Genomic DNA, 55,511 nt, shown 5'->3' with positions numbered 1-55,511 from the left:
GCGACAAGTAAGGCGATTTCAAATCGCCTTAGCGCCACTCCGGCCTCCAGTCGGATGGCCGCAACCAGCCTTCCGACTGGAGACGCCATGTTCAACCGCTTCGCTGTCATCGTCATCTTTGTCCCGCTGGCCATTGTGCTGATCGCGCTGGCTGTGGCGAACCGCGAACTGGTTGCCTTCACGCTTGACCCGTTCAACCCGGGCAATCCGGCGCTGACGCTCACTCTGCCGCTGTTCGTCATGCTGTTCCTGGCATTGGCCGTGGGCATCCTCGTTGGCTCCTTCGCCACCTGGATGCGCCAGGGCCGCTATCGCAAGCTCGCGCGCCAGCGCGGGGTCGAAGCAGAGAACCTGCGCCAGGCGATCGCACGCGCGCCTTCCGCCGGCCAGGGGCCGGCTCTGCCCAAACCGACCAGTTGATCGGCGCTTCATCGAGCGCGATCCGAAAAGTTGCAGGCTTTTCGGAAAAGATCGTGCGACAAAATCAATAAGATCGAACGGGAGACCCTTCCATGCTGACCATTTCGGCCGCCGAGGTCGATCGCGCGCTGACGTTCTCCGGTCTGGTCGAGACGCTCCGCACCGCTTTCCATGACGGCGCCGTGCAGCCGGTGCGCCACCACCACACGGTCGAACGGCCTGACGGTGCTGCTTCCACGCTGCTGCTGATGCCGGCCTGGACCGACTTCAATGCCGCGGGCACTTCCAAGGATGGCCATATCGGCGTCAAGATCGTCACGGTTTCACCCGATAACAATGCCATCGCCAAACCTGCGGTAATGGGGCTCTATCTGCTTCTCGACGGCAAGACCGGCGAACCGCAGGCGTTGATCGACGGCCAGCGGCTCACCCAATGGCGCACCGCCTGCGCTTCGGCGCTCGCCGCCTCCTATCTCGCGCGCGAGGATGCGTCGCGGCTTCTGGTGATCGGTGCCGGTGCGTTGTCGCCGTTCCTGGCCAAGGCACATTCGGCGGCAAGGCCGATCACGTCGATCCGCATCTGGAACCGCACGCCGGCCAATGCCGAAAAAGTCGCTGCCGGTCTCCGCGCGGAGGGCTTGCCGGCGGAAGCAGCGATCGATCTCGATACAGAGCTTGCCAGGGCCGACATCGTTTCTTCCGCCACCATTTCCAACGAACCGCTGGTCAGGGGCGCTAACGTCAAGCCGGGTGTCCATATAGACCTCGTCGGCGGCTTCACGCCGACCATGCGCGAAGCCGACGACGCGGCGATCGCGCGCGCCCGCGTCTATGTCGACACCCGTGCGGGTGCCACCAAGGAGGCTGGAGACATCGTCCAGCCGCTCGCCTCCGGCGTGCTCAAACCCGATGCCATCATCGCCGACCTGCACGAATTGGCGCGTGGCCATAAGAAAGGTCGTGAAAACGCGCAGGATATCACGCTGTTCAAGTCGGTCGGCGCGGCATTGGAAGACCTCGCAACTGGCATCGCCGTCTACAAAGCCTTGAAATCCTGACCGACATTCACGCTTCGGTTATCGCCTTCGTTTTCGGGAAACCGGCTGTCGAGTTCTGCGTTTGTTGCGGGCAGTAACAGCCAAGGACCAAAGCCATGAACGAAGGCTGGTTTTCGAAAGTCGTGCCCGTAGCCACCGGCATACTGGGTGATATTCGTCATGTTTCAAACGCAAGGCAGGCGATCGACCTGCTTACCAATCATTGGCCGGATGCGGGCACGCGCAAACATCTCGATGCCAAGCGTGCCTCGCAGGCCGTCATAAACGGCAACGCCGCCGGTGACACGGCAAGAGAAGCCTTCGTCGAAGCCGCTCGCGAAGCTCGCATCCTGGTCGAGTGATCCGCTCCGCTCACGCGCTACCTTTGATCACTGATCGCCGGAACTCCCATTGCCCCGGCGATCAGTTGAAAATCATGCTCGGTCAACTCGATCAGCCCGAACCGCAGCGGATAGCCCCAATTGGACTTTCCGGCGGTCAATTCCAACCTGTCGAGCAGCGGCATGATCGACATCTCGTGCGACTGTTCCCACGCGACATCGCGCCGGAACGGCTGGAACCCGCTGGCCATGACGCCTTGATAGGGCTCACCGTCGCGCACCCGGCCGATGGCGGTGAAGGAGCGCAGGCCGTCCTTTTCGCCGATTGTCGTGCTCGGTGAATAATAGACGACCCCGTCCCCGGGATTGATGCGACGCAAAGGTGCGGCCTTGCCATGGTTCACCTGCATGAAGCCTTCGGCGCGGCCACGCCTGACATGCGCGGCACACGCTACGGCGAGCCAGTATCGCATCATGACCGAGCGTTTTGCGCGATGTTCGGCCAATAGACGCGCAGCCTGTGCTGATCGGGATCCAGGGCCACGAAGGTGCGGCCAAAATCCATTTCGGTTGGCTGCTGCAGGATGGAAAGGCCACGGCCCACCCAGTTGGCGTGCGTTGCATCTACGGCTTCAGGCGTTTCGCACTGGAAGACGATCTCGGAGCCTCCGCCCGCGACCCTGACAGCTGGTTCAGCCGTGTGGCGCGACCAGAGGCCCAGTTTGAAGCCGTTGTCCAGCACGAACAGCACGAAGGTCGGCGACGATTCAACGGGCTCACGGCCGACCAGGGCTTGGTAGAAGGCGCCGCTCGCCTGCGGCTGGTCGACAAAGAGGATAGTGAAGTTGGGGCTTTGCATGCTTGCTCTCCGTGTTGCGATGGAGAGAACATAGGTGCGTCCACTGTCAGATTCTGGCAGTAGCAATCAGCGCTGGGGTGCATTCTCCAATGTCGCTCGCCATTGCTTGAGCAGGGACTGCCGTCGCCGGGGGTAGCGCAGGCCCGTGGCATCCAGCCTCGCGATCCGGTCGGTACGGAAATGGCGGAAATCCTGACGCATCTCGCACCAGGCCACCATCACCCGCACCTTGTCGAAAAAGCCAAGTGCAAACGGCCACACGATGCGCTCACTGCCGGCGCCACCGGCATCGCTGTAGGTAATGGCAAGTTTCCGCTCGTCGCGGATCGCCTGGCGCACGGCCGCCAGATCGATGCCCTCGCTTGCCCCCGAATGCGGACCGACCAGGAGCGTTGACGCATCGAGATCCTCGCGCAGATCTTCAGGCAGGACGGCGGCGATCTTGGCAAGCGCATCGGCGGCCGCTTTGGAAAGCCGGTTGTCCGGCTGCTTGGCCACCCAGCGCGAACCGAGCACGATCGCCTCGATCTCCTCGTCGGTGAACATCAACGGCGGCAGCATGAAGCCGGGCCGCAGCACATAACCCAGCCCGGCCTCGCCCTCGATCGGCGCACCTTGCCCTTGCAACGTGGCGATGTCGCGATAAAGCGTGCGGATCGACACGCCAAGTTCCCCGGCCAAGGTCTGCCCGCTCACCGGCAAGCGGTGGCGACGCAAGGTCTGGACGAGATCGAGCAGGCGTTCGGAGCGCGACATTGTGACCTTATACAGCGCAGGCCGTTCCCGTGCCTTCGAATTGTCAGCTTTCCGCTTGAAGTCTTCTCGCCGCGATCGCGTCAGAGGCCCTTCATGTTGCGCGGTTCCGGCCCCTATGCCAAAAGCAGCGCGAAACGCGGAGCGTCCTTCTTGAAATTCACGCGCGACAAACGCAGGGACAAATCGGGCGGCCGAGACAGCGGCACCCATCCGCCGCGCGCGCAGGACGACCGCCGCGACAAGCGTCCGGAACGCAAGCCCGAGCGGCAGCAGGGGCAGAAGCAGGCACTTCGCTCCGCGCCGAAAGCCGAGCGCCAGGAAAACCGGGCAGCACGGACGGTCGAACAACGAAACGAAGTCCATCCCGAAACGAAGGGCGAAACCGGGCAGCGTGTGCTGGCCCGCCGCGAAGGCGTTCTCCCGGCTGAAAAGCTGCCGTTGATCCTCGAAGTCGCGCCCAATGCCGATTATGCGCTGCTGGATAGCGGTAATGGCCAGAAACTGGAGCAATACGGTCCCTATCGCATCGTGCGCCCGGAAGGCCAGGCGATCTGGCAGCCGGCGCTCCCGGCCAAGGACTGGGACCGGGTCGACGCCATTTTCACAGGCGACACCGACGAGGAAGGCATGGGCCGCTGGCGGTTCCCGCGTCAGCCGCTTGGCGAAACCTGGCCGATGAAACATGACGGCATCGACTATCTCGGCCGCTTCACGTCTTTCCGCCATGTCGGCGTCTTTCCCGAACAGGCCTCGCACTGGGACCATATGGCGGGCCTGATCGAGAACACCAGGCGACCAGTCAAGGTATTGAACCTGTTCGGCTATACGGGCCTCGCCTCGCTGGTGGCGGCGCGCGCCGGCGCCGAGGTCACCCACGTCGATGCCTCCAAGAAAGCCATCGGCTGGGCGCGCGAAAACCAGGAGATGGCAGGCCTCGGCAGCAAGCCGATCCGCTGGATCGTCGAGGATGCGATGAAGTTCGCAGAGCGCGAAGAGCGCCGCGGCAGCCGTTACGACATCATCCTGTTCGATCCGCCGGCATATGGCCGGGGACCAAAAGGCGAGGTCTGGCAATTGTTCGAGCACCTGCCGGCGCTCACCGACATCTGTCGCTCGATCCTGACGCCGAAGCCACTGGCCGTGGTCCTGACCGCCTATTCGATCCGCTCTTCCTTCTTCGCCACCCATGCCCTGATGCGCGATACCTTCGCCGGCATGGGCGGACGGGTGGAATCGGGCGAGCTGATCATCCGCGAACAGTCGGCCGGACGGGCGCTTTCCACCTCCCTTTTCTCGCGTTGGGTCTCCGCATGATCCCGCAAAGTGGAGCCGGTTTTCTGGCAGGATCATGCGGAAACAAAAAGAGTCCGAAATGACGGAATATGAGAACCGCCGTGCCGTCGGGCAGGTCAAGGAAGTCACCAGCCTGGCCAACCCGCTGGTGAAGGACATCAAGGCGCTGGCGCTGAAGAAATTCCGCGACGGCCAGAATGCCTTCATGGCCGAAGGCCTGAAGCTGATCATCGACGCACTCGACCTCGGCTGGCAGATCAAGACCCTGGTTTTCGCCAAGGCAGGGCGTGGCAACCAGGCCGTCGAAAAGGTCGCCGCCCGCACGGTGGCTGCAGGCGGCATGGTGCTCGAGGTCTCGGAAAAAGTGCTGTCCGCCATCACCCGTCGCGACAATCCGCAGATGGTGGTGGGTGTCTTCTCTCAGAAATACATGATGCTGAAGGACGTCCGCCCGAAAAATGGCGATGTGTGGGTCGCGCTCGACCGCGTGCGCGATCCCGGCAACCTCGGCACGGTACTGCGCACCGTCGACGCCGTCGGCGCCAAGGGCGTGATCCTGATCGGCGACACCACCGATCCGTTCTCGCTGGAAACCGTGCGAGCCACCATGGGGTCGGTCTTCGCAGTGCCGGTCGCCAAAGCAACACCAGACGCCTTCCTGTCCTGGCGCAAGGGCTTCCCGGGCCTTGTGGTCGGCACGCATCTCAAGGGTGCTGTCGACTATCGCTCGGTCGATTTTTCGAACCGGCCGGTGCTGCTCCTGATGGGCAATGAGCAACAAGGCTTGCCGGATGACCTCGCCGCCAGTTGCGACAGGCTTCTGCGCATCCCGCAAGCCGGACGCGCGGACTCACTGAACCTTGCGGTCGCGACCGGCGTCATGCTGTTCGAAATCCGGCGCGGCGCGCTGACGCTGGAGGATCGATCCTGAAATCGTTGACGCCTTACGCCCTGCTGACCATCGTCGCCATCGCGCTCGACCAGTGGATCAAGCAATGGGTCGAAACCGGCCTGCCCTTTCAGGAGAAGATCGATCTCCTGCCCTTCCTGGCGCTTTTCCGCACCTACAACACCGGCATCGCCTTTTCGATGTTTTCGTCCTTGAGCGACACCGGCTTGATCGCAGTTGCCGCGGTGGTGGTTGTGTTCGTGCTTTATCTGGCCCTGAAAACCCCGCCGAATCAGGTGCTCGCCCGCATCGGTTTCGCGCTGATCGTCGGCGGAGCGCTGGGCAATGTCATCGATCGCACCGTCTACGGACATGTCATCGACTACATCCTGTTCCACACCCCGGTCTGGTCTTTCGCGATCTTCAACCTGGCCGATGTCTTCATTTCGGTAGGAGCCGCCGCCGTGGTGCTTGACGAATTCATCACCTGGCGGCGACAACCGCGGCCTTAAGGCATTTCAGCAAAGGCGCGAAGTGGTCTTGCGTCTGGAATTGCATGAAAACAAAGAGTTGGGGCGTTCCAGCGTTTCCGCGAAAAGCGGAAGCGCTCCAGGCCGATTGACCACGGTTGTTTTCGAACTAGCCTGATCTCCTTATCCAGGATCGGGAGCAGCCAGTGCCGGACACCTTCAAAGCCATTCTCGTCTCTCGTGATGAGGACAAGAAACAGTCGGTCACGGTCACCGAGCTGACCGAGGCCGATCTGATGGAAGGCGATGTCACCATTGCGGTCGAGGCCACGACGGTGAACTACAAGGACGGGCTGGCGATCACCGGCAAGGCGCCCATGGTGCGCCGCTGGCCGCTGGTGCCCGGCATCGACTTCGCCGGCACGGTACTCTCCTCCAGCCATGCCGACTGGCACAAGGGCGATCGCGTCATCCTGAACGGCTGGGGCGTCGGCGAGACCCATTATGGCGCCTACGCCGAACGTGCTCGCGTCAAGGGTGACTGGCTGGTGCCGCTGCCGGGAGGCATCACGGCGCATGACGCCATGGCTGTCGGCACCGCGGGTTATACAGCGATGCTCTCGGTAATGGCCCTCGAGCGCCACGGCATCGTGCCGCAGCGTGGGCCAGTGATCGTGACGGGGGCCGCCGGCGGCGTCGGTTCAGTTGCCGTCGCGGTCCTGTCGAAACTCGGCTATCACGTCATCGCCTCGACGGGCCGGGCTTCGGAAGAAGCATATCTGCGCGATCTCGGCGCGGTGGAGATCATCGCCCGCGAGGAGCTGACCGGAGCGGCAAAGCCGCTCGCCAAGGAGCGCTGGGCTGGTGGTGTCGACGCTGTCGGCTCGACCACGCTGGCCAATGTGCTGTCGATGACCGGCTATGGCGGTGCCATCGCCGCGTGCGGCCTGGCTGGCGGCATGGACCTGCCCTCATCGGTCGCTCCCTTCATCCTGCGCGGCGTCTCGCTGCTCGGCATCGATTCCGTCATGGCGCCGAAGGAGGTGCGGATCGAAGCCTGGCAGCGCATCGGCCGCGACCTCGATCTGGCAAAACTCAAGGCGCTTTCCACCACCATCGGCTTTGACGACATCATTGCCGCCGCCACCGACATCGTCGAAGGCAAGATCCGTGGCCGGGTCGTCGTCGACATGTAGCTCGCCGACAGGCGACAGGTCCGCGTTTCAGCCCGCTCCCCGTCCAAGGATCTCCTCGAAAGCCTTGCGTCCGTTTGCGGAAAGCCAGGACCGGAACGAGATGATTTCCGGATTGATCTGGCGCATGACATTCAGGTCGACGTGGTCGGCGAGCGGTCCTGTTTCCAGACTGGCAGCCATGTGCCCGAGATCGGGATTGGCCATGAGGGTCTCTTCGGAAAAGCGCGCATAGGCGATCGGCCGGCCGGCCGTTTGCGTAAAGATGGCCTCCAGATCGCTACCGGTAACGGTATCGCCGGCGATCTTCAGCGTTTCACCGCCAAACCGGCTCCTGTCGGCGAAGACCGCAGCTACGAACTTGCCGATGTCGTCAAGGGCAATGAGTTGCATCGCCTGATCCGGCCGAAGGAAGAAAGTGTAGCGTCCCTGCTCCAGCCCGAAGCCGGGTCCCACCAGCATCTCCATGAAGATCATCGGCCTGACGATGGTTGCGATGATCGGCAGGCTGCGGACATGCGCCTCGATGCGTGGCTTGGCGTCGAAACGCGGCACACCTGTCGGCTTGTCTCCCGCGCTGGCACCCGAGGAATAGACAAAATGTCGAACGCCGCACTCGACGGCGATGTCAGCAATGGATCTTCCGGCGTGCACCTCTTCTTCCTGGGCCAGATTACCAGGCAGGACGCTGAAGACGCCATGCATGTCCTTCATCGCCACCCGGATCGCCTCGATGTCCTCGAACGATCCCTGCACCAGTTCGACGCCGGCATCGCGAAGCGCGATCGACTTTGGCGCGGCAGTGTCCCTTACCAGCGCACGAACGGGCCACTGCGCCTGCCGGAGTGCCCTGGCGACCGCTCCGCCCTGCCGGCCTGTCGCGCCGAACACCAGGATCGGAGGTTTGTCATTCGTCATTGGAGAACCCTCGTGTTGAACAAGGGGCTCCATATATAGTGCTGGAACGCTGCTGGAAGACGGCACATTTTCCAGCTTCAGGCACAAGGATGATACGCTTGGACAGATCGCACCATGCAAGGCCTGACGAGATTGCGGTAGGTCGTCGCCACTTCAAACCATATCCCTCGAACGGGATCTGTGCACGGCTCGGGGACAAATGGACCGTTCTGGTCTTGTGGCGTCTCTCGGCAGCACCGGAGAGGCGGCTTCGTTTTTCACGGCTCAAAAACGAGGTCGAGGGAATTACACAGCGCATGCTGACGCTGACGCTGCGCAATCTGGAACGCGACGGCCTTGTGGTGCGCCACTATTTTCCTGAAGTGCCGCCTCGTGTCGAATATGAACTGACGGAGATGGGCTCGGGCATTCTGTCAGCGCTTGAAGGCCTCAACTTCTGGATACAGGACAATTTACCGCGTATCGAGCAAAGTCGGCGCGCCTACGATGATGTCGGCGAGTGAGATAGCAAACCTGCGCCGGGGAAAATCGGCAAACCTCTAAAATTCGAACGGTTCGACCCAGCCTTCCATAATTTATCTGTGGCTAAGATAGCTGCATGATAGGGGACAGAACTGCCATAAAGGTAGAGGGTGAGCGTCAGGCGGGCCCGGCTGAGCCGGCAACGCAACGTCGCGTGCTGACCAAAACGCCACCGCTGGTACCAACGCTGGACAGGCGCGAACACGAAGGTCTGCCCTTCCTTATCTTCGTTGCGCTTGTCGTTCTCGCTGGTCTTTCCCATCTCACCGGCGCACCACCATTTATCGCTTTTGGCGTGCTGCTGACCGGCATTGCCGGCCTGGCTCTCTTCGTGCGCAACCGGGACAGCGAGCACACCGCAGTCTCGATCCTCGACGACACCACTGCCCGCAGTCGCGCCGAAATCGAAACCATGGCCGACCGGATGTGGGAGATGCAGGAAAGCGAAGAGCGCTTTCGTGGTCTCATCGATGCGCTTGGCGACCTGGTCGTCCATCGCGACCGCGACGGCCGCATCGTCTACGCCAATCCTGTCTTCGCCGAGCTGGTCGGGCAGAACCAGACCGATCTGGCCGGCATGATGCTGACGGAACTTGGCATCGACATCGGCGTCGTCCCGGACGCAGCGTTTTCCGATCATGACTGCCTGAGTTCGACCGACGTCGCCATCCGCACGCAGAACGGTCCGCGCTGGTTTTCGTGGATCGAACTGTCGATGCGCGACAAGGACAGTGCCGAGGTCTCCCACCGGGCGATCGCACGTGACATCACGGCGCGCAAACAGGCCGAATCCTCGCTGATCAATGCCCGCGAGCGCGCCGAGTATGCCAGCCAGGCCAAATCGCGCTTCCTCGCCACCGTCAGTCATGAAATCCGCACGCCGATGAATGGCATCATGGGCATGGCCAAACTTCTCGCCGACACCAGGCTGACGCCCGAACAGCGTACCTATGTCGGAGCGGTCTCGACATCGGCCAGCGCGCTGCTGGCCCTGATCGAGGATCTGCTCGACTATTCCAAGATCGAGGCTGGCCGCTTCGCCCCCGAACCTCAGCCGATGTCGCCACGCGAGATCGCCGACAATGTCGTGGAACTTCTCGCCGCGCGCGCCTTCGCCAAAGCCATCGGCCTCGCCTGCCACGTCGCACCGGATGTGCCTCAGATCGTCACGGCCGATCCCGGTCGCGTTCGGCAGGTATTGCTCAACCTGATCGGCAACGCCGTCAAATTCACCGAGACAGGCGGAGTTCTGGTCAGCGTCACCCGCCGGCGCGCTGACAGCGGCGACCGCATCGTCTTCTCGATCACCGACACCGGCCCCGGCCTCAGCGAGGCTGATATGGATCGCATCTTCGAGGATTTCGAGCAGGCCGATGGCACATCGACCCGTAAGCATGGTGGCGCTGGCCTTGGGCTGGCCATTTCACGACGGCTGGCGGCAGCCATGAACGGCACGATCAGCGTTTCCAGCGCGCCTGGCGAAGGCTCGGAATTCATCTTCGAACTGCCGGCACGGGAAGCGATCGAATCGACCGAGGATCGCACCGGCGTGCTGACCGATCGTCGCGCTGTCATCATTTCGGAAAACGCCATCGAAGCCGAGGCGATTGCACGCACCATCCGCACACATGGCGGCCACGCCGAAATCGTCACCAATGCCACCCAGGCCTTGCCCTTCGCGGGTTTCTGCAACGTTCTGCTGATCGACGCGCGCCAGGAAGACAAGGAGTGCCGGACCCTCAAGCGACTGCGGCAGACAGGCTTCGTGGCCTGCGAGGCGGTGACGCTCATCGCCCCGTCGGACCGAGGCGCCCTGGTCGAGTTCCGTGCTGGCGGATACGCGACGTTTCTGGCGCGCCCGGTGCGCAGTGAAACCCTGCTGCGGGTACTTCTGGCCGGCCACGCCGCTGTCGGCGGGCCATTGCCCGGCCCAAGCCAGGCCGCGACCGTGCCGTCAGGCTCGACAGGCAGTCTTTCGGTGCTGATCGCCGAGGACAACGACATCAACGCGATGCTTGCGCGCGCCAGCCTGCAGAAGGCTGGGCATCACGTTGACATCGTCAGCAATGGCCGCGCTGCCGTCGATGCCGTCGCGACGGAAAACCCCGCCAGGCGCTATGATGTCGTGCTGATGGACCTGCATATGCCGCTGATGGATGGCATGGACGCCATCGCAGCGATTCGCCGCCACGAGGAGGCGTCCGGTATGGCGCCGGTGCCGATCATGGTGCTGTCGGCCGATAGCCAGGAACGAACCCGCCATGCTGTTCTCGCGCATGGAGCCTCCGGCTTTGTCACAAAACCGCTTGATCCACAGGCTTTGGTGCATGCCGTGGAGAGCCAGGTAGCGGCCTGATCCCGCAATTTCCAGCCCTTAGGTAAGCCGGCTAGGCAGGGGTTCATTGCCGTCTTCCCCTTGCTCCTCACTTTGTATCACGGTACTGTCACAATCCTGTAGCACCTACATCGTATCCCGACGCCAAGAGGGATGGCTCGAAGGAGAATCACTCGTGCATACAGCGATGCCGCAAGGTGAGATGCAGGGGAACACCGGAGGCAGCGCGATCCAGAGGATGAGGACGATCGAGTCCATCACCGGTACCTTGGGCAAGATTGGCAGCCTCGAAGTGCGGCTGGCCCGCGATGAACTGGAAATCGCCGCCGCCCAGGAAATCCGTTATCGCGTGTTCTACGATGAGCTCGGTGCCCGCAAGAGCCGCCTGCAGTCACTGGAACGGCGAGACGCGGATCGCTTCGACCCGGTCTGCGATCATCTCCTGGTGTTCGACAATGCCCTGCCCGGCCCGGACCATCGCCGCATCGTCGGCACCTACCGGTTGCTGCGCCAGGAAACCGCGGTCCGCGCGGGCGGCTTTTATTCCGAGGATGAATTTGAACTGAGGCGGCTCATCGCCAAGCACCCTGGCCAGCGATTCCTTGAGCTCGGTCGCTCCTGCGTACTGCCCGAATACCGCTCGAAGCGCACCATAGAAGCGTTGTGGCAGGGTCTGTGGGCCTATTTCACGCATTATGACATCGGCGTCCTGACCGGTTGTGCTTCGTTCCATGGCATTGTTCCAGCCGCGCATGCCGAGGCCCTCACCTATCTCGCGCATCATTGCCGCACGAGCCCGGCCTGGGACATCCGCGCCAATGACGGGCGCTATTGCTCCATGGACCTGATGCCGATCGAGGCGGTCAACACCAAGGCTGCGATCGCAGCCATGCCGACGCTGGTGAAAGGTTATCTGCGCGTCGGCGCGCGCATCGGCGACGGCTGCGTCATCGACCACGACTTCAAGACCGTCGACGTCTTCATCGTGTTGCCCGTGCGCGAGATCGGCGCCCGCTACCTGAATTATTACGGCGGCGAAGGGCAGCGTTTCGCCGCCTAGCAATGGCCATGGCTGACGGCTTTTCCGCCATCTTCGAACGCCTGAAACGGGCAGTCCGAGACCTGCCCGACATTGTCGAGACCACATCCTATGGCACTCCGGCGCTGAAGGCCGGCAAGAAACTGCTCACCCGCGTCAAGGATGCGGAAACGGCCGTGGTGATGTGCCCGCTCGACGAGAAGGAAATGCTGCTCCGGGCAGCGCCCGACATCTATTTCGAGACGGATCACTACAAGGGTTGGCCGGCGCTGCTCGTGCGCATGAATGCCGCGTCGGATGACGAGTTGCGTCATCGCCTGCAGCGGACCTGGCTGACCCAGGTTCCGAAAACGAAAGCCAAGGCCTGGCTGGCCGAACGGGACAAATCCTCAAACAGGTAATTTCGTCCCGGCTGAAGTTTACGGGATGTCTTCGGGGCGTCGTCCTGGACGGCTTTTGTAAGGCGGAAACGACCAGCCGAATTTCAGCGCCCCGCCCCGCACCGCGAAAGCCGCGAGCACGCCGGCGGGATAGGAGACCTGGCCCGGCAAGTGCAGAAGCTCACCAGCCGTATAGACCCCGGCGCCGATGATTGCCGCCGTCACATAGATTTCCGGCGTGAGCAGCACGGAAGGCTCCCCGGCCAGCAGGTCGCGCAGGATTCCGCCGAAACAGGCTGTCAGCATGCCCATGATGATCGAAACCGCCGGCGAACCGGTGATCGCCATGCCTTTCGCCGCTCCCATCACAGCAAAGACGGCAAGGCCGACGGCATCAAGCCACAGCAGGAGCTTGTAGCGGGATTCGACACGGTGCGCGCCGAAGAAAACCACGAGGGCGACCACGGTGCAGATCAGCACATAGTCGCGATTGCCGATCCAGAACACCGGTACGCCGAGGATCAGGTCGCGGAAAGTGCCTCCACCGATACCGGTCACCGCGGCGAGAAAAACGAAACCGACGATATCGAGCTGCTTGCGCGAGGCAGCCAGTGCTCCCGTCGCCGCGAACACTGCAACGCCGGCATAGTCGATGAAGGTAATGGCGGACATCGGAGGCCTGAGGCTGGAGCGGCATTAGGCATTAGGCATCTATATGCCGTCCAATACAAAAGCCAAGGGCGCCGTGGTTCTCACCAGGCGCCCTTTACCTACTGCCTATTGCCGACTGCCTGCCTCAAGCATCCTTCTCGGCCTGCTCGTTGACCGGGCCGGGCTCGGTGGGCTCGGCAGTGACCTTCGGGCCACCCTTCGAGACGCCAACCATGGCCGGACGCAACACGCGCTCCCCGATCGAATAGCCGGGCTGAACGACCTGGACGACCGTGTTGGCCGGAACATCCGGATTGGGCACTTCGAACATTGCCTGATGGAAGTTCGGATCGAATTTCTCGCCCTGCGGCTCAAGCTTCTTCACCCCGTGACGCTCAAGTGCGCCAAGCATGGCGCGCTCGGTGATGTCGACGCCTTCGATCAGGGCTTTGAGGCCCGCGTCGGCGGACGCCTTCGCCTCAGCTGGAATGGCCTCCAGCGCACGCGCGAGATTGTCCGACACCGAAAGCATGTCGCGCGCGAAATTGGCGATCGCATAGGTGCGGGCATCCTGAACGTCGCGCGCGGTGCGGCGGCGCAGATTCTCCATCTCGGCTGCGGTGCGCAGCGCCTTGTCCTTCAGTTCCTCGTTTTCCTTCAGCAGTCGAACCAGCGCCTCATAGTCGCCGTCGACACCACCTTCGGCGCGCTCCGCTTCGGCTTCCACCGCTTCGATATCTTCAGGCGCGCGTTCGTCTTTTGCCTGGTCGCTCATCGCCATTTCCCGTCATGCCGGTTGGTTCTGGATTTGTGCCCGATATCGAGGTTTGGGACACAAAAATCAAGGGGAAAGGGTATTTCCGGCAAGCATCGGGTGCCGAAACTCAAAAGCAGCCAGCGCAGACGAATTAAATCAAATTTTACGCTGTTTTCGTTCCTCGCTTGCCAAATTGACGCAATATGGGAACGATTCACCCGCGGGGAAGTTTCAAGGCCGACTAAGGATTTTGAGGCCATGTCCCGCATCAATGCAGTCAAGCACGATCCAGTGACGGCGCATATCAGGCGTCAGTTTTCCGATCGCTCGAACCAGCGGTTCCTGCATAGCTTGCCGACGTTCAAGGTCGTGAACGAGCTTCCCGAACCGTTGCGCACCCTGCTTGAAAAGCTCGACGCGCAGGAAAGCAGCACGCGCAGCCGCTAGAGCGTTTCCGTCAGGCGGCAGCGATCTTCATCAGGTCGGCTGCCTTTTCCGCGATCATGACCGTCGGCGCATTGGTGTTGCCGCCGATCAGCGTCGGCATGACCGAGGCGTCGACCACACGCAGGCCCGAGAGGCCGCGCACCCGCAACTGCGGGTCGACCACCGCCATGTCGTCCAAACCCATCCGGCAGCTGCCGACGGGATGGTAGATCGTATCAGCGCGCGAACGGATATGGTGCATCAGTTCGGCATCGCTGCTGACCCCTGCCGTATAGAGCTCCTTGTGCCGGTATTTCGCCAGCGCCGGTGCTTCCAGCACATTGCGCATCATCTTCGCTCCTTTGAGCATCAACGCGGCGTCGCGCTCGTCGGAAAGATAGCGCGGATCGATGCGCGGTGCCGCGAGCGGATCGGCACTGGCAAGCGTCACCTCGCCGCGCGAATGCGGCCTGAGCACGCAGACATGGCATGAGAAGCCATAGCCCATGTGCATTTTACGGCCATGGTTGTCGACAATCGCGATGATGAAATGCAGTTGCAGGTCCGGCCGCTCGAGCCCTGGCTCCGATTTCATGAAGGCGCCACCTTCCGCATAAGGCGTCGCGATCATGCCGGTGCCGTCCCTGCGCCATTGCAGGATGTGTTTCACGAGGTTGATCGTGCCCTTGAAACCAAGGCCCATCATGTCGGTTTCCCTGGATTTCCAGCTCATGATGAAATCCAGATGGTCCTGCAGGTTCTTGCCGACCCCCGGCAGGTCGTGAGTCACCGCGACGTTCTGAGCCGCGAGTTCCTTGCCAGGTCCGATGCCGGACAGCAGCAGAAGCTGCGGTGAGCCGAATGCACCGCCCGAAACCACCACCTCGCGTCCCGCCTGGGCGAAAGCTTCGCCATTTGCGGTCCGATAGCGGACGCCCACGGCGCGCTTGCCGTCCAGCACGATACCGGTGGCATGGGCGCCCGTGACCACGGTGAGATTCTTGCGGTACATCGCCGGGTGCAGATAGGCCGCCGCCGCCGAGCAGCGTTCACCATTGCGTTTTTCGCCCCAGAACTGGGTGACCTGGTAGAGCCCGGCACCTTCCTGTTCATCTCCGTTGAAATCGTCGTTCGGCCTGATCTGGTTCTCGCCGCATGCCGCCACGAACGCGTGGCTGAGCGCGCGCGGGCTTTGCTGTTCGGCCACCCGCAAGGGACCGTCACCGCCATGCAGGTCGCTCGCGCCGCGCTGATTGCCCTCCGCGCGCTTGAAGTAGGGCAGCACCTCGTCCCAGGACCAGCCCGTGCACCCGGCGGCTGCCCAGTCGTCATAGTCGGCCGGGTGGCCACGAACATAGAGCATCGCGTTGATGGCGCTGGAGCCGCCCAGCGCCTTGCCACGCGGCTGATAGCCCTTGCGCCCGTTCAGCCCCGGCTGCGGCACCGTCTCCAGGCCCCAGTTGTTGATCTTCGGACGACCCGGCAGCAGCGCCACGATCCCGGCTGGCGCCCGGATCAGCATGTCCCTGCCCTCACCGCCGGCTTCCAGCAGGCAGACGCTGACGGAGGGATCCTCCGAGAGCCGCGCGGCCAGCACCGAGCCTGCCGAGCCACCGCCAGCGATGACGTAGTCGAACTTCATGGTGATCCCTCCCCGGGTGGCCGGCGGATGTTTCCGTCCGTCGGCAGAGAGAAACCTTAAACCTCAGGGTTGTAAAGATACTCAACCGATCAACCGGATTCGACCTTTTAACGATCGCTCGTCGCCAATCGCCATTTGCGATGTCTTGCGCTTAGTTGGTCGGGGTACGGCGCCAGCTGTAGGTGCCGGTCGGCGCCGAGGGTTCTGCCGTTGGCTGGTAGTAGACCGGAAGCCCGTCGAGGCGACCTTCCTCGAGGCGCTTGAGAAGCACCGGATGGGAGATCTCGAACTCGTCAAACCCGACGCGCAGCATGTGCGGCAGTTGGTCGATCAGCACCTGGCCCGTTGCCCGGACCGCGCCTTCGAAACCATGGCGGCTGCGCAGCAGCGATGCCTTGGAAAAGGAGCGGCCATCGGTGAAGGCCGGGAAGGCCAGTGCCACCAGCGAAAGCTGGTCGAGCAGGTCGACGATCTTGTCCAGTTGGTCGCCCGGCTGCAGCAAAACGCCGAGCCGTTCCTTCGCCGATGCCCTCAGCTGCGGATCGAGATCGACTAACGCCTGCAGCGGCAGGATGAAGCGGCCGTTGCCTGAAAGCGCCTCGGCGGTCTCGGCATGCGTCCAGTCATCTTCCCGGAACCCGGCAGGGGTCCAAAGGCGCGAGGCTGGCACAACATTCGTCTCAGGCTTTGCGGTCTCGGTCATGAAGGCGAGCATATGGCTTATTCTTGCGTTGGTTTCCAGTGATTGAAATGCGGGAATGGGGCAGTAGGGATCAAGGCAGCGGGTAATGTGTCTGCCCTACTGGCTTATTCCCTATTCCCTTCATTCACAGCGATGCATCCGTCAGCGACTTCTCCAGGCCGGAGAGGTGAATGCCACATTCGGTCTTGGCGTGGCCGGCCCAGCGTCCTGAGCGGGCATCTTCACCTGGCTGCACCGGCTGCGTGCATGGGAAGCAACCGATCGACAGGTAGCCATAGGCGACAAGCGGGTTTTCGCGCAGCGCATGCTGGCGCATATAGTCGGCCTGGTCAGCGGTCGTGAACCGCGCCAGCGGATTGATGCGGATGCGCGAGCCGACCGCTTCGAACGCTGGCAGTGCCGCACGGGTTGAAGCCTGGAAGCGCTTGCGCCCGGTGAACCAGGCACGATACGGCTCGACGCCGCGTGCCATTGGCTCCACCTTGCGCACATCGCAACATGCATCGGTGTTGGTTTCGTGCAGCTTGCCGCTCGGATCGATCCGGGCCAGCGCCGCCTCGTCAGGCGTCACGACCTGGATGTTGATCAGGCCGAAATCGGCGGCCAGCGCGTCGCGATAGTCGAACGTTTCCTCGAAATGTTTGCCGGTATCGAGGAAGATGATCGGCAGATGCCTGTCGACCTCCGCGATCAGGTGTAGAAGCACTGCCGAATCTGCGCCGAAGGAGGACACGGCTGCGAGTTCACCGGGAAAAAGGTCCAACGCAGCTCGCTCGATGATCTCGTGCGCGCTCAAATGCCCGTATAGCGCCTCATAGACGACGGCCTGCGCCGCCACGCCGCTTTCTCCGGGAACAGCCTGATCAAGCGGCCTTGGCTTCGCCAGCATAGAGCGCCTCCTTGAACGGCGCCGGTCCGACGCGGCGATAGGCATCGAGGAACTTTTCCGACCTGTCGAGGCGGATGGTGAGATAGGTCTCGACAACCGTTTCGATGGCGTCGGTGATTTCGTCCGGGCCAAAGCCACGGCCGATGATCTCGCCGACCGAGGTGTGTTCATCCGCCGAACCGCCGAGCGTGACCTGATAAAGTTCCGCCCCCTTCTTCTCGACGCCGAGAATGCCGATATGGCCGACATGGTGATGGCCGCAGGCGTTGATGCAACCGGAAATCTTCAGCTTGAGCTCGCCGATGTCGCGCTGCCGTTCCAGCGACGCAAAACGCCTGGAGATGTTCTGCGCCACGACGATCGAGCGTGCATTGGCCAGCGCGCAGTAGTCGAGACCGGGGCAGGCGATGATGTCGGAAATCAGGTCCGAATTGGCGGTCGCCAGTCCGATTTCCGCCAGCCTGTCGTAGATCGCCTTGAGATCGGCGCGCGCGACATGCGGCAGGATCAGGTTCTGCTCATGGCTGACGCGCACTTCGTCGAATGCATATGTCTCGGCAAGATCGGCAACCGCATCCATCTGGCTGTCGGAGGCATCGCCCGGCACCTCGCCAATACCCTTCAGTGAAATCGTTACCGCCGCATAATCCGGATTGCGATGGGTAACGACATTCTGGTCGAGCCATTCGGAGAAGCTGCGTGAATCCAGCCGCGCCAGCTTGATGGCCTCGTCGCCCTCGGGCCGCGCCGGCAGTGCCGGCGGCGCGAAATAGGCGTCGATCGCCTTGATGTCGGCTTCGGGCAGCGTCAGTTCGCCATCCTTCAGCTCCGCCCATTCGGCCTCGACCTGACGCGTGAATTCCTCCACGCCGGTCTCGTGCACCAGGATCTTGATGCGCGCCTTGTACTTGTTGTCGCGGCGTCCATAGAGATTGTACACGCGCAGGATCGCCGTGCAGTAGGACAGAAGATGTTCTTCCGGCAGGAAATCCCGGATCTTCTTGGCCACCAGCGGCGTGCGCCCCTGGCCGCCGCCGACATAGACCGCAAATCCGAGCTCTCCGGCCGCGTTCTTCTTCAGATGCAGGCCGATGTCATGAGTCTGGATCGCGGCGCGGTCACGCTCCGCACCGGTCACCGCGATCTTGAACTTGCGCGGCAGATAGGAGAACTCGGGATGCACCGAAGACCACTGGCGCAGAATCTCGGCATAGGGGCGCGGATCGGCAGCCTCGTCGGCAGCAGCGCCGGCGAAATGGTCGGCGGTCACGTTACGGATGCAATTGCCGCTGGTCTGGATGGCATGCATCTCGACCGAGGCGAGATCCGCCAGGATCGCCGGAATGTCGGACAGCGCCGGCCAGTTGAACTGGATGTTCTGGCGCGTGGTGAAATGGCCGTAGCCCTTGTCATACTTGCGCGCGATATGGGCGAGCATCCTGAGCTGCTTCGACGACAGCGTTCCATAGGGAACGGCGATGCGCAGCATGTAGGCGTGCAGTTGCAGATAGACACCGTTCATCAGACGCAGTGGCCGGAACTGGTCCTCGGTGATCTCGCCGGCAAGGCGGCGCTCCACCTGATCGGTGAACTGGGCGACGCGGGCCTGAACGAACTGATGGTCGAACTCGTCGTAGCGATACATGTCTTGTCCTCCGGATGCCGAAGCACCCGCTTGTCGTGATCAGGCTGCGGTCGGGCGTGCCTGTTTGCCGAGATCATTGCGGTTGGTGGGGCCGGCCGCGCGGATTCTCTCGCGCAGGCGCAACGGATGAATGGCGCCGTCCACGATCTCGACGTCGATCAGGTTGACGTCGACCACTTCATTTGCGGCAAAGGAGGCGGCGCCGATGGCTTCCAGACGTTCCTCTGCGGCCTTGTCGGCGGCAAGTTCCGAACTGTCGATTGTCTCGGCCCAGGCACCGCCTGCATACCAGACAGCCTCACCATCGGTGAGGCGGTTCGCGGTCAGGATCTTCATGATACGGCCCCCTGGACGACCGGCAGTCCGGCGTCTTGGTACTTGCCGGCCGCGAGCGGCTCGGAATGGTTGAAATTGGCGCCGGCAACGGCATCGCCGATGACGGTCATGACCGGGCCGGAGAGGTCGCTGCGCGCCTCCAGCGACGGCAGGTCAGCCAGCGTGCCATGGAACCGGCGCCGATTGGCGAGGCTGGCATTCTCGACGACCGCAACCGCTGTATCCGGCGAAAGGCCGGCTTCGATCAGCCGGCTGGCGACATCGGCGGCAACGCTGCGTCCCATGTAGACCGCAACGGTCGCACCGGAGATGGCAAGCTTCGCCCAGTCCGGCAACGTTCCGCCCTTGAGATCGTGGCCGGTGGTGAACACCATCGACGAGGTCACGCCGCGCAGGGTCAGCGGCAACTCGAAATCGGCGGCGGCGGCGAACGCAGCGGTGACGCCGGGTACGACTTCGTAGGAGATACCGGCTTCACGCAGCGCGGCCATTTCCTCGCCGGCACGGCCGAACACCAGCGGGTCGCCGCTCTTAAGCCGCACCACACGCCGCCCCTCACGGCCGAGCGAAACCAGCAGGGCATTGATCTCGGACTGCGACTTCGAATGGCAGCCCTTGCGCTTGCCGACAGGCAGGCGTTCCGCGTCACGGCGGCCCATGGCGACGACCGCTTCCGGCACCAACGCGTCGTACACGATGACATCGGCCTCCATGAGAAGACGCTGGGCGCGCAGGGTGAGCAGATCTTCAGCGCCCGGTCCGGCGCCGACCAGCGCGATGTGGCCGCTGAACACGGAGTTGGAAACCAGCAGCCTGGAGGCCGCATCATGGGCCGCAGCCAGATTGCCGGCCTCGACGGCGCGCGCGGGCGAACCAGCGAAGAAATCGGCCCAGAAGCGACGACGGCGATTGCCCTTGGGCAGGATGCGTTCGGCCGCCTCGCGGAAGGTTGCGGCGAGGGCCGCCAGCGGTCCGAGCGAAGGCGACAACAATTGATCGATACGGGCACGGATCATCTGCGCCAGCACCGGGCCGGCCCCCTCGGTGCCGATGGCAACGGCCACGGGTGCGCGATTGACCAGGGCCGGCGTGAAGAAATCGCACAGTTCCGGACGGTCGACGGCGTTGACCGGGATGTTCAGCACGCGCGCATCGTTCGAAACGCGACGGTCGAACGCCTCCTCGCCGGTTGCGGCGAAAACCAGCACGGCACCGGCCAGATGCGCGCTGCGATAGGCCTCAGCGATGTGGCTGGCATTGTTCTCGGCGATCCAGGCGCGCAGCGCCGGTTCCACATGTTCAGCGATGATGCGCAGATGGGCGCTGGACTGGCTGATCAACCGCGCCTTGGCCAATGCCTCCTCGCCGCTGCCGACGATGACCACGGCTTCGCCCTCCACCCGCATGAAGACGGGAAAAGCATTGAGCTTGGGAGTGGTATGCGGCATTGCGGTAAGACCCTGAACAGGCTGGCATTTCTACGCGCATGCGAGAAAGATCAGAAGGAACGCACTCGCGCGCCTTCGTTATGGATGCAATCTCTTTTCTGAAAGCATCAGGGGTCGGAGAAAAATTTTCTCTCAACGCCAAAAACCGATCGACGGGATCGGCCCTTTATATCTTTTCGCGGTCCTTCTAGCGTGCGCGGGCGCCCTCCGCAAAACACATTTTTCTAATTTCTATCTATTTAGTAGAATTAAGCCTCGGTACATCGGAATGACCATGGGTCCCGCCAAATCTCCCTCCTCGTGCATTTCGCATGCATTTCAATGACCTCGCGGGGTTGCACGGCACCGTCGCCATCCCCATAGTGCAAGAAGGCGACGGCTTAGGGCGGCGCTTATCCGACATCGTCAGACCAGAAGGGCGCTCCATCGACCATGCCGCATGACACTCCCCTTATCGCAACCATTGTCGTCGGTCTGGGGTTGGCATTTGTCTTTGGCGCCATAGCCAATCGGTTCCGCATCCCGCCTTTGGTCGGCTATCTGCTGGCCGGCATCCTGGTGGGCCCCAATACCCCCGGTTTCGTTGCCGATCAGGGTCTTGCGCTCGAACTCGCCGAGATCGGCATCATTCTCTTGATGTTCGGCGTCGGCCTGCATTTCTCGATGAAGGACCTGCTTTCCGTACGTGCCATCGCGCTACCCGGTGCGGTGGTGCAGATCGGCTTCGCCACCTTGCTCGGCTGGGGACTGGCCTGGATGCTCGGCTGGTCGCTAGGCGCCGGCCTCGTGTTCGGCCTGGCGCTTTCGGTAGCCAGCACCGTGGTGCTGCTGCGTGCGCTGCAGGAACGCCGGCTGGTCGAGACCGAGCGCGGCCGCATCGCCGTCGGCTGGCTGATCGTCGAAGACCTTGCCATGGTGTTGACGCTGGTGCTTTTGCCCGCGCTCGCGGGCGTGCTCGGCGGAGTGGATCAGGCCCCTCCTCCAGGCGGTCTCTATGGGCTGACCGCCAGCTATGGAGTCTGGGGCGTGGTCGGCGTCACCTTGGCCAAGGTGGTCGCCTTCGTGGTGTTGATGCTGGTGGTGGGACGCCGGGTCATCCCCTGGGTCCTGCATTATGTCGCCCACACCGGATCGCGCGAACTCTTCCGGCTGGCCGTGCTCGCTGTGGCGCTTGGCGTCGCCTTCGGCGCCGCCAAGCTGTTCGGGGTTTCGCTGGCGCTTGGTGCCTTCTTCGCCGGCATGGTGATGAGCGAATCCGAACTCAGCCACCGCGCCGCCGAGGAATCGCTGCCGCTGCGCGACGCCTTTTCCGTGCTGTTCTTCGTTTCGGTTGGCATGATGTTCGATCCGTTCAGCGTGATGCAGCACATCTGGCCGGTTCTGGGTACGCTCTTCATCATCGTCATCGGCAAGTCGCTGGCGGCCTTCGCCATCGTGCTGCTGTTCGGCTATCCGATCGCGACGGCGTTGATCATTTCCGCCAGCCTGGCGCAGATCGGCGAGTTCTCCTTCATCCTCGCCGAACTCGGGGTCGGCCTGAAGCTTTTGCCCGAGGAAGGCCGCGACCTGATCCTGGTCGGCGCCATCCTCTCCATCATCCTGAACCCGGTGATGTTCCTGGTGGTCGACCGGCTGAAGCCATGGCTGGAGCAGCGACGTGGCGGTGAGAGTGCGGCAGCGGCTGCCGCCCCAATCGGCCCGGCTACGACGATCGGACAGGTGGCAACCACGGGCGAGAAGCCGGAAGAGGACGATGCTCCAGCTCCCACCACCTTGACCAACCACACCATCCTGATCGGTTATGGCCGTGTTGGCAGCCTTGTCGGTGCCGCGTTGAAACAGGCCAATGAGCCCTTCCTCGTTGTCGAAGACGCGGATAAGACGATTGGCCGCCTGAAAGCCGACGGCATAGAGACCGTGATGGGCAATGCCGCCAAGGAGGACGTCTTCGCCGCAGCCAATCCCAGCCTGGCCAAGCGGCTGATCCTGGCCATCCCGAATGCCTTCGAAGCCGGTCGCATTGCGCTTCTGGCACGAGCAGCCAACCCGACGATCGAGATTGTCGCCCGCGCCCACTCCGACGCCGAGGTGGAGCACCTGGAAGGGCTCGGGGCCAACACCGTCATCATGGGCGAGCGCGAAATCGCACGTGGCATTGTCGAGGCCGTGATGAAACCGGAGCCGGATCGGCAGGAGAAACCCGCAACCGATCCGGTGCCGGCAACCTAGAGCGTTTCCGTTTTTCACGGAAACGCGGAAACGCTCTAAGTTTTGTTTTCGTCGCATTTTTGTAACGCCAAGTGATTCCACTTGGCTACAAAATGCTCTAGCCCGTTAACTGGAGTTAGCCGGTTTCGCCTTCACTGCCTTGCGAACGGCGGGTTGCCGCCTGAGTAACCTTGCGCGGTCGCGCTCCTCGGCGACGCGCCGCGCCCTCGCCTTCAGCAGATCCTTGCGAGCAACCAGGCCCACCAGCCTGCCTGACGCGTCGATTACCGGCACGCGGCCGATCCCGTTTTCCGCCATGCGGTCCGCCAGATGACCGACCAGTTCGTCCGGTCTGCCGAACAGGGGCTCCTCGACGAGCATGTCGCCAAGGGAGGCGGCACGATCGACGCCGCTGTGTTCGCCAAGCCAGGCCAGTACGTCTCCCCGTGAGACCATCCCCGTGACGGTCCGGTCCGATGCGATGACAGGATAGCTTTTATGGCGATGATCGGCGCTCATGAAGTAGTCGATCGTTTCACCCACCGTCCACGACGCATCGATCACGTCCGGCTCCTTCACCATCACATCCTTGACCCAGGCCTGTTCGAACGGATCGGCCTGGTATTCGCGCGTGATGTGAAGACCGCGACGGGCGATCTTCTCGGTGAGGATGGACCGCTTGAGCAGCAGCACCGTGGTGGCATAGGCGATCGCGCAGGCAACCAGCAAAGGCAGCAACGCATGCTGGTCTCCCGTCAGCTCGATCGCGAAAAGCGTTGCCGTCAGCGGCGCGCGCATCGTGCCTCCCATCATCGCCGCCATGCCGAGAAGCGCCCAGAAGCCGCCATCGGCCTGTGGCAGCACAGGCGACAGCAGCGCACCGAGCGCTCCACCGAAGATCAGCAATGGCGCCAGCACGCCGCCGGATGTGCCCGACCCCAGCGCCACCGCCCAGATGATCGCCTTGACGACGAGCAGCAGCAGCGCTGCCTGGAAAACGAGGTCGCCGGCGAGCAGATGGCGGATGTTGTCGTAACCAACGCCCAGGGCCGCCGGCTCGATCAAGCCGCCGAGACCGACGACAAGACCGCCGAATATCGGCCACCACATCCAGTGGATCGGCAGCTTCTCGAACAGGTCTTCGGTGCCATAGACCATGGCCGTCAGCAGGCCGGAACCCAGCCCCATCGCAAGCCCGACCGTCATCCATGACAGGAAGGCCGGCAGCGAAGGCTCCATCTGGCCGGCATAGGCAAAAAGCGGCGCCGGATCGAGCAGCAGCGTGCGTTCGGCCGCGGCAACGGCCACCGCGACGACCACTGGCAGGAAGCTCCTCGGCTTCCATTCGAACAGCAGCAACTCGACCGCCAGCAGTACCGCTGCAAGCGGCGTGCCGAAGATCGCGGTCATGCCGGCGGCAGCGCCCGCCACCAGCAGCGCCTTGCGTTCGCTGGAGCTGAGGTGGATCATCTGCGCAATCAGCGAGCCAACCGCGCCGCCCGTCATTATGATCGGACCCTCCGCGCCGAACGGACCGCCGGTACCGATCGAGACTGCCGATGAAAGCGGCTTGAGCACCGCAACCTTGGCGCTGATCCGGCTCTGCCCGATCAGGATCGCTTCGATCGCCTCCGGTATGCCGTGGCCGCGGATTTTCTCCGAGCCGAAACGCGCCATCAGGCCGATGATCAGGCAACCGACAACCGGTACTCCAACCATTCCCCATCCAAGCGGCGAACCGGCGATCGGCAAGGCTTCCAGGGAGAAACGTCCGTAATACGCCATGTTGGTGCAGAGGGTGATCAGCCGGAGCAGTATCCAGGCGGTACCGACAGATGCGGTGCCGACGACGACGGCGATTGCCATCAGCATCAGCACACGCGCATCGGCGGTGAAATCGCCGGGCCTGGGAATGGGGTATGCGGGGGAGAATTGGCGAGTCGGGCGGCCTGGCCCGGCATTGGCTGGCTTATGGATTTCGGTCGATGTAGGCATGATGTCAGCACTGTTGATGAACTTATATCGTATTACGATATAAATTCGGAGAAGGAAACGACCCGGTGATCAAAAAACCGAAAGCAGGATCAGGGCGACTTCGGGCGGGTGGCGCGGAAAGCGTCGACTATCGGTCGCTTGCCGAGTTCCGTTATGCGATCCGCAGGTTCCTTGCCTTCAGCGAGGCGGCGGCAAGCGAGGCCGGCCTGACAGCCCAGCAGCATCAGGCTCTGCTGACGATCAAGGGCGTCGGTGAGGCCGACGGCTTGTCAATCGGCGATCTGGCGACGCGGCTGCTGGTGCGGCAGCACACGGCGGCGGAACTCGCCAATCGGCTGGAGGAAGCAGGTCTCGTGCGCCGCCGACCCGATCCGAATGACGGCCGGCGGGTGCTGCTGACGCTCACGCCCGAGAGCGAAAAGCGCCTGCAGGCGCTTTCCGGTATCCATCAGGACGAGATCAGTTCGATGGCGCCGCAGCTCGTCTCCATTCTTGCGAAACTCAGCGGCACGCAAGATTAGCGCGAGAAGGTTTCCCGCAGGGCAATGCGGGGCTTAGCCGCCGCCCAGGATATCCAGGATCGAGGTGCCGCGCTTTTTTGTCGGCCCGCCGACGTCGCCTGGCGGCACCGGATGATCGATCGAGGCGGTGCTGCCATTGTCACGTGGCATCGCTGTGTCCTGCGCCTGCTGGCGAACTGCGCGCTGTTGCGCCGGCTGGTCCGCCGAGGCCGATGGAACGCCTCCGGGCACCGGTGCCGGCGGCGTCAGATCAAGCGGGATATCGTCCTGCACGATGGTGTCGGAAGGCGTCGAACGCCAGGTGCCGGGCAGCGGCTTAACCGGCACGCCTTGATGCGCAGCCATCATGAATTCATGCCACGCCTGCGCCGGCAGTGCACCGCCGGTCACGTTTTTCATGGCGGTGCCATCATCGTTGCCGAACCAGACGCCGGTAGTCAGATTGGCGGTGTAGCCGACGAACCAGGCATCGCGCGAATTCTGGCTGGTGCCAGTCTTGCCGGCGGAAGGCCAGCCGAAGGCGGCTTTCTTGGCGGTCCCGACCTCGACGGTGCCCGACATCATCGAATTCATCATGCCGATGATCTCGGCTCGCGCCACGCGCGGCGCCGACCCTTCCTTGGCCTTGTAGAGCACTTTGCCGTTGCCGTCGGTGATCCGGCGCACGAAATGCACCTCCGGCCGGAACCCGCCATTGGCGAACGGCACATAGGCCGAGGTCAACTCCAGCGGCGTCACCTCCGACGTACCGAGCGCGATTGCGGTGTTGTTCTGCAGATCGGACTGGATGCCCATGCGGTGCGCGGTATCGATGACCGCGTCGGGACCGACTTCCATGGTCAGTTGCGCAGCCACCGAGTTCAGCGATTTGGCAAGCGCAGTCGCCAGCGTGACCTTGCCATAATATTTGCCCTTGAAGTTGTCGGGCGACCAGTTGCCGATGCGGATCGGCGCATCGTTGCGCACGCTGTCGGGCGTGCGGCCGGCCTCAAGAGCCGTCATGTAGACAAAGGGCTTGAAGGCAGAGCCGGGCTGCCGCCGCGCTTCGGAGGCGCGATTGAACTGGCTGGTCGAATAGTCGTAGCCGCCGACCATTGCCCGCACCGCGCCGGAATTGTCGATCGATACCAGCGCGCCCTGAGTAACATTGAGCTTGCTGCCCTTCGCGTCGATCAACTCGCGGATCGACTTCTCGGCGAGTTTCTGCAGCGTCAGGTCGACCGTCGTTTCCACGACAATGTCGCCGCGCACGTCGCCGATCAGGGTCGGCAGCTCTTCTACGATGGCGTCGGCGACATAGTTTTCCGAGCCGGTCCAGTAGGACGGCGCGCGCACGGCCGGAGCCGCCATCGCCGTTTTCAGTTCCTTGTCGCTGATCATGCCCTCTTCGCGCATGGCGCCGAGCACCAGCTGTGCACGGCTCTCGGCCGCCTTGGGATCGCGCGCCGGCGAGAAACGCGACGGCGCTTTCAACAGGCCTGCCAGCAACGCTGCCTCGGAGAGCGTCACGTCGCGCGCGCTCTTGCCAAAGTAGCGGCGCGAGGCGGCTTCGACGCCGTGCGCACCGGAGCCGAAATAGACCCGGTTCAGATACATCTCCAGGATCTGATCCTTGGTGTGCTTCTGCTCCAGCCAGATGGCGAGCAGAACCTCCTGCACCTTGCGCTCCAGTGTGCGATCCGGTGTCAGGAACAGGTTCTTGGCGAGCTGCTGCGTCAATGTCGAGCCGCCTTGCCGCAGGTGACCACCGATGAGGTTGGTCACCACCGCGCGGGTAAAGCCGATCGGGTCGATGCCGTAATGGGAATAGAAACGCCGATCCTCAATGGCGATGACGGCTTCGGGAATATAGCGCGACATCTCGTTGAGCCCGACCGCCTCGCCGCCGCTCATGCCGCGGTTGGCGATCAACTGGTCATCGACATCGACGATCTTGATGTTGGGCGCACGGTCTGGCACCGACCACGTGGTCGCCGCAGGCATCTTGGCCCCGTAGTAGACGACGACGCCGGCAACGGCGATACCGCCCCAGATGGCCAGCACGAAACACCAGTAAAGCAGCCGTCCGAACAGACCGGTCTTGCTGCGCCTGCGCCGGCTGCCACGAGCCGCCTTCGCTTTGGCCGTGCCACGTTTGCTGGAGGATTTACGGTTTCCCGGCACGACGCGGTCCTCTTCCCGCACCGAGAATCCCGTCGAAGAAGCCGTCTGCGACGGCCCGTCGAAGCTGGGCTCGATGCGTTTGTCCCTGCGGTCCGCCATGCGCGCTGCCGATAGTCCCGATGCCGATGGCGCTTCGGTGAAGACTAGATGAGGCGGTTTAAAGGCGGGTTAAGGGAAGCTTCGGCCAGCGCACAGGCGAGCTGGACCATTCGATCCGCGAGATTGCGCGCACGTACCCTTGACCCTGTCCGTACTTGCCGTAGCTTCGGCCTCGGCGGGCCGGGACGTGGAGGACATGTCTATGAGATGTACCCTTCTTGCGACTGCGGCAGCGGTCGTCCTGCTCTCTCAAGCGCCGGCTTTTAGCCAGTCAGCCAGCCCAACCATCGAGGATACGGAAAAATTCCTCAGGGAAGCTGAGGTCGCGCTGAGTGCCGATTCGGTTCGGGTCAACCGGATCGATTGGGTGAACAGCACATTCCTCACTGAAGACACCGATGCGCTGGCGGCCGAAGCCGGTGCTCGTCAGACCGAGCTGTCGGTTCGCCTCGCCCTGGAAGCCTCGAAATTCGACAAGGTCGAAGGCCTTAGCGACGAGGTCAAACGCAAGCTCAACCTCCTGAAAGGCTTCATAGTGCTGCCGGCGCCAACGACGGCAGGCGCCGCCGACCAGCTGAACAACATCTCCACCAAGCTGCAGTCGGCTTATGGCAAAGGCGAAGGCACGCTGCGGGGCAAACCGATCAACGGCTCCGACATCGAAGAGCAGATGTCGATCAATCGCAATCCGGAAGAATTGAAGGAGATGTGGACCAGTTGGCACGACAATGTCGGCGCCCCGATGCGTACCGACTATCAGCGGCTGGTCGAGATCTCCAATGCCGGCGCCAAGGAACTTGGCTATCCTGATGTCGGCGCGATGTGGCGCTCGCAATACGACATGCCGGCGGATGACGTCACCAAGCTCACCGACAAGATCTGGGCGGACACGAAGCCGCTCTATGACGACTTGCACTGCTATGTGCGCGGCAAGCTGAACGAAAAATACGGCGATGCCGTGCAATCCAAGACCGGCCCGATCCGTGCCGATCTGCTCGGCAACATGTGGGCGCAGGAATGGACCGGCATCTATGACATCGTCGCGCCGGCGGGCGCCGGCGATATCGGCTACGACCCGACCGAATTGCTGAAGTCAGCTGGCTACGACGACAGGAAGATGGTCGAAACCGGCGAAGCCTTCTTCACTTCACTCGGGTTCCAGAAGCTGCCGGACACGTTCTGGAAGCGGTCGATGTTCGTGAAGCCGGCCGACCGCGACGTCGTGTGCCACGCCTCGGCATGGGACATCGACAACCAGGACGACGTGCGCATCAAGATGTGCATCAAGGTCAACGGACAGGATTTCGTCACCGTCCATCACGAACTCGGCCACAATTTCTACCAGCGCGCTTACAAGGCACAGGACTTCCTGCACATGAATGGCGCGAACGACGGTTTTCACGAGGCGGTCGGCGACACCATCGCGCTGTCGATCACGCCTGAATATCTCGTTCAGATCGGCCTGCTGCCAAAAGACAAGGTTCCAAGCAGCGACAAGGACATCGGCCTGCTGCTGCGTCAGGCCATGGACAAGATCGCCTTCATGCCGTTTGGCCTGCTGGTCGACAAATGGCGTTGGGGCGTTTTCGACGGTTCGGTGACGCCGGAAGGCTATAATACGGCCTGGAACGACTTGCGCCTGAAATATCAGGGCATCAAGCCGCCGGTCGAACGCGGCGAAGCGTCGTTCGACCCTGGCGCGAAGTACCACATTCCCGCCACCACGCCCTACCTGCGTTATTTCCTCGCCAATGTGCTGCAGTTCCAGTTCTACCGAGCCGCTTGCGAGCAGAGCGGCTGGAAAGGCCCGTTGCATCGCTGCTCATTCTACAACAACAAGGAAGTTGGCAGGAAATTCAACGCAATGCTGGAAATGGGCGCCTCGAAGCCCTGGCCGGATGCGCTGGAGGCATTTACCGGCCAACGCGAAATTTCGGGTGATGCGATCATCGCCTATTTCGCACCGCTGCAAGCCTGGCTGAAGGAACAGAACCGAGGCAAGAGCTGCGGCTGGTAGAGAGCAGCAGGCCGCGTCGTGACCGGGTTCGCGGGCTGGAGCCACTCCGGCTCCGGCGCGCCTTTGCTGCTCAAATGCCCTTTTCGGTCAATTACTCTGCGAAAACAGACTGCGTCACTCTTTCGTGACTATTCACCGGGGAACTTTGCCGGGAGTGGACCGTTAATGGGCACTTCCTGAGGAGTTTTTCGTCCGCTTGAAGTCAGGCATGTCCCTCCATGTCCTGTAAACGGCTCGCTGCAACACCCCCTGCAGCGAGCCGTTCAGTTTGGATACCTCCCCAAGATCAATTTTTGAATCCGACGATCAATCCTGCGTGCGCGGCCTGTTCGCCCTACCAACAAAGGAGTAGTGTCATACTGCTCCAATGTCTGGGAGGTAGCCAATGAACCGCCTGCAATTTGTCGTGCCGGTGCGGCTTTCGCGTGGACCAGGCCATCCGATCAAAGAAATCGAAGGCGTTGCCGAAGCGATCGCATTCCTACGTGAATGGCCTGCAGGGCGTCGCGGCCCTGTTTTCAACTGTGCCATGAATTGCTGTCTCGCCGCCGATGCCGGCCAGATCAGCACCGATGATGCACGCCGCTCCTTTGCCGGCTTCATCCGCATCAGCGGCATGCTCGTCGATGAGAGGATTGGCCACTATGTGGTTGATCACAGCCATGAAAGGCCTATGCGCAGAAGCGCCTAGAGCAATTCAGGAAAGTGCGCGGCGGTTTTCCGTCAGGAATTGCGTAAACAAAGCGCTGGAGCGGTTCCGCGTTCCCATGAAAATGGAAGCGCTCCAAGGTCGATCCGAGTACGAGAGAACCATTCTTCAAAGTCATTCCCAGGGCATGCCCTGGGAATGGATGGTGTGTTCTTACACTGTGGCAGGCACTCAGGCCTGTTTGACCAGCCTGATCAGCACCAGAAGAATGATCGCGCCGATTGCGGCGTGAATGATCGAGGCGATGATGCCCGAGCCCAGGCTGATGCCCAGCGTCGGGAACAGCCAGCCGGCAATGAAGGCGCCGACGATACCGACGACGATGTTACCGACCAGGCCGAAGCCGAAGCCTTTGACGATCAAGCCGGCAAGCCAGCCGGCGATCGCGCCGATGATGAGGAAGACGATCAGACTTTCGACACCCATGGCAGTCCCTCTCGAACATGGGCCAAAACCAGGCGAAGCTGCGAATCAGGCCCCGGTTGCAATGCGGGGACGATAGTTCAACCTGCCAAGAAAAGCCAAGCGCTCTAGAGCATTTCCAGGAAAAGTGCGCAGCGGTTTTCCGTCCGGAATTGCGTAAAAACAAAGAGTTAGAGCGTTTCCGCGTTTCCCCGAAAAACGGAAACGCTCTAGGCGTCGTCGTCCTCGTCATCGGAGGCCGGACGCCAGCTCGTCGGCTCAATCTTCTTCTGGGTGTGGCCATCGATCGCCGCCCACCAGCCGACATCAGCTGGATTGACGTCGCCACCAAGGGCTTTGAGCCTCTCGGCGGAACGATATTGCGCGATGGATTCGTTCAGCACCCCATCACCGTCGGTCCAGTAAACGGTCACCTTGGACCCGTCTTTCGGCGCGGTGTCGATCGGTTGCCTTGCAGCCATGGTTCCAACCTTTTCACTTGAGCATGATCTTTTCCGAAAACCGGTTCCCGTTTTTCGGCATCACGCTCCATCCACCCGGGTCAGCGCGGCGGGCGCTCAACTGTGGGCGAAAATATCCTCTTCGTCCCAGCCCATGAGATCGAGTTTGGCACGGGTCGGCAGGAAGCGGAAGCAGGCGTCGGCTTCCTTTGTCCTGCCGTCACGCTGCAATCGGCCGGCCAGGACATCGCGCAGCCGGTGCAGATAAAGCACGTCGGACGCGGCATATTCGAGCTGCTCCGGCGAAAGCGTCTCGGCCGCCCAGTCTGAAGACTGCTGCTGCTTCGACAGGCTGACACCAAGCAATTCCTGGCAGATATCCTTCAGCCCGTGCCGGTCGGTGTAGGTGCGCACCAGCCGCGACGCGATCTTGGTGCAGAACACCGGCTCCGGCATCACGCCGAAAGCATTGTAGAGCACGGCGAGATCGAAACGACCGAAATGGAACAGCTTGGAGACCTTGCGGTTCTTCAGCAGGCTGACCAGGTTCGGCGCCTTCTTCTGGCCGGCTGCGATCTGGATGACATCGGCCGAGCCGTCGCCAGGCGAAATCTGCACGACGCAAAGCCGGTCGCGGTGCGGGTTGAGGCCCAGCGTCTCGGTGTCGATGGCAACCGCGTCGACATCGTAATGGCTGAGATCGGGCAGATCGTTCTTGTGGAAGCGAATGGTGTTCATGGCCGGTGTCTCAGCGGGTCAACGCGTCGAGGATGCGCGCCCAGGAGCGCTGTCCCTTGTGGAACGAGCTCAGATCGTACTTCTCGTTCGGCGAATGAATACGATCGTCCGAGAGGCCGTAGCCGACCAGCAGCGATTCCATTCCGAGGAAATTCTGGAAATCACCGACGATCGGGATCGAACCGCCCATGGCTATCATCACTGCCGGCTTCGGCCATTCATCCGACAGCGCGTTCTTGGCCTTGGTCAGGAATGGCGAGTCATAGGAAAGCTGGATCGCCGGCGAGCCGCCATGCGGGTGGAATTCGACCGAACAGTCCGCCGGCAGGCGGTCCTCGACGAACTTGCGGAAGGCAGCGCGGATCTTGTCCGGATCCTGCTTGTGCACGAGGCGGAAGGAGACTTTCGCCGAGGCTTCCGCCGCGATCACCGTCTTGAAGCCCTTGCCGGTATAGCCGCCGATGATGCCGTTGAACTCGGCGGTCGGGCGCGCCCAGACCAGTTCCAGCACAGAACGGCCCTTTTCGCCGGCAGGCACAGAGAGACCGATCGGACCGAGGAAAGTCTCTGCCGTCTCACCCAATGCTTCCCACGACTTCAGCACCTGCGAAGGCGTCTCTTCGACGCCGTCGTAGAAGCCCGGAATGGTCACCCGTCCGGTTTCGTCGTGGATGTCGGCCAGGATTCTGGCCAGGATGCGGATCGGGTTGGCCGCGGCGCCGCCGAATTCGCCCGAATGCAGGTCGCGGTTTGCAGCCCTGATGGTGATCTCCTCGCCGACAAGACCGCGTAGCGCAGTCGATATCGCCGGGGTTTCGCGATCCCACATGCCCGTGTCGCAGACCAGGGCGAAATCCGCCTTCAGTTCCTTGGCATTGGCGTCGAGGAACGGCTTCAGCGATGGCGAGCCGCTCTCTTCCTCGCCCTCGAACAGGATGGTGATGCGGCAGGGCAGCGCACCATGTTCCGCCTTCCAGGCGCGGCAGGCTTCGACGAAGGTCATCAACTGGCCCTTGTCATCTGCCGAACCACGGCCGGTGATGACCTTGCGGCCAGGCTCGATCTCCTTCATCGCCGGCGCGAACGGGTCGTCGTGCCAGAGATTGAGCGGGTCGACCGGCTGCACGTCATAATGGCCATAGAACAGCACATGCGGCGCATTTGCCGGGCCTTCGTGATGGGCAACTACCATTGGGTGACCGGGAGTATCCCGCACCGACGCGTCGAAGCCGATCGACTTGAGATCCGCGACGAGCCATTCCGCGGCTTTGCGGCAGTCCGCCGAAAAGGCCGGATCGGTCGAGATCGACTTGATCTTCAACAGGTCGAACAGGCGATCGAGGCTCTGGTCGAGGTTCTTGTCGAGACGGTCGAGGACGGGATTGAGAGCGGTCATTGCGGGCCTTCTGATCTGAAAGGGCGATTCCGCGGCGACCCTAATGGATGCGTCGTCCAAAGAAAACCGCGGCTGGCTGATTGGCTCTATCGTCAGTCATCGGTGCCCGGCGGCGCATAGACGGCGATCGCCTCGGGATGCACGACAAAGGATGCCGGCGTCGAGGTGACGATCTCGCCGTCGGTGTTCACCGGCTGCGGCGTCTTGGTGGTCACGTCGAATTGCACGCAGCGGGCAGTTCTAACCTCATTCCACGCGCCATGCGTGCCGGAGCGGAACGAGCGCAGCATCAGCGCCAGCTTCCAGACATTGCTCATCTCGAGACTGTAGAGGTCGAGGAAGCCGTCATCGATCGCAGCACTTGCCTCCACTACATTGCCGCCACCGTAGTGGCGGCCATTGCCGACGGCGATCTGGAAGGTCTTGACCCGCACCGTGTCGCCCTTCTCGCGGATCCAGGCCGTAAAGGGCCTTGCCTTGAACAGGACACGCGAAGCGGCAATCGCATAACCGAGACGACCCCAGCGGCGCTTGATTTCCGGCCTCAGGCCTTGCGCAAGTTGTGTGGAGAGCCCGATGCTGGCCACGTTGAAAAAAGCGTGTCCGTTGACCGAACCGAGATCGATTCGCCGCTCATAGCCGCCGACGATGACGTCGACCGCCTGCATGATGTCCATCGGCAGGCCAAGTGTGCGAGCGAGGTCGTTGGCGGTGCCCATCGGCAGGATGCCCATCGGCAGCCCACTTTCCATCACGGCCATGGCGCCGGAGGAAACGGTGCCGTCACCGCCGCTGATGATGATGCAGTCGGCCTGCTCGCGCAGCCGGGTGATGTCGCGGGCGAGTTCCGGCAACGCCGAGAATGGCTCGACAGTGACTTCCAGTCCGCCGTCGCGCAATCTTTTGATGATCCCGTCGAGCGGCATGTCGCCGCGCCGCGCTTTCTGATTGATGAGCAGCAGCGCACGCCGCTTCCGCGTCTTCGGCGTTTTTCGGCTCGCCGTCTTTTCCTGGGTCTCGATGATGGTCCTGCTCCCAAAAAAGTGCCGCCGTGGTGGAGGGGGAACCACGGCGGCGCTACTCGAAACAATGCGGCAGCCCGGAGAGGGGGAAAGGCTGCCGCAGATGTCCGGCATAGGCGGGGGACGGGCCTTGTTCCGGACTTTCGGCGAAAACTGCCGATGACCTGTATTTGTGTAGGCGAACGTGGCGATTCAAGGGCACGAACATTACACTTTCGTAACATGCCCGTGAGTGGCCATGATCGCCGGTTTTCAGCAGCAAACAGCGCCATTCGTCCTTTGCCGACGACGGCGGCGTCACCGCGGCTGTCAAGCAGTTTCAGTCTTTTGTCGAATGGCCTGAAACCTTTTGTCGGTACTGCTCGACCGGAAGGCCGCCGATACCCCAATGCTCCATCTCGACCTCGTCTATGACAACGACGGTGGTGGCCGGATTCTTGTCGAGCACGTCGACCAGGAGATCCGTGACGCCCTTGATCAGCGCGGCCTTCTGCTCCGTCGTCGCGCCTTCACGTGTGATCTTGATGTTGACATAGGGCATGGCGTCGTCCTCGTTTCACGATTTCAGATCGAAATGAAAAACCTTGGAGATGATCTGCCAGCGACCGTCGACATGGATAAGGGTCAGGAGGTCGGTGAAGAGTTTCGCGCCGATCGCGCAATGGAGTCGCACAAACGCGGTCACCGGGCCGGCGAACTCGATCGACACGATACGATCGACGCGCGGCTCGCCCCGACTGGCCGGCGAAGGCCGCTTGTCGACGATCGGAAAATACTCCTGCATCGTCCGATGCAGGAGCTTGCCCTCCGTCGCGCAGGCGTAGGTCGCCTGCGGATGAAAGATGCGACCGAGCCTTGCCGTGTCGCTGAAGTAGAGCCCGTCGAAGTAATCGACGAGCGCATCGGCGACAGCCGCGAAGGCAGAACCATGGGAAGCCTCGGCGCTCATGCCGCCTTTCCCCGCCCTTCGGCGGCCATTGCCGCTTGGACGGCCGGACGCTTGGCGACACGCTCGACGAACGCAGCAACGCGAGGCCACTTGGCGAGGTCGATGCCGGTCGGAGGCGCCCAGCTGACGATGGTGAAGAGATAGGCGTCCGCGACCGAGAAGCTCTCACCCATCAGGAAATCGCGCCCATCGGCAAAGACCTGCTCCAGAAGATCGAGCCGGCTGCCGATCTTTGCCCGCGCGGCCTCTTTCGCCTCTTCCGAAGCGCCCTGGAACAACGGACCGAAGGACTTGTGCAGTTCGGCCGAGATGAAGTTCAGATGTTCGACAAGCCGGGTACGCGCCAGGGTTCCTGGTTCCGGTGCCAGATGGCGTGCGCCGGCAGCGTCGGCCAGATGCTGTACGATCGCGACACCTTCGGTCAGCACTTCGCCATCTTCCAGCTTCAACGCCGGCACGTAGCCCTTCGGATTGATCGCCCGGAAGTCGCCGCCGCTTTCAGTGACCTTGGCGCGGATGTCGACCTTCTCGAGTTCGAAATCGTGGCCAAGTTCGCGCAGCACGATATGCGGAGACAGCGAACACGTGCCCGGAGAATAATAAAGTTTCATCAAGGGTCCTCTTTCAGGAATGAACGTCCAAACGGCTAGCAAATACGGTAACCTTTGGATACCATGTAACTTGAGGTGATCCGTTGAATCGGGTATCTCCCCGGTAACCGGAAAGACGATGCTCAAGGTCCGCAAGAACAAGGCCGTTGCGCCGCCCTACTCCTGCCCGCTCAGCGAATGCATGTCGCTGCTGGGAGGCGCATGGACGCCCAACATCATCTGGTGCCTCAGCGCGGAGCCACGCCGCTTCGGCGAACTGAGGGCGGATATCCCGGCCATATCGGCCAAGGTGCTGACATCCAGGCTGCGCGATCTGGAAGAGAAAGGCGTTTTGTGGCGGCGTGTGATGCCGACCTCGCCACCTTCGGTCGAGTACGGATTGACCGACCTCGGCGCCGAATTCATGCCAGCCATCCAGGCCATCATCGAGATCGGTCATAAGTTCAAGAATCGCAAAGCCGCCAAAGCGAGCGTTGCGTCCGAACGGGCCGTCCTCACGGCCTGAAGAGCTTCAGCCGAAAGCTGTTCGAAGAATGTCAGGAGACGGCGGCACAGCGGCCTAAACCATGGACAGCCGCCTGTTGCCGGGCTACCCGTATCGCCATGAAAAAAGGCGATCATCTCTTTCTTGTCGACGGCTCCGGCTACATCTTCCGAGCCTATCACGCGCTGCCGCCGCTGAACCGCAAGTCGGACGGCCTGCCCACCAATGCAGTGCTCGGCTTCTGCAACATGGTGTGGAAGTTGATGCAGGATGCACGCAACACCAATGTCGGCATCACGCCCACCCATTTCGCCGTCATCTTCGACTATTCGTCCAAGACCTTCCGCAACGAACTCTACGCGGAATACAAGGCCAACCGATCAGCCCCGCCGGAAGACCTCATCCCGCAGTTCGGCCTCATCCGCGAAGCCACCCGCGCCTTCGACCTGCCTTGCATCGAGATGGAAGGTTTCGAAGCTGACGACCTTATCGCCACCTATGCGCGCCTCGCGCGCGAGGCCGGTGCCGACGCCACCATCATCTCCTCCGACAAGGACCTGATGCAGTTGGTCGGTCCCGCCGTTGGCATGTATGACCCGATGAAGGACAGGCAGATCGGCATTCCCGAGGTGATCGAGAAATGGGGGGTGCCGCCGGAAAAGATGATCGACCTGCAGGCGCTGACCGGCGACTCGGTCGACAATGTGCCGGGCGTTCCCGGCATCGGCCCGAAGACGGCTGCGCAGCTACTGGAACAGTTCGGCGACCTTGACACGCTGCTTGCCCGCGCCGGCGAGATCAAACAGGAAAAGCGCCGGCAGTCGATCATCGACAATGCCGACAAGGCCCGCATCTCGCGCGACCTGGTGACACTGAAAAACGATGTCCCGGTGGTCGAGGGCCTGGACGAGCTGGTGCTTCAGCCCCCGAACGGTCCCCGGCTGATCGGCTTCCTGAAGGCAATGGAATTCACCACGCTGACGCGGCGTGTTGCTGAGGCGACCGATACGGATGTCGCTGCCGTCGATGCAACGGCGCTGACGGTCGAAACCGGCGATGCCGCACATGGACCGGACGTCGGCGCCGGCGCGCCCGCTGTTGCGCGTTCGCAGAACCAGCCGACGGTGGAGCTGGCGTCGACGGCACCTGCGGACCTCGGCCGGGGCAATGTCGAAGGCACAGTGGCTGGGCTCGTCGCAACCCGCATCCAGCAGGCCGCCGTGGCGAAATTCGATCCCGCATCCTACGTCTGCATTCGCGACGCGGCCACCCTGCAATCCTGGATCGCCGAAGCCAGGGAGGCCGGTGCGGTCGCTTTCCGCGCGGAGACAACCTCGCTCGATCCGATGCAGGCGGAGCTCGTGGGTTTCTCGCTGGCGACGCGGCCAGGCCGCGCAGCCTATGTGCCGCTCACGCACCGAACCGCCGATGACGACCTGCTGGGCGGCGGCATGGCCCCGGAGCAGATATCGTTCGAGGATGCGCGCATGGCGCTCGCTCCCTTGCTTGCCGATCCGTCGGTGCTCAAGATCGGCCACAATGTGAAATACGACTGGCTGGTGCTGCGCCGACATGGCCTGCTGCTCCAGCCTTATGACGACGCGATGCTTCTGTCCTATGTACTCGACGGCGGCACGGCGGGTGGCCACGACATCGCCTCGCTGGCTGACAAGTGGCTCGGCCGCACGATGACCCCGTACAAGGACATCGTCGGCTCCGGCAAGAAGCTGGTGACTTTCGCTTTCGTCGAAATCGATCGCGCAACGTCCTACTCGGCAGAAGGTGCCGATGTGGCGTTCCGGCTGTGGCAGGTTCTGAAGCCGCAGCTCGCCGCCAAGCGTGTCGCTTCGGTCTACGAACGGCTCGAGCGGCCGCTGGTCGAGACGCTTGCAAAGATGGAGGAGCGCGGCATCTCCGTCGACCGGCAGATGCTGTCGCGGCTGTCTGGAGACTTCGCGCAGCGTGCCGCGGCACTCGAGGACGAGATCTACCAGATCGCCGGCGAGCGTTTCACCATCGGCTCGCCCAAGCAGCTTGGCGATATCCTGTTCGACCAGATGAAGTTGCCTGGCGGCACCAAGACCAAGTCGGGCCAATGGTCCACCACGGCGCAGGTGCTGGAGGAATTGGCTGCGGAAGGCCACGAGCTGCCGCGCAAGATCGTCGACTGGCGCCAGGTCACCAAGTTGAAATCGACTTATACGGACGCGCTGCCGGAATATGTGAACCCGTCGACCAAGCGCGTGCACACATCCTATGCACTCGCCGCGACGACGACCGGACGCCTGTCGTCGTCCGAGCCGAACCTGCAGAACATTCCGATCCGCACGGCCGAAGGGCGCAAGATCCGCACCGCCTTCATCGCCGACAAGGGCAACAAGCTGATCTCGGCCGACTACAGCCAGATCGAACTGCGTGTGCTCGCCCACGTCGCCGACATCCCGCAGCTGAAGCAGGCTTTCGCCAATGGCGACGACATCCACGCCGCCACGGCGTCGGAAATGTTCAACACGCCGGTCGAAGGCATGCCGCGCGAAATCCGCAACCGCGCCAAGGCGATCAATTTCGGCATCATCTACGGCATTTCGGCATTTGGCCTCGCCAACCAGCTGTCGATCCCGCGCGAGGAAGCGTCCGACTACATCAGGAAGTATTTCGAGCGTTTCCCGGGTATCCGCGACTACATCGAATCCACCAAGGCGTCCGCGCGCGAGCTTGGCTATGTCGAGACCATCTTCGGCCGCCGCATCCATTATCCGGAAATCCGTTCGTCGAACCCATCCATCCGTGCGTTCAACGAACGCGCGTCGACCAACGCCCGCCTGCAGGGCACGGCCGCCGACATCATCCGCCGCGCCATGATCCGCGTCGATCAGGCGCTGGAAGATGCCGGGCTGTCGGCCCGCATGCTGCTGCAGGTGCATGACGAACTGATCTTCGAAACGGTCGAGAGCGAGGTCGAGGCGACCATTCCGGTTGTGCGCGAGGTCATGGAGAATGCAGCCATGCCGGCGGTTTCACTGTCCGTGCCGCTGCAGGTCGACGCGCGCGCCGCCAACAACTGGGACGAGGCGCATTGACGGTTTGATAGGACAGGACAGAGCCCGCCCTCGATGGCCCTGAAACGGCTCCGGAGCCTGCCATGGCTGCGGCAATCAACAATGTATTCACCAAGAGTGATTGTAGCGCCCAGCGGCCCACACTCTTAACTAGAAATTATTCCGCCATTTGGTAGAAGGCCCAACCTATTTCAAGCATGAAATGATTTGGGTGGTCATGACGAGGCGCTTCGAAATTGTCCTTGGTCACGCTTTCTTCGGCCTGGGCTTCGGCTTCCTGGCCGTAGCCTTGTGGTCGGCCCTGACGCCGATGCCTTCAGGTGAGCGCCTTGCCACTCTCGTCGTTCTCACCACTTTCGGCATGGCCGCCGCAGGCGCGGTGACGGGACTTGTCGTGGCGCGGGAGATGCCGGTGCAGCAACCTGCCAAGGCTCGCTATGGTGCCGCTCGCACTGTTCTCTATTTTCTCGGCCCGATTTTGATTGTCACCTTGGTAGCAGTCATTTTCACGTTTCCACCACAATAACCATTCCTCCCGCCTATCGTCTTGACGGCTTGAAAGCACGCGCGCGAAGTTTACGCCTGCAATTTGGGCTGCAAACGATGATGCGACGATCTCTACTGGCCATGTTTGTCGGGATGGTATCCCTCGGGAGAGGACGAGCCCAGGAAAAACCGGAGCCAGCCTTTCCACCGGTGCCGCTTTGGAGGCCAAGCTTCCAACAACCGATCGACCAGATCATCGACCGAATTGCCTACTACAGCGACAGGCAGCGGGATTTTGCCGTTTTCCGCCATGGCACCTGCGCTTTCCTGGAAAGGAAGCTATCGGAGGCTGAGGCTGAAAAGGCCGCCTTGCGAACTTTGTCGGAAATATTCAACTACCACCCAGACATGAACCCGACACCGATGGACGACGGGAATATTCTGGTCAGCTACAATCGACCGGCCGTGAACGTTGTCCTTCGCGAGATAGCGCTGAAACACTGGCCGGAGATTGAAAGCCGGCATCTTGACGGCCTCACAACGAGTGAGGTTCTGATCACGCCGCTCGGACCAAACAAATTCGACGATTTCGGTAAGCAGGCACTTCTTGGAAGAGCCTACATGTTCATGGACGCCCAAAACCCCGAAGTCGTGCAGGTCAGACGCGCCGGCTAACCAAAGGCAGTTAGGACTAAGCCGCTTCCGCCCGGCACTTGGCGCAGGTGCCGCGGAACTCGATCACCGCCTTCTTGGCGACGAACCCGGCGGAACCGACCCATTCGTGGAGCCGCTCGCCGATTTTCTCGTCGCAGAATTCGGTGACCTGACCGCAATTGTCGCAGATGGCAAACGCGGTCATGCCATGGCTATGGCCGTGGGCATGGCCATGATCGTGCGGGTCCGAGCAGGCGACGAAAGCATTCAGGCTTTCCAGCCGATGCACATAACCTTCCTTCATCAGCGTATCGAGTGCACGATAGACCTGCAGCGGCGCGCGGAAACCACGCTCACGCAACTGGTCGAGCAGCGTATAGGCGCTGAGCGGTGCATTGGCCGCTTCCAGTTTCTCAAGCACGCTCTGCTGGTTCTTGGTCAGCACGTTCCTTGCCGTCATGATCCCGCTTTCGATACCCTGCGCACCTCGCGCGCCTTTCAGACAGCCCGCCACACGCCGACAAGCCGCCTGCCTCAGAAATAAGCATGAATCGACAGTTTTGCCATTGTCTTGTGATGTGACGATCCGGAGAGCCTCCAGACCGCCGCAGCGCAAGGCGCCGACGCTACTTGCGCGTCGGTCCCGTTCTCTCTGCCGAGGCGGCCCAGAGATTGATATTGGCTTCGCGCGCATAGCCGTCGATCTCGGCAAGCTCCGCATCACTGAAGTCGAGGTTCTTGAGCGCGCCGACGCAATCCTCGACCTGCTCTGGCCGGCTGGCGCCGATCAGGGCCGAGGTGACTCGACCGCCACGCAGCACCCAGGCCAGCGCCATCTGCGCCAGCGTCTGGCCGCGCTTCCTGGCAATACCGTTGAGCGCCTGGATGTTGGCGATCGTCTGCTCGTCGAGGAAGGATTGGCGCAGCGATTTGCCCTGCGTGGCGCGACTGCCTTCCGGCACGCCGCTCAGATACTTGTCGGTGAGCATGCCCTGCGCCAATGGCGAGAATACGATGGAGCCGACACCGAGACCGTCCAGCGTGTCGAGCAAACCGTCATCCTCGACCCAGCGGTTCAGCATCGAATAGCTTGGCTGGTGGATGACGCACGGCGTGCCGAGCTGCTTGAGGATATCGGCCGCCTCGCGCGTGCGCTGCGAATTGTAGGACGAGATGCCGGCGTAGAGCGCCTTGCCGGAACGCACAGCGTGATCCAGCGCCCCCATCGTTTCTTCCAGCGGCGTATCCGGATCGAAGCGGTGCGAATAGAAGATGTCGACGTAGTCGAGCCCCATGCGCTTGAGGCTCTGGTCGAGGCTGGCGAGCAGATATTTGCGGCTGCCCCATTCGCCATACGGTCCCGGCCACATGTCGTAACCGGCCTTGCTCGAAATGATCAACTCGTCGCGATAGCCGGCAAAATCGGTGCGCAGGATCTCGCCGAACGCGATCTCAGCCGAGCCGGGCGGCGGACCGTAATTGTTGGCCAGATCGAAATGGGTGATGCCAAGGTCGAACGCCTTGTGACAGATGGCACGTTTGACCCGGTGCGGAGTGTCTTCGCCGAAATTATGCCACAGCCCGAGCGAGATGGCCGGCAGCTTCAGGCCGGAGCGGCCGCAGCGGTTGTAGATCATCGACTGATAACGGTCGGCGGCGGGAGCGTAAGGCATGGTGTTTCCTTGAAAAGGGTGTTCCGCAAATGAATGCGTCCTTCGAGGCGAACCTCGAAGGACGCATCTATAATTCAATCGGCAACTTGGACAAACGCCACCAGAGCAATTTCGGGAGAACTGCGTAGCGGTTTTCCGTCCGGAATCGCATTAAAAAGTTAGAGCGTTTCCGTGAAAGACGGAACCGCTCTCGTGAATGTCTACCTCTTGGCAAGCAGCGCCTTTGCCTCCTTGACGCCCAGCGCGGCGGGTCGCTCGCAGCTTGTCTGCATGGAAACGAACTTGCCGGTTTCGGCCGATTTCAGCAGGCTGGTCATCACTTCCACCGCATGCAGCGCCAGTTCCATCGAACAGCGGTGCGGGCGCCCCTCCATGATGGCCAGCGCCATGTCGGCAAGACCGGCCGTGCGATAGTTGGCCATCATGCCCTGGGAGTGCTTTTCGTTGGGCACGCCAAACGGATGCGGCCATTTCGGCAGCTTCTTCGCCAGCTTGCTTTCCTTGGTGTAGGCAACGTCGCCACCGAAGAAATTCGGATCCGGCACATAGAGGGTGCCCTTCTCGCCGTAGAGTTCCATCGGCGCATGACCATGCGCCCACACGTCCCAGCTGGTGTTCAACGTGACCACCGCGCCATTGGCGAATTCGAGCAGGCCGTGGATGGTGGTGGGCGTGTTGACCGGGATCTTCTCGCCAGCGCGTGGCTGCGAGGAGATGACACGTTCCCTGGCCGGGATCGAGGCAAAGGCCGCGACCCGCTTCACAGGTCCCACCAGCTGGATCAGGTTGGTGACGTAATAAGGCCCGATGTCGAGCACGGGCCCGGCTCCGGGCTGGAAGAAAAAGTCCGGGTTCGGATGCCAGTGCTCCATGCCATGGCTCATGACCGTGCAGGTACCGCCGGTGATCGCGCCGAGCTTGCCCTCGTCGATGAGGCTGCGCGCCAGCTGATGCGCACCGCCAAGGAAGGTGTCGGGCGCCGAACCGATGCGCAGGCCTTTCTTCTCGGCGCGTTTGCGCAGATCGAGCCCTTCCTGCAGCGACAGCACGAACGGCTTTTCCGAATAGACGTGCTTGCCGGCGTCGAGCACCCGCTTCGAGACGTCGTAGTGGACGGCGGGGATGGTGAGGTTGACGACGATGTCGATATCACCGGCCTTCAGCAGATCGTCCACCGTTTCGGCGCGCAGCTTGAACTCTTTCGCCCGCGCCCTCGCCGCGTCCATGTTGATGTCGGCGCAGGCCCGCATCTCGATGCCCCGAAACAGCGGCGCCAGCCTGAAATACGCCGCCGAAATATTGCCGGCGCCGATGACGCCGATCCCGAGCTTCTTTGCCATCGTCGTTCTCCTAAAAAGTCCGGGCCGCCTCGATCGACCGGCGCGCGAAGCGCTCGATGTCGTTCGGATTGTCCTGTTCCATGATGAAATACCTGGCGCTGCTGCGCTCGCGCAGCACCTTGGTCAGTTTTGACCAGTCGATGGTGCCGTGGCCGACATCCGACCAGCCGTCTTCGTCCAGCCCCTGGCCGGGCTTGGCGATATCCTTGACATGGACGGCAACGATACGGCTGCCGTGACGCTCGATCCAGGGCAGTGGATCGGCGCCACCACGCACGACCCAGGCGACATCCATTTCCCAGCCGATATCCGGCGCGGACGACAGGATATGTTCCTGCGGGATCGAGCCGTCCGGCAGTGCCTTGAACTCGAAATCGTGGTTGTGCCAGGCAAAGCCGTAACCCGCTTTTTTTGCCGCCTCGCCGACCTTGGCCAGCCGTTCGCCGAAACCGCGCCAGCCGGCGGCATCCGCCGGGCGCGCTTCCGCAACCAGATAGGGGCAGATCAGAAGTCCGATGCCGAGCGCATCGGCAGTTCTGCGCACGCTATCGAAGTCCGTTTCCAACGCCTCGATCGAGAAATGCCCTGTGGGCATGGCTAGCTTGTTCTTGTCGAGCTCGGCGCGAAAGGCCTTCGGATCGTCGTAGACGCCGCCATAACCCTCGACCTGCGCATAGCCGAGGCTGCCCAGCGATTTCAGCACCTTGTCCCAGGGCAGGAAATTGCGAGCGCTGTAGAGTTGAAATGACCAGTCCATTCTATCTGTCCATCTGCTTGGGGGGATATTGTCGGGGTGGTTGTCACAACCGTTTGCCATCCTCGCCGAACAGCGAGGCGCGCGACGGATCGAAGCCGATTTCGACCTGGCCGCCGGTTCTGGGAGCACGCTCGGAAGGCACCCGCACCGACAGGCTTTGCGTCCCGAGCCGCACCCAGACCAGCGTGTCGGACCCCATCGGCTCGACGACATCGACGGTTGCTTTCGCCAAGAAAGGCCAGCCGGAACCCGAATTGAGGCCGATATGTTCGGGCCTCACTCCGAACACCGCCGGTCCCGCCACGGGTTGTCGCTCGAAGGCGTAGGTTGAGAGCGAAATGTTCAACTCGCCGGAGCCGAAGCGCCAGCCGTCGCCGCCGCCCTCCAGCCTGCCGTCGACGAAATTCATGCCGGGCGAACCGATGAAACCGGCGACGAAACGGTTGACCGGGCGGTTGTAGATCGCCTGCGGCGCGTCCAGTTGCTGGATCACCCCGCCGCGCATGACAGCGATGCGGTCGGCCAGTGTCATCGCCTCGATCTGGTCGTGGGTGACATAGATCATGGTGTTGGCGAGCCGCTGATGCAGCCGCTTGATCTCGACGCGCAGTTCCGAACGCAGCTTGGCGTCCAGATTGGACAAGGGTTCGTCGAACAGGAAGACGTCGACGTCTCGCACCAGGGCCCTGCCGATCGCCACGCGCTGGCGTTGGCCGCCGGAAAGCGCTGCCGGCTTGCGCTGCAGCAACGGCTCGATCTGCAGGATCTCGGCCGCGCGGGAAATGCGCTTGTCGATCTCGTCCTTTGGCGTTCCCGCAACCTTGAGGCCGAACGACAGGTTCTTCTCCACGCTCATCTGCGGATAGAGCGCATAGGATTGGAACACCATGCCGATCCCACGATCCTTCGGCTCTTCCCAAGTGACATTCTTGCCCTTGATGAAGATGCGGCCGTCGGAAATGTCGAGCAGGCCGGCAATGCAGTTGAGCAAGGTGGATTTGCCGCAGCCGGACGGTCCAAGCAGCACGATGAATTCGCCTTCGGCGATATCGAGATTGAGCGACTGCAACACCGAGACGGTACCGAAATTGAGCTTCAGGTCCTGGATCGAGACGCTGGGACTGGCGATCATGTTCATGCTCACCCTTTCACCGCGCCGGCGGCGATGCCGCGCACGAACAGTTTGCCGGAGATGAAGTAGACGACGAGAGGCACGAGGCCGGTCAGCAGCGTGGCGGCCATGTTGACGTTGTATTCCTTCACGCCCTGCACCGAATTGACGATGTTGTTGAGCTGCACGGTCATCGGATAGGTGTCGGGGCGCGTGTAGACGACGCCGAACAGGAAGTCGTTCCAGATGCCGGTGATCTGCAGGATGACGGCGACGACGAAGATCGGTACCGACATCGGCAGCATGATGCGCAGATAGATGCTCCAGAAACCGGCGCCGTCGACGCGCGCGGCTTTGAACAATTCCTCGGGCAACGATGCGAAATAGTTGCGGAACAGCAGCGTCAGGATCGGCATGCCGAAGATGGAATGCACGATGACCAGCCCGCTCAAGCTGCCATAAAGCCCGATTTCACGCAGGATGATGACGATCGGGTAGAGCATCACCTGATAAGGAATGAAGGCGCCGACGATGAGGATGGTGAAGAACAGCTCCGAGCCCTTGAAACGCCAGTTGGCGAGCGCGTAGCCATTCACCGACGCGATGGCGATCGACAGGATCACCGAAGGCACGGTGATGCGCACCGAATTCCAGAAGCCGCGCGAAAGCCCATCGCAATTGAGCCCGGTACAAGCCGTAGCCCAGGCCTTCACCCAGGGCTCGAAAGTGATTTCCAGCGGCGGCGAGAAGATGTTGCCGAGCCGGATTTCCGGCATGCCCTTCAGCGACGTCACCACCATCACGTAGAGCGGCAGCAGATAGTAGACGGCAACCACGAACAGCGTGCCGTAGATGAAGATGTTGCGCTTCGAGAAGGCGTGGCGTGGCTTCGGTCCACGCGGACCCCCGACGGCCTGTGACATTGCCATCGTCAGCGCCTCCGCCCGAATTCGAGATAGGCCCAGGGCACGATGACGATGGCGACCGACAGGAGCATCATCGTCGAGGCCGCGAAACCCTGGCCGAGATTCTGCGCGAAGAACATGTAGTCGTAGACATATTTGGCCGGCACCTCGGATGCGATGCCCGGCCCGCCGCTGGTCTGCGCCACGACGAGGTCGTAGACCTTGACGATGCCGGCGGCGATGATGACCAGCGTGGTGACCAGTACCGGCCGCATCATCGGCAGGACGATGAAGAGATAGGTCCTCCAGGCCGGGATGCCGTCAACCCGGGCAGCCTTCCAGATATCCTCGTCGATGCCGCGCAAGCCAGCCAGCATCAGGCACATCACGAAGCCGGTGCCCTGCCAGAGTGCAGCGATCAGCACGCCGTAGATGACGATGCTCGAAGTGTAGAGCGGGTCGAAGGCGAAGCTTTCCCAGCCGAGCGAGCGCACCACGGCCTGCACGCCGAAATCCGGATTGAGCAGCCATTGCCAGACTACGCCGGTGACGACGAAGGACAACGCGAAGGGATAGAGGAAGATGGTGCGGAACGTGTCCTCGAAACGGATCTTCTGATCGAGCAGCGCCGCCAGCACGAAACCGATCACCAGGGAAAAGACCAGCGACAGGATTCCGTAGATCGCCAGGTTCTCGATCGACACCAGCCATCGCGGCGTTGCCCACAGCCGCTCATACTGGTCAAGGCCGACGAATTTGAGCCGCGGCAGCAGGCGCGAATTGGTGAAGGAATAGAGCACCGTCCACAGAGTGCCGCCGACGAACACCACCAGTGCGGTGAGGATCATCGGCACCGAGGCGATCTTGGCATTGAGGTTGCGGAACAGCCGGCTTGGTCGCTTGCTCGCAGTGCTCATGGAGGTGCCGTCCCCAGGTCCTGGACCTCCGGGAACTCCAGCCCGCCAAGCACAGGGCGAAGCCGGAGCCCGGGAGGGTCGGGTGAACAGGATCAGTCAGCGCTGGAGATGATGTCGGCGAAGCGCTTCTGCGCATCCTCGACGGTCAGGTCCGGCTTGGCGAAGAATTCGGAGAACAGGTCCTCCTTCTGCTTCTGCGTATCCTGCGACAGCAGCTGGTCCGTCCACGGGATCACATTGCCCTTGGCAAGGATGTCGAGACCCTTCTTCATACAGTCATTGGCAGCAGCCAGATCGACATCGCCACGCACCGGCAGCGAACCCTTCTTCAGGTTGAAAGCCACCTGCGTCTTGGGATCGAGAAGCGTCTCGGCGAGCACTTCTTGCGCCTTGGCCTTCTCGGCGTCCTTTAGCAGCGGGAAGTAGAAGGCATCGCCGGCGGTCGCGAGCGCGCTGTTCATGCCGAGGCCAGGCAGACAGGTATAGTCCTTGCCGGCCACCTTGCCGGCCACCTGGAATTCGCCCTGCGCCCAGTCGCCCATGATCTGCCCACCGGCCTTGCCGGTGATGACCATGTTGGTAGCCTGGTTCCAGTCCTGCACATTGGTGCCCTTTGACATCTTGCGGGCGTCGTCGGCTGCCTTGAACACCTTGGCGATTTCCGGACCGCCGGCGAAGGCGCCATCCTTGTCCTTGTAGACCTTCAGGAAGGCATCCGTGCCGCCAACCGCCAGCAGAAGAACATCGAAGGCACCAGCTGACTGCCAGGGCTGGCCACCCACGGCGAGCGGTACGATGCCGGCCTTTTCCAGCGCGGGCGCAGCCGCGACATATTCGTCCCAGGTCTTCGGCACTCCCACGCCAGCCTTGGCGAAGGCATCATTGGACAGCCACAGCCATTGCCACGAATGGATGTTGACGGGCACGCAGTAGATCTTGCCGCCGATGGTGCAGGAATCGAGCAAACCCTTCGGCCGCACGACTTCCGTCCACTTGCCCTTGGCGGCGATGTCGGTGAGATCGCGCATCAGCCCGGCCTGGACCAGTTCCTCGGCCTGTCGACCATGATTGAACTGCGTTGCGCCCATCGGATCACCGCCGGTGATGCGCGAGATCATGATCGGGCGCGCCGTGCCGCCGGATCCGGCAATCGCTCCATCCACCCATTTGTTGCCGGTGGCATCGAACGCCTTGGCGAGCTCGGCAACGGCGGCTGCTTCACCGCCCGACGTCCACCAATGCGTGACTTCAAGATCCGTCGCGAAAGTAGGGCCGGCAAAACCGAGAGCCGTCCCGGCCGCCAGCACAGCAGCCGTCAAAGTGCGTCGCATTCCGATTCCTCCCAAAATCTGAAACGTTACAGATTTTGGATACGGCAATTGTTTCGTTGTGGCAATCCCCAATCGATCGGCGCACCAAACTATTTTTCGAAGCTCGACAAAATAAGCGACAAGATCGATAAAACCGGCGTTTTGCACTGCAAAATAAGCGTTCGCAGTGCAAACCAGGCAGATTGGGCATGACGACAGCGACCACTCGAAAGCGGTCGACCAAGGTCAGACTGGCAAATCTGTAACGTTTCAGTATATTTGCGCTATCAGCCTGTCCAAGCCGGGCCGACGAATTCGCGCATTGTCGCCGCCGAAACAGACTGGTATGCGCGCTGCGGGCAGGGTTATGGACAAATCGAGCCGCAACACGGATGAGGACGAAGCGGAGACCGGCAGGCCGACGCTGAAGACGCTTGCCTTCATGACGGGGCTTGGCGTCACAACCGTTTCACGTGCACTGAAGGACGCGCCGGAGATCGGCGCCGAGACGCGCAAGCGCGTGCAGCTCGTCGCGCGCCAGATCGGCTATCGGCCGAACAGGGCCGGCGTGCGCCTGCGCACGGGCAAGACCAACGTCATCTCGGTGGTGCTCAACACCACGGAGCAGATCGGCGGCTTCCTGTCCGATTTCATCTACGGCATTTCAGAGCGGCTGGCAGCGACGCCCTATCATCTGGTTGTCGCCCCCTACTCCCACAACAACGACCCGATGGAGCCGATCCGTTACGTGGTGGAGACCGGCTCCGCCGATGGGATCATCATCTCGCGCACGCAACCCGATGACCCGCGCGTGCGCTATCTGACCGAGCGTGGCTTTCCCTTTGCCGCTCATGGCCGCACGGCAATGGGGATAGAGCACGCTTACCATGACTTCGACAATGAGAGTTTCGCGCGGCTGGCCGTGCGACGGCTGTCCGAGCTCGGACGCCGGCGCCTCGCCCTGCTGGCGCCCCCGACAGCCCTCACCTACCACCAGCATATGCGCAGCGGCTTCCTCGACGAGATCGACAGGCACGGGCTAAGCGAGGTTCCGTTCTCATCCGTCAGCAGTGACAATGTCATCGACGACATCCGTCGCCACACCATCGAACTGATGCGACGGGCCGGACGACCGGACGGCATCGTCTGCGGCGCCGGCGGACCGGCCTTCGCACTCATCGCCGGTATCGAGGCGGCTGGGTTCAAACTTGGAAGCGATGTCGATCTGGTCGCCAAGGAACCGTTCAACCTGCTGCAGCTGGTACGTCCGGAAATCCATGTCGTCGCGGAGGACTTCCGACTTGCCGGGCGCGATCTGGCAATCGCCGTGCTCAGCCGCATCGACGACAGATCGGCGCCGCCCATGCAGCGGCTGGTGGTGCCAACCGAAGTGATCGCACCGAAGTAGCCAACTTATCGCATTCTGCCGCCAGGACGGAGCGGGGACTAGCCCTGTCCCCAAGGCCCATGGAACGCGCCGGCTTCATCGATGCGTTCGAAGCCATGCGCACCAAAGAAATCGCGTTGCGCCTGGATGAGATTGGAGGTTCCGCGGCCCTGGCGATAGCTGTCGAAATAGGCAAGCGCCGACGACAGCGCAGGCACCGGCGCGCCAGCTTCCGTGGCCAGCGCAACGACGCGCCGCAACGCCGGGTGTGCTTCTTGCATCAGCTTCACGAAATCGGGCGCCATCAAGAGATTGGTCGAGGCAGCACCGGATCCAAAGGCTTCGGCCATGGTGTCCAGCATCTGTGAACGGATGATACAGCCGGCGCGCCAGATCTTTGCAATCGTCGGCATCGGCAGGTTCCAGCCGAATTCCTTCGAAGCGCCGGCCATCACGGCGAAGCCTTGCGCGTAGGCGGCGATCTTGCCGGCAAACAGCGCCAGCTCCAACTGCTTGAGAAGCGTTTCCCGCGGCGCCGTGATCTGCGCCACCCCGCCGCCGTAGATTTTCTCCGCCGCCAGCCGTTCATCCCTCAGCGACGACAACACGCGCGCCGCCACCGCCGCCTCGATGGCGGTTGCGGGAATGCCGAGTTGCTGCGCTTCGATCGCCGACCACTTTCCGGTGCCCTTCTGCCCTGCGCGATCGAGGATGATGTCGACCACCGGCTGGCCGGTCCTGGCATCGTCGGCCTTCAGCACCTCGGCGGTGATTTCGATCAGGTACGAATTCAACCGGCCCTTGTTCCATTCAGCGAAGACCGCGCCGATCTCCTTTGGCGCCATGCCGAGCCCGTCACGCAGGATACCGTAGATTTCGGCGATCATCTGCATGTCGGCATATTCGATACCGTTGTGGATCGTCTTGACGAAATGGCCTGCCCCGTCCGGACCGAGCCACGCCGCGCAGGGTTCACCCTTGAATTTGGCGGAAATGGCGGTGAGCACGCTTTCGACACGGTGCCAGGATTCCTCCTTGCCACCGACCATGATCGACGGACCGTGCCGCGCGCCTTCTTCGCCACCCGAAACGCCCATGCCGATGAAGGTCAGGCCCGAGCCTTCCAGTTCCTTGAAGCGTCGCATCGTATCGCGGAAATTGGCGTTGCCGGCATCGATGATGATGTCGTTGGCCGCCAGTTCGCCGCGCAGCGCTGCGATCTGTTCATCCACGGGGCTGCCGGCCAGCACCATGATGATGATCGGCCGCGGCGGGCGGATGGCGGCGGCGAGATCGGCCAGGCTCTCGCAGGGCACGACACGGCCAGCGAGGTCGCCCGCCTTGGCAACGAAATCGTCGGTTCGCGACGGCGTACGGTTGTAGACCGCGATGCGATGCCCTTTCTCGGCAATGTTGAGGGCGAGGTTGGAGCCCATCGTACCGAGGCCGATCAGGCCGATTTCGGCTTTTTCCATGCTGTCGTTCCTGTCTGCGAATAGCGGCTGTCGCCGCAAAGGTGGCATGATTGGCCTCAGGCACCCACTTCGTCAACAAGCGGCAGTTGTCCATTCATCGGAAATTTCAATCGATTAGGCCATGATGACGTCAAGGGCGGATGTCGATGGGGCCCTCCAGCTTCACCATTTCGAAATCCGAAACCAGGATGTCGAGCCGCACCGTCCAGCGCCCGGGAAACGGGATGACGAGACCGTCGACCCGCCAGGTGCCGTCACCGGGTTTTGTCGCGATGCGCTTCAACGGCTCGATCCCCGCTTCAGGCCTCGAGAGCACCAAAGTCACCTCCTTGGGGTCAAGCGGCCCGAAGTCACCGGTCATCAACATGATGCTGACGGATACGAGTCCGGCTTTGCCGGGAGTCACCGTGAGATCGGCCATCGCCTGAAGCGTCATCATATGTGTCGACACAGGCTCGGCCGCTGCGATCGCCAGCGCGCGCGGCGGCGGCGTGAAACGCCAGCCGGCGGCAATGCCGAAGATCGCCAGGACGATAAGGGTTTCGACCGCAATGGAGCGGACCAGACGATGACGTGCAGCGGACTGCCCTGCTTCGGCCGGGCGTGTCAGCGCCCAACGATTGGTGGCGGCGAGCGCGAACAGACCGACCACGAGCGCGAGCTTTGCCAGCAGGAGGCGACCGTAGTCGGTGTCGACCAGCGCCGAAACAGTCTCCACCTGGATCACCGTAAGCACGATGCCGGCAACTACGAGAGCAGTGACCACCGGCAAGATGGCCAACGAGAAGCGGCGCAGGAACATGTCGGCGCCCGGCGTCTGGCGCTTCAGTGCCACGGCGAGCGGCGTCAGCGCACCTGCCCAGAAGGCGATACCCACACCATGGACGAAAACCATGGGACGCGTCAGCCACTGCGGCACCGCCGCACTGGCATGGCCGCTGGCGGCGAGCGCCACGCCGACCGCTATCAGGGCGGTGGCAGCGAAGGGCCTGGTGTCGGCACGCGGCAGCGCAAGCGCCAGAAGGCCCAGCCCCAGCGCGATGGCGGCAATCAGTGCGGTCCAGACAAAGCTGGTGGCAAACGCTGTCTTCCAGACAATGGCCTGCGCGAACTGTTCGAAGGGCGCGCCCAGCGCATCGAGGCCTTGCAGGCCAAGCGATACGGGGGCGGCCATCAATCCGGCCAGGAGCATCGCTGCCACGAAACGCTCGCCGCCCCGCGCCTCGCCCGCCAGCCAGGCGAGCGCGAACACTCCGCCGACCCCGAAGAACAGGCCGAGATAGAGTATGATCTTTGCCACCCAGATCGCGCGATGCAGCCAGGGATCGATGGCATCGCCCGCGGCGGGTGCGGCACTGACGGAACCTACGGAAAACAGCAGCGAACCGCCAACCGGATGCCCGTCCGCAGAAATCACGCGCCAACTCAGCACATGCGTACCGTTGCCGAGCGGTTGCGGATTGTCGATGTCGAGCGTCTGCCCGTCGCTGCGAAACGACGTCAGCCGTTCCGGCGTACCATCCGGCCGCACGAGGGTTAGCACCAGCGGCGAAACCGGTTCGCTGAAAGCAAGCGAAAACCGGTTCGGACTTTGCTGCAGCATCGCTCCATCGGCCGGCTCGGTCTTGACCAGGCTGGCATGCGCGGAAGCTGGGCCTGCTCCAAACACGGCAAGCAGCGCAAACAGGACGGCAATCGCGACAGCCAGACGGCGAATGCCTGCTTGTGAGGTGTCTAAAGCGAAGTATCGCATGATCGCTCAACCGGGGAGAGCGGCGCGCCATTGCAGGCGCGCCGCGGACGACTACTTCTTGGGCAGGAGTTTCAGACCTGGTGCCGGATGCTCGAGCGCGTCCTCGTCCTGACCGGCGGCCGGAATTTCGATCCAGCGGGCCGTGCCGCCACTTTCGCATTCCTGCACGACAGGAAAGCGCAATGTCTCGCCGGCGGGCAGATCACCGGTCAAGCGCGCCCGCAGAACGAACTCGTCATAGAACTCGTCCGGCAGGTTGCCGCCATTCCAGCTGACCTCGGTCACGCCTTCGCTGACGGTCTCACCCCACAGGGAATAGGCCTTGGCATATTTGCCCTTCGCCGTCTCCAGCTTCCAGCCAGCCTTCGGCATCGGTTTCACGTCGATGACACCTTCCGGAATCTTGACGCGCACAGCGGTAGTTGCCTTGCCGTCGCAGCCATGCGGAACGCGGAAAATCGCCTTGTAGGTGGAATCGACTGGTGCTTCCTGGGTCTCCAGAGAGACATGGGCAAAGGCCGCCCCTGCGCCCGCGCCTATGAAAAGGCCGGCAACGATCATGGTTCTGAACATTGGAATTCCTCTGAAATCGTCTCGTGATGAAAATCAGTTCGCGTGATCGCCATGCGCCTTGGGCGCTGCGCCACCCACGGCCTCGACATCGAACTCCACCGTGACAGGACCAGCCTTTTCAAAGGTCAGCGTCGCAGCGAACTTCTCGCCCTGTTTCGGCTGGCGATTGAGGCCGATGAACATCAGATGGTAACCACCCGGCGCGAGCTCCGCCTTGCCGTTGGCCGGGACTTCCAGGCCGCCGTCAACCTTGCGCATGGTCATCACGCCGTCCTTGACCGCCATCTCGTGCACCTCGGCTTTCTGCGAGACATCCGAGGCGATCGAGACGAGGCGATCCGCCTCGCCGCCACTGTTCTTGATGGTGAGGTAGCCGCCGGCAACCTTGGCGCCGGGCGGCGTCGCCCGTGACCAGGGATGATCGATCTCAAGGCTGCCGACCTTGAATTCGTGCGCAAACGCGGCCGGCATGCCGGCAAGCAAAACCGCCAGGGCAGCCGACACAAGGCCAAGCCGGGCAGGAATCAAGTTTCTCAGGGAAAATGCAGGCGAACGAGTGCTGTTGAAAACAGGCATGGGGTTGCTCCATGGCAGACGCGCCGTTGCCGGACGCGTAAGTAAAAAAACAAGAGAGGAATCGTGGCGCGGCCAAAGGCCTGGCGCAACGAACAAAGATCAGGCCGACGCCGGCGGCGCACGCGGATTGCCCGGCGACCAGTCATGGCTGAAACCGATGACATTGTTGGCAGGGAATGCGACGCGGAGGCTGGCGACAAAGGCCAGGCCATCCAGCAGGGGAGAGGCTTCCGGCGGGGCGCCGAAGGCCGACGCGTACATATTGCAGCCCAGTACGCAGCACGATTGCTGGTGCTGTTGCGGCTGCTCGCCCGGCGGCAGCTGCGCGGCGCCGTCATGTGTACAGATGACGTTGCCGAAGGCGTCGAGTTGCGCGGGATTGGGACCAGCGCCGGCAGCGAAGGCACCAAGCACGGATTGCAGGACGAGCAGCCACGCAACGGCAAGGGCCGTCGGCATGCTCCATCTCCTGCGCCCGGCGATCACGGCGTCACTCCCTTGCAATCGACAAAGACCTATCACGAGCCTGAAGACCGGCAAACCGCCAAATCAGCGCTGCGGCAACAAGCCCGACATGTCAGAGCGTCCTGGTCCGTTTCGCCGGAACGGTCTGCCTGCCTTCGGGCGTCGAATCGAGCAAGGTCTGCCGGGCCGAGGTCAGATGCCTGCGGCAAGCGTCTTCCACCTTGGCCGCATCGCGCGTCTTGAGTGCCGCGATATAGGCAAGATGTTCGGCCACTGCCGTTTCATTGCGGCTACGTTGGCCCGCCTTGTTCCACTGATAGTGATAGTGGAAGATCATGGAGATGAC

General features: G+C 62.3%; 57 protein-coding genes and 1 pseudogene (2 of these 58 only partly in view). 22 read left to right on the top strand and 36 right to left on the bottom strand.

Going from position 1 to position 55,511, the window contains the following annotated elements; translation table 11 throughout:
- The 4 genes from ACFWYE_RS21260 to ACFWYE_RS21245 form a co-directional block, all read left to right on the top strand.
- Window positions 1–11, top strand: the end of a protein-coding gene (locus tag ACFWYE_RS21260) for an integration host factor subunit beta (RefSeq protein ID WP_129413282.1). It extends 274 nt beyond the left edge of the window; only the last 11 of its 285 coding nucleotides appear in the window; the start codon falls outside the window, past its left edge; the stop codon is at window positions 9–11.
- Window positions 12–87: 76 nt separating this feature from the next.
- Entirely contained in the window at window positions 88–420 is a 333-nt protein-coding gene (locus tag ACFWYE_RS21255) for a DUF1049 domain-containing protein (RefSeq protein ID WP_129413281.1), read from the top strand.
- Between the two features lie 92 nt (window positions 421–512).
- A complete protein-coding gene (locus ACFWYE_RS21250; RefSeq protein WP_379114100.1) occupies window positions 513–1,478 on the top strand; it encodes an ornithine cyclodeaminase family protein in 966 nt (321 codons plus the stop codon).
- A gap of 95 nt (window positions 1,479–1,573) precedes the next feature.
- On the top strand, window positions 1,574–1,819 hold the full coding sequence (locus ACFWYE_RS21245; protein WP_379066579.1) for a DUF982 domain-containing protein: 246 nt from the start codon (window positions 1,574–1,576) through the stop codon (window positions 1,817–1,819).
- Between the two features lie 17 nt (window positions 1,820–1,836).
- Here ACFWYE_RS21245 and ACFWYE_RS21240 read toward each other — a convergent pair whose 3' ends face one another.
- The 3 genes from ACFWYE_RS21240 to ACFWYE_RS21230 form a co-directional block, all read right to left on the bottom strand.
- Complete coding sequence (locus ACFWYE_RS21240) at window positions 1,837–2,274, bottom strand: EVE domain-containing protein (RefSeq protein WP_379114098.1); 438 nt, start codon at window positions 2,272–2,274, stop codon at window positions 1,837–1,839.
- Window positions 2,271–2,657: a VOC family protein gene (locus ACFWYE_RS21235; RefSeq protein WP_379114096.1), complete on the bottom strand. Its 387-nt coding sequence runs from the start codon at window positions 2,655–2,657 to the stop codon at window positions 2,271–2,273. Before ACFWYE_RS21235 ends, ACFWYE_RS21240 begins: the two co-directional genes overlap by 4 nt.
- A 66-nt stretch (window positions 2,658–2,723) precedes the next feature.
- Window positions 2,724–3,413: a helix-turn-helix transcriptional regulator gene (locus ACFWYE_RS21230; RefSeq protein WP_379066573.1), complete on the bottom strand. Its 690-nt coding sequence runs from the start codon at window positions 3,411–3,413 to the stop codon at window positions 2,724–2,726.
- 411 nt (window positions 3,414–3,824) lie between these two features.
- Here ACFWYE_RS21230 and ACFWYE_RS21225 point away from each other — a divergent pair.
- The 4 genes and pseudogenes from ACFWYE_RS21225 to ACFWYE_RS21210 all read left to right on the top strand — a co-directional run.
- Window positions 3,825–4,727 (top strand): annotated as a pseudogene (locus tag ACFWYE_RS21225) (class I SAM-dependent methyltransferase); the annotation flags it as partial.
- Between the two features lie 58 nt (window positions 4,728–4,785).
- The gene (locus ACFWYE_RS21220; RefSeq protein WP_379114094.1) at window positions 4,786–5,637 is read left to right on the top strand and encodes a TrmH family RNA methyltransferase; all 852 of its coding nucleotides are present in this window, start codon (window positions 4,786–4,788) and stop codon (window positions 5,635–5,637) included.
- Window positions 5,634–6,107 carry a signal peptidase II gene (gene lspA, locus ACFWYE_RS21215; protein ID WP_379072870.1) on the top strand — a complete coding sequence of 158 codons (474 nt, stop codon included), beginning with the start codon at window positions 5,634–5,636 and terminating at the stop codon, window positions 6,105–6,107. Before ACFWYE_RS21220 ends, lspA begins: the two co-directional genes overlap by 4 nt.
- Before the next feature lie 164 nt (window positions 6,108–6,271).
- The gene (locus ACFWYE_RS21210) at window positions 6,272–7,261 is read left to right on the top strand and encodes an MDR family oxidoreductase (RefSeq protein ID WP_379114092.1); all 990 of its coding nucleotides are present in this window, start codon (window positions 6,272–6,274) and stop codon (window positions 7,259–7,261) included.
- Window positions 7,262–7,288: 27 nt separating this feature from the next.
- On the opposite strand, the gene ACFWYE_RS21205 is transcribed toward ACFWYE_RS21210, so the two are convergent.
- Window positions 7,289–8,176, bottom strand: coding sequence for an NmrA/HSCARG family protein (locus ACFWYE_RS21205; protein ID WP_379114090.1), 888 nt, complete (start codon window positions 8,174–8,176; stop codon window positions 7,289–7,291).
- Window positions 8,177–8,265: 89 nt separating this feature from the next.
- Between ACFWYE_RS21205 and ACFWYE_RS21200 the strand changes: the two genes are divergently transcribed.
- The 4 genes from ACFWYE_RS21200 to ACFWYE_RS21185 all read left to right on the top strand — a co-directional run bounded on the left by ACFWYE_RS21200 (window position 8,266) and on the right by ACFWYE_RS21185 (window position 12,473).
- Window positions 8,266–8,679, top strand: a complete 414-nt coding sequence (locus tag ACFWYE_RS21200) for a winged helix-turn-helix transcriptional regulator (RefSeq protein WP_379066563.1) — start codon at window positions 8,266–8,268, stop codon at window positions 8,677–8,679.
- A gap of 95 nt (window positions 8,680–8,774) precedes the next feature.
- Window positions 8,775–11,054 carry an ATP-binding protein gene (locus tag ACFWYE_RS21195; protein WP_379114088.1) on the top strand — a complete coding sequence of 760 codons (2,280 nt, stop codon included), beginning with the start codon at window positions 8,775–8,777 and terminating at the stop codon, window positions 11,052–11,054.
- Window positions 11,055–11,271: 217 nt separating this feature from the next.
- Window positions 11,272–12,093 (top strand): GNAT family N-acetyltransferase, encoded by an 822-nt coding sequence (locus ACFWYE_RS21190; protein WP_379072867.1) that lies wholly within the window; start codon window positions 11,272–11,274, stop codon window positions 12,091–12,093.
- Window positions 12,094–12,101: 8 nt separating this feature from the next.
- The gene (locus ACFWYE_RS21185) at window positions 12,102–12,473 is read left to right on the top strand and encodes an MmcQ/YjbR family DNA-binding protein (RefSeq protein WP_379114086.1); all 372 of its coding nucleotides are present in this window, start codon (window positions 12,102–12,104) and stop codon (window positions 12,471–12,473) included.
- 18 nt (window positions 12,474–12,491) lie between these two features.
- Here ACFWYE_RS21185 and ACFWYE_RS21180 read toward each other — a convergent pair whose 3' ends face one another.
- Entirely contained in the window at window positions 12,492–13,124 is a 633-nt protein-coding gene (locus tag ACFWYE_RS21180) for a trimeric intracellular cation channel family protein (protein ID WP_379066557.1), read from the bottom strand.
- Between the two features lie 124 nt (window positions 13,125–13,248).
- Window positions 13,249–13,878: a nucleotide exchange factor GrpE gene (gene grpE / locus ACFWYE_RS21175; protein WP_379066555.1), complete on the bottom strand. Its 630-nt coding sequence runs from the start codon at window positions 13,876–13,878 to the stop codon at window positions 13,249–13,251.
- A gap of 240 nt (window positions 13,879–14,118) precedes the next feature.
- Between grpE and ACFWYE_RS21170 the strand changes: the two genes are divergently transcribed.
- Entirely contained in the window at window positions 14,119–14,307 is a 189-nt protein-coding gene (locus ACFWYE_RS21170) for a hypothetical protein (RefSeq protein ID WP_379114084.1), read from the top strand.
- A gap of 10 nt (window positions 14,308–14,317) precedes the next feature.
- Here ACFWYE_RS21170 and ACFWYE_RS21165 read toward each other — a convergent pair whose 3' ends face one another.
- From ACFWYE_RS21165 to cysG, 6 genes are all read right to left on the bottom strand, one after another.
- Window positions 14,318–15,928, bottom strand: a complete 1,611-nt coding sequence (locus tag ACFWYE_RS21165) for a GMC family oxidoreductase (RefSeq protein WP_379114082.1) — start codon at window positions 15,926–15,928, stop codon at window positions 14,318–14,320.
- Window positions 15,929–16,079: 151 nt separating this feature from the next.
- On the bottom strand, window positions 16,080–16,631 hold the full coding sequence (locus tag ACFWYE_RS21160) for a DUF934 domain-containing protein (RefSeq protein WP_379114271.1): 552 nt from the start codon (window positions 16,629–16,631) through the stop codon (window positions 16,080–16,082).
- A gap of 124 nt (window positions 16,632–16,755) precedes the next feature.
- The gene (locus tag ACFWYE_RS21155; RefSeq protein WP_379114080.1) at window positions 16,756–17,520 is read right to left on the bottom strand and encodes a phosphoadenylyl-sulfate reductase; all 765 of its coding nucleotides are present in this window, start codon (window positions 17,518–17,520) and stop codon (window positions 16,756–16,758) included.
- The gene (locus ACFWYE_RS21150) at window positions 17,495–19,165 is read right to left on the bottom strand and encodes a nitrite/sulfite reductase (RefSeq protein ID WP_379066548.1); all 1,671 of its coding nucleotides are present in this window, start codon (window positions 19,163–19,165) and stop codon (window positions 17,495–17,497) included. Before ACFWYE_RS21150 ends, ACFWYE_RS21155 begins: the two co-directional genes overlap by 26 nt.
- Before the next feature lie 39 nt (window positions 19,166–19,204).
- On the bottom strand, window positions 19,205–19,501 hold the full coding sequence (locus ACFWYE_RS21145) for a DUF2849 domain-containing protein (RefSeq protein ID WP_326890156.1): 297 nt from the start codon (window positions 19,499–19,501) through the stop codon (window positions 19,205–19,207).
- Window positions 19,498–20,949, bottom strand: a complete 1,452-nt coding sequence (gene cysG / locus ACFWYE_RS21140; protein ID WP_379114078.1) for a siroheme synthase CysG — start codon at window positions 20,947–20,949, stop codon at window positions 19,498–19,500. Before cysG ends, ACFWYE_RS21145 begins: the two co-directional genes overlap by 4 nt.
- A 432-nt stretch (window positions 20,950–21,381) precedes the next feature.
- On the opposite strand from cysG, the gene ybaL reads away from it, so the two are divergent.
- Complete coding sequence (ybaL, locus tag ACFWYE_RS21135; RefSeq protein ID WP_379066546.1) at window positions 21,382–23,178, top strand: YbaL family putative K(+) efflux transporter; 1,797 nt, start codon at window positions 21,382–21,384, stop codon at window positions 23,176–23,178.
- A 105-nt stretch (window positions 23,179–23,283) separates the two neighbouring features.
- Here ybaL and ACFWYE_RS21130 read toward each other — a convergent pair whose 3' ends face one another.
- The gene (locus tag ACFWYE_RS21130) at window positions 23,284–25,152 is read right to left on the bottom strand and encodes a chloride channel protein (RefSeq protein ID WP_379114076.1); all 1,869 of its coding nucleotides are present in this window, start codon (window positions 25,150–25,152) and stop codon (window positions 23,284–23,286) included.
- 65 nt (window positions 25,153–25,217) lie between these two features.
- Between ACFWYE_RS21130 and ACFWYE_RS21125 the strand changes: the two genes are divergently transcribed.
- Window positions 25,218–25,673: a MarR family winged helix-turn-helix transcriptional regulator gene (locus ACFWYE_RS21125; RefSeq protein ID WP_379066542.1), complete on the top strand. Its 456-nt coding sequence runs from the start codon at window positions 25,218–25,220 to the stop codon at window positions 25,671–25,673.
- Window positions 25,674–25,706: 33 nt separating this feature from the next.
- Here ACFWYE_RS21125 and ACFWYE_RS21120 read toward each other — a convergent pair whose 3' ends face one another.
- A complete protein-coding gene (locus tag ACFWYE_RS21120; protein WP_379114074.1) occupies window positions 25,707–27,935 on the bottom strand; it encodes a transglycosylase domain-containing protein in 2,229 nt (742 codons plus the stop codon).
- Window positions 27,936–28,137: 202 nt separating this feature from the next.
- Here ACFWYE_RS21120 and ACFWYE_RS21115 point away from each other — a divergent pair, with 202 nt between their 5' ends.
- Window positions 28,138–29,952 carry a M2 family metallopeptidase gene (locus ACFWYE_RS21115; protein WP_379066538.1) on the top strand — a complete coding sequence of 605 codons (1,815 nt, stop codon included), beginning with the start codon at window positions 28,138–28,140 and terminating at the stop codon, window positions 29,950–29,952.
- A gap of 385 nt (window positions 29,953–30,337) precedes the next feature.
- Window positions 30,338–30,643 carry a DUF982 domain-containing protein gene (locus ACFWYE_RS21110; protein WP_054309651.1) on the top strand — a complete coding sequence of 102 codons (306 nt, stop codon included), beginning with the start codon at window positions 30,338–30,340 and terminating at the stop codon, window positions 30,641–30,643.
- 189 nt (window positions 30,644–30,832) lie between these two features.
- Here the strand turns inward: ACFWYE_RS21110 and ACFWYE_RS21105 are convergent, their stop codons facing one another.
- From ACFWYE_RS21105 to gstA, 8 genes are all read right to left on the bottom strand, one after another.
- Window positions 30,833–31,087 (bottom strand): GlsB/YeaQ/YmgE family stress response membrane protein, encoded by a 255-nt coding sequence (locus tag ACFWYE_RS21105; RefSeq protein WP_379066536.1) that lies wholly within the window; start codon window positions 31,085–31,087, stop codon window positions 30,833–30,835.
- A 206-nt stretch (window positions 31,088–31,293) separates the two neighbouring features.
- A complete protein-coding gene (locus tag ACFWYE_RS21100; protein WP_379066535.1) occupies window positions 31,294–31,545 on the bottom strand; it encodes a hypothetical protein in 252 nt (83 codons plus the stop codon).
- Between the two features lie 96 nt (window positions 31,546–31,641).
- Complete coding sequence (locus tag ACFWYE_RS21095) at window positions 31,642–32,262, bottom strand: ribonuclease D (protein WP_379066533.1); 621 nt, start codon at window positions 32,260–32,262, stop codon at window positions 31,642–31,644.
- A gap of 10 nt (window positions 32,263–32,272) precedes the next feature.
- Entirely contained in the window at window positions 32,273–33,658 is a 1,386-nt protein-coding gene (locus ACFWYE_RS21090; RefSeq protein WP_379114072.1) for a M20/M25/M40 family metallo-hydrolase, read from the bottom strand.
- A gap of 92 nt (window positions 33,659–33,750) precedes the next feature.
- Window positions 33,751–34,680 (bottom strand): lipid kinase, encoded by a 930-nt coding sequence (locus ACFWYE_RS21085; RefSeq protein WP_379114269.1) that lies wholly within the window; start codon window positions 34,678–34,680, stop codon window positions 33,751–33,753.
- Between the two features lie 319 nt (window positions 34,681–34,999).
- The gene (locus ACFWYE_RS21080) at window positions 35,000–35,221 is read right to left on the bottom strand and encodes a 4-oxalocrotonate tautomerase family protein (protein ID WP_379114070.1); all 222 of its coding nucleotides are present in this window, start codon (window positions 35,219–35,221) and stop codon (window positions 35,000–35,002) included.
- A 15-nt stretch (window positions 35,222–35,236) separates the two neighbouring features.
- A complete protein-coding gene (locus tag ACFWYE_RS21075; RefSeq protein ID WP_379114068.1) occupies window positions 35,237–35,629 on the bottom strand; it encodes a nuclear transport factor 2 family protein in 393 nt (130 codons plus the stop codon).
- A complete protein-coding gene (gene gstA, locus ACFWYE_RS21070; protein WP_379066525.1) occupies window positions 35,626–36,240 on the bottom strand; it encodes a glutathione transferase GstA in 615 nt (204 codons plus the stop codon). The genes ACFWYE_RS21075 and gstA overlap by 4 nt, the downstream gene beginning before the upstream one ends.
- A 118-nt stretch (window positions 36,241–36,358) precedes the next feature.
- Between gstA and ACFWYE_RS21065 the strand changes: the two genes are divergently transcribed.
- The 4 genes from ACFWYE_RS21065 (at window position 36,359) to ACFWYE_RS21050 (ending at window position 40,944) form a co-directional block, all read left to right on the top strand.
- A complete protein-coding gene (locus tag ACFWYE_RS21065) occupies window positions 36,359–36,745 on the top strand; it encodes a winged helix-turn-helix transcriptional regulator (protein ID WP_379066523.1) in 387 nt (128 codons plus the stop codon).
- Between the two features lie 98 nt (window positions 36,746–36,843).
- Complete coding sequence (polA, locus tag ACFWYE_RS21060) at window positions 36,844–39,804, top strand: DNA polymerase I (protein WP_379114066.1); 2,961 nt, start codon at window positions 36,844–36,846, stop codon at window positions 39,802–39,804.
- A 181-nt stretch (window positions 39,805–39,985) separates the two neighbouring features.
- Entirely contained in the window at window positions 39,986–40,309 is a 324-nt protein-coding gene (locus ACFWYE_RS21055; RefSeq protein WP_379114064.1) for a hypothetical protein, read from the top strand.
- A 77-nt stretch (window positions 40,310–40,386) separates the two neighbouring features.
- A complete protein-coding gene (locus ACFWYE_RS21050) occupies window positions 40,387–40,944 on the top strand; it encodes a hypothetical protein (protein WP_379066517.1) in 558 nt (185 codons plus the stop codon).
- Window positions 40,945–40,960: 16 nt separating this feature from the next.
- On the opposite strand, the gene ACFWYE_RS21045 is transcribed toward ACFWYE_RS21050, so the two are convergent.
- The 8 genes from ACFWYE_RS21045 to ACFWYE_RS21010 form a co-directional block, all read right to left on the bottom strand.
- Window positions 40,961–41,383, bottom strand: coding sequence for a transcriptional repressor (locus tag ACFWYE_RS21045; RefSeq protein WP_379066515.1), 423 nt, complete (start codon window positions 41,381–41,383; stop codon window positions 40,961–40,963).
- Between the two features lie 166 nt (window positions 41,384–41,549).
- A complete protein-coding gene (mgrA, locus tag ACFWYE_RS21040; protein WP_379114063.1) occupies window positions 41,550–42,596 on the bottom strand; it encodes an L-glyceraldehyde 3-phosphate reductase in 1,047 nt (348 codons plus the stop codon).
- A gap of 200 nt (window positions 42,597–42,796) precedes the next feature.
- Window positions 42,797–43,936 carry a Gfo/Idh/MocA family protein gene (locus tag ACFWYE_RS21035; RefSeq protein WP_379114061.1) on the bottom strand — a complete coding sequence of 380 codons (1,140 nt, stop codon included), beginning with the start codon at window positions 43,934–43,936 and terminating at the stop codon, window positions 42,797–42,799.
- Between the two features lie 10 nt (window positions 43,937–43,946).
- Window positions 43,947–44,693 carry a sugar phosphate isomerase/epimerase family protein gene (locus ACFWYE_RS21030; RefSeq protein ID WP_379114059.1) on the bottom strand — a complete coding sequence of 249 codons (747 nt, stop codon included), beginning with the start codon at window positions 44,691–44,693 and terminating at the stop codon, window positions 43,947–43,949.
- Between the two features lie 43 nt (window positions 44,694–44,736).
- The gene (locus ACFWYE_RS21025; protein ID WP_379114057.1) at window positions 44,737–45,831 is read right to left on the bottom strand and encodes an ABC transporter ATP-binding protein; all 1,095 of its coding nucleotides are present in this window, start codon (window positions 45,829–45,831) and stop codon (window positions 44,737–44,739) included.
- A gap of 2 nt (window positions 45,832–45,833) precedes the next feature.
- Entirely contained in the window at window positions 45,834–46,733 is a 900-nt protein-coding gene (locus tag ACFWYE_RS21020; RefSeq protein WP_379114055.1) for a carbohydrate ABC transporter permease, read from the bottom strand.
- 2 nt (window positions 46,734–46,735) lie between these two features.
- Window positions 46,736–47,626, bottom strand: coding sequence for a carbohydrate ABC transporter permease (locus ACFWYE_RS21015; RefSeq protein WP_379066506.1), 891 nt, complete (start codon window positions 47,624–47,626; stop codon window positions 46,736–46,738).
- A 92-nt stretch (window positions 47,627–47,718) separates the two neighbouring features.
- Entirely contained in the window at window positions 47,719–48,957 is a 1,239-nt protein-coding gene (locus ACFWYE_RS21010) for an ABC transporter substrate-binding protein (protein WP_379114053.1), read from the bottom strand.
- Window positions 48,958–49,303: 346 nt separating this feature from the next.
- Here ACFWYE_RS21010 and ACFWYE_RS21005 point away from each other — a divergent pair, with 346 nt between their 5' ends.
- Entirely contained in the window at window positions 49,304–50,344 is a 1,041-nt protein-coding gene (locus ACFWYE_RS21005) for a LacI family transcriptional regulator (protein WP_379114051.1), read from the top strand.
- 38 nt (window positions 50,345–50,382) lie between these two features.
- Here ACFWYE_RS21005 and gndA read toward each other — a convergent pair whose 3' ends face one another.
- From gndA to ACFWYE_RS20975, 6 genes are all read right to left on the bottom strand, one after another.
- Window positions 50,383–51,798: an NADP-dependent phosphogluconate dehydrogenase gene (gndA, locus tag ACFWYE_RS21000; RefSeq protein WP_379114050.1), complete on the bottom strand. Its 1,416-nt coding sequence runs from the start codon at window positions 51,796–51,798 to the stop codon at window positions 50,383–50,385.
- 130 nt (window positions 51,799–51,928) lie between these two features.
- Window positions 51,929–53,551, bottom strand: a complete 1,623-nt coding sequence (locus ACFWYE_RS20995) for a copper resistance CopC/CopD family protein (protein WP_379114048.1) — start codon at window positions 53,549–53,551, stop codon at window positions 51,929–51,931.
- Window positions 53,552–53,602: 51 nt separating this feature from the next.
- Complete coding sequence (locus tag ACFWYE_RS20990; RefSeq protein WP_379114046.1) at window positions 53,603–54,124, bottom strand: YcnI family protein; 522 nt, start codon at window positions 54,122–54,124, stop codon at window positions 53,603–53,605.
- Window positions 54,125–54,157: 33 nt separating this feature from the next.
- Entirely contained in the window at window positions 54,158–54,700 is a 543-nt protein-coding gene (locus tag ACFWYE_RS20985) for a copper chaperone PCu(A)C (RefSeq protein ID WP_379114044.1), read from the bottom strand.
- Between the two features lie 99 nt (window positions 54,701–54,799).
- Window positions 54,800–55,159, bottom strand: coding sequence for a DUF2946 family protein (locus tag ACFWYE_RS20980; RefSeq protein WP_144377155.1), 360 nt, complete (start codon window positions 55,157–55,159; stop codon window positions 54,800–54,802).
- 118 nt (window positions 55,160–55,277) lie between these two features.
- Window positions 55,278–55,511, bottom strand: partial view of an FCD domain-containing protein gene (locus ACFWYE_RS20975; RefSeq protein ID WP_379114042.1) — the final stretch only. Its footprint extends 687 nt past the window's final position; only the last 234 of its 921 coding nucleotides appear in the window; the start codon falls outside the window, past its right edge — the gene reads right to left on this strand; the stop codon is at window positions 55,278–55,280.

This window comes from Mesorhizobium sp. NPDC059025 (assembly GCF_042739655.1).
Taxonomy (GTDB): domain Bacteria; phylum Pseudomonadota; class Alphaproteobacteria; order Rhizobiales; family Rhizobiaceae; genus Mesorhizobium.
The sequence above is the reverse complement of the archived record's forward strand: the minus strand, read 5'-3'. Positions and strand labels throughout refer to the sequence as shown.

Coding starts and splice junctions, on each gene's coding strand:
- ACFWYE_RS21110 (WP_054309651.1), top strand. CDS start 30,338: ATGAACCGCCTGCAATTTGTCGTGCCGGTGCGGCTTTCGCGTGGACCA.
- ACFWYE_RS21020 (WP_379114055.1), bottom strand. CDS start 46,733: ATGGCAATGTCACAGGCCGTCGGGGGTCCGCGTGGACCGAAGCCACGC.
- ACFWYE_RS21050 (WP_379066517.1), top strand. CDS start 40,387: ATGATGCGACGATCTCTACTGGCCATGTTTGTCGGGATGGTATCCCTC.
- ACFWYE_RS21075 (WP_379114068.1), bottom strand. CDS start 35,629: ATGAGCGCCGAGGCTTCCCATGGTTCTGCCTTCGCGGCTGTCGCCGAT.
- ACFWYE_RS21230 (WP_379066573.1), bottom strand. CDS start 3,413: ATGTCGCGCTCCGAACGCCTGCTCGATCTCGTCCAGACCTTGCGTCGC.
- ACFWYE_RS21045 (WP_379066515.1), bottom strand. CDS start 41,383: ATGACGGCAAGGAACGTGCTGACCAAGAACCAGCAGAGCGTGCTTGAG.
- ACFWYE_RS21245 (WP_379066579.1), top strand. CDS start 1,574: ATGAACGAAGGCTGGTTTTCGAAAGTCGTGCCCGTAGCCACCGGCATA.
- ACFWYE_RS21145 (WP_326890156.1), bottom strand. CDS start 19,501: ATGAAGATCCTGACCGCGAACCGCCTCACCGATGGTGAGGCTGTCTGG.
- ACFWYE_RS21130 (WP_379114076.1), bottom strand. CDS start 25,152: ATGCCTACATCGACCGAAATCCATAAGCCAGCCAATGCCGGGCCAGGC.
- grpE (WP_379066555.1), bottom strand. CDS start 13,878: ATGAGCGACCAGGCAAAAGACGAACGCGCGCCTGAAGATATCGAAGCG.
- ACFWYE_RS21150 (WP_379066548.1), bottom strand. CDS start 19,165: ATGTATCGCTACGACGAGTTCGACCATCAGTTCGTTCAGGCCCGCGTC.
- ACFWYE_RS21105 (WP_379066536.1), bottom strand. CDS start 31,087: ATGGGTGTCGAAAGTCTGATCGTCTTCCTCATCATCGGCGCGATCGCC.
- ACFWYE_RS21015 (WP_379066506.1), bottom strand. CDS start 47,626: ATGAGCACTGCGAGCAAGCGACCAAGCCGGCTGTTCCGCAACCTCAAT.
- ACFWYE_RS21155 (WP_379114080.1), bottom strand. CDS start 17,520: ATGCTGGCGAAGCCAAGGCCGCTTGATCAGGCTGTTCCCGGAGAAAGC.
- ACFWYE_RS21025 (WP_379114057.1), bottom strand. CDS start 45,831: ATGAACATGATCGCCAGTCCCAGCGTCTCGATCCAGGACCTGAAGCTC.
- ACFWYE_RS21240 (WP_379114098.1), bottom strand. CDS start 2,274: ATGATGCGATACTGGCTCGCCGTAGCGTGTGCCGCGCATGTCAGGCGT.
- ACFWYE_RS21115 (WP_379066538.1), top strand. CDS start 28,138: ATGAGATGTACCCTTCTTGCGACTGCGGCAGCGGTCGTCCTGCTCTCT.
- gstA (WP_379066525.1), bottom strand. CDS start 36,240: ATGAAACTTTATTATTCTCCGGGCACGTGTTCGCTGTCTCCGCATATC.
- ACFWYE_RS21160 (WP_379114271.1), bottom strand. CDS start 16,631: ATGACCGAGACCGCAAAGCCTGAGACGAATGTTGTGCCAGCCTCGCGC.
- mgrA (WP_379114063.1), bottom strand. CDS start 42,596: ATGCCTTACGCTCCCGCCGCCGACCGTTATCAGTCGATGATCTACAAC.
- ACFWYE_RS21120 (WP_379114074.1), bottom strand. CDS start 27,935: ATGGCGGACCGCAGGGACAAACGCATCGAGCCCAGCTTCGACGGGCCG.
- ACFWYE_RS21065 (WP_379066523.1), top strand. CDS start 36,359: ATGCTCAAGGTCCGCAAGAACAAGGCCGTTGCGCCGCCCTACTCCTGC.
- ACFWYE_RS21080 (WP_379114070.1), bottom strand. CDS start 35,221: ATGCCCTATGTCAACATCAAGATCACACGTGAAGGCGCGACGACGGAG.
- ACFWYE_RS21095 (WP_379066533.1), bottom strand. CDS start 32,262: ATGAACACCATTCGCTTCCACAAGAACGATCTGCCCGATCTCAGCCAT.
- ACFWYE_RS21010 (WP_379114053.1), bottom strand. CDS start 48,957: ATGCGACGCACTTTGACGGCTGCTGTGCTGGCGGCCGGGACGGCTCTC.
- ACFWYE_RS21090 (WP_379114072.1), bottom strand. CDS start 33,658: ATGACCGCTCTCAATCCCGTCCTCGACCGTCTCGACAAGAACCTCGAC.
- ACFWYE_RS21100 (WP_379066535.1), bottom strand. CDS start 31,545: ATGGCTGCAAGGCAACCGATCGACACCGCGCCGAAAGACGGGTCCAAG.
- ACFWYE_RS21255 (WP_129413281.1), top strand. CDS start 88: ATGTTCAACCGCTTCGCTGTCATCGTCATCTTTGTCCCGCTGGCCATT.
- ACFWYE_RS21220 (WP_379114094.1), top strand. CDS start 4,786: ATGACGGAATATGAGAACCGCCGTGCCGTCGGGCAGGTCAAGGAAGTC.
- ACFWYE_RS21180 (WP_379066557.1), bottom strand. CDS start 13,124: ATGTCCGCCATTACCTTCATCGACTATGCCGGCGTTGCAGTGTTCGCG.
- ACFWYE_RS21170 (WP_379114084.1), top strand. CDS start 14,119: ATGTCCCGCATCAATGCAGTCAAGCACGATCCAGTGACGGCGCATATC.
- ACFWYE_RS21205 (WP_379114090.1), bottom strand. CDS start 8,176: ATGACGAATGACAAACCTCCGATCCTGGTGTTCGGCGCGACAGGCCGG.
- ACFWYE_RS21165 (WP_379114082.1), bottom strand. CDS start 15,928: ATGAAGTTCGACTACGTCATCGCTGGCGGTGGCTCGGCAGGCTCGGTG.
- ACFWYE_RS21185 (WP_379114086.1), top strand. CDS start 12,102: ATGGCTGACGGCTTTTCCGCCATCTTCGAACGCCTGAAACGGGCAGTC.
- ACFWYE_RS21190 (WP_379072867.1), top strand. CDS start 11,272: ATGAGGACGATCGAGTCCATCACCGGTACCTTGGGCAAGATTGGCAGC.
- ACFWYE_RS20990 (WP_379114046.1), bottom strand. CDS start 54,124: ATGTTCAGAACCATGATCGTTGCCGGCCTTTTCATAGGCGCGGGCGCA.
- ACFWYE_RS21030 (WP_379114059.1), bottom strand. CDS start 44,693: ATGGACTGGTCATTTCAACTCTACAGCGCTCGCAATTTCCTGCCCTGG.
- ybaL (WP_379066546.1), top strand. CDS start 21,382: ATGCCGCATGACACTCCCCTTATCGCAACCATTGTCGTCGGTCTGGGG.
- gndA (WP_379114050.1), bottom strand. CDS start 51,798: ATGGAAAAAGCCGAAATCGGCCTGATCGGCCTCGGTACGATGGGCTCC.
- ACFWYE_RS21200 (WP_379066563.1), top strand. CDS start 8,266: ATGATACGCTTGGACAGATCGCACCATGCAAGGCCTGACGAGATTGCG.
- ACFWYE_RS20985 (WP_379114044.1), bottom strand. CDS start 54,700: ATGCCTGTTTTCAACAGCACTCGTTCGCCTGCATTTTCCCTGAGAAAC.
- ACFWYE_RS20980 (WP_144377155.1), bottom strand. CDS start 55,159: ATGCCGACGGCCCTTGCCGTTGCGTGGCTGCTCGTCCTGCAATCCGTG.
- ACFWYE_RS21235 (WP_379114096.1), bottom strand. CDS start 2,657: ATGCAAAGCCCCAACTTCACTATCCTCTTTGTCGACCAGCCGCAGGCG.
- ACFWYE_RS21195 (WP_379114088.1), top strand. CDS start 8,775: ATGATAGGGGACAGAACTGCCATAAAGGTAGAGGGTGAGCGTCAGGCG.
- ACFWYE_RS21005 (WP_379114051.1), top strand. CDS start 49,304: ATGGACAAATCGAGCCGCAACACGGATGAGGACGAAGCGGAGACCGGC.
- ACFWYE_RS21035 (WP_379114061.1), bottom strand. CDS start 43,936: ATGGCAAAGAAGCTCGGGATCGGCGTCATCGGCGCCGGCAATATTTCG.
- cysG (WP_379114078.1), bottom strand. CDS start 20,949: ATGCCGCATACCACTCCCAAGCTCAATGCTTTTCCCGTCTTCATGCGG.
- ACFWYE_RS21250 (WP_379114100.1), top strand. CDS start 513: ATGCTGACCATTTCGGCCGCCGAGGTCGATCGCGCGCTGACGTTCTCC.
- ACFWYE_RS21055 (WP_379114064.1), top strand. CDS start 39,986: ATGATTTGGGTGGTCATGACGAGGCGCTTCGAAATTGTCCTTGGTCAC.
- ACFWYE_RS20995 (WP_379114048.1), bottom strand. CDS start 53,551: ATGCGATACTTCGCTTTAGACACCTCACAAGCAGGCATTCGCCGTCTG.
- polA (WP_379114066.1), top strand. CDS start 36,844: ATGAAAAAAGGCGATCATCTCTTTCTTGTCGACGGCTCCGGCTACATC.